The organism is Oceanobacillus damuensis, from assembly GCF_001618145.1.
Taxonomy (GTDB): domain Bacteria; phylum Bacillota; class Bacilli; order Bacillales; family Amphibacillaceae; genus Oceanobacillus; species Oceanobacillus damuensis.
On record NZ_LQNF01000029.1, the window covers coordinates 1 to 57671 of the forward strand.

62 protein-coding genes (1 of these 62 running past the window's edge) are annotated in these 57671 nt (G+C 40.5%); 59 read left to right on the plus strand and 3 right to left on the minus strand.

Features of this window, described 5'->3' with window-relative positions; genetic code table 11:
* Nucleotides 1-585 precede the first annotated feature (585 nt).
* Nucleotides 586-774 carry a 50S ribosomal protein L28 gene (gene rpmB, locus A4245_RS14875; RefSeq protein ID WP_010649390.1) on the minus strand — a complete coding sequence of 63 codons (189 nt, stop codon included), beginning with the start codon at nucleotides 772-774 and terminating at the stop codon, nucleotides 586-588.
* A gap of 407 nt (nucleotides 775-1181) precedes the next feature.
* On the opposite strand from rpmB, the gene A4245_RS14880 reads away from it, so the two are divergent.
* Nucleotides 1182-1544: an Asp23/Gls24 family envelope stress response protein gene (locus tag A4245_RS14880; RefSeq protein ID WP_067729300.1), complete on the plus strand. Its 363-nt coding sequence runs from the start codon at nucleotides 1182-1184 to the stop codon at nucleotides 1542-1544.
* A gap of 28 nt (nucleotides 1545-1572) precedes the next feature.
* Entirely contained in the window at nucleotides 1573-3234 is a 1662-nt protein-coding gene (locus A4245_RS14885) for a DAK2 domain-containing protein (RefSeq protein WP_067729302.1), read from the plus strand.
* Between the two features lie 248 nt (nucleotides 3235-3482).
* On the opposite strand, the gene A4245_RS14890 is transcribed toward A4245_RS14885, so the two are convergent.
* Nucleotides 3483-4754, minus strand: a complete 1272-nt coding sequence (locus A4245_RS14890) for an NCS2 family permease (protein ID WP_067729304.1) — start codon at nucleotides 4752-4754, stop codon at nucleotides 3483-3485.
* 211 nt (nucleotides 4755-4965) lie between these two features.
* Here A4245_RS14890 and sdaAB point away from each other — a divergent pair, with 211 nt between their 5' ends.
* From sdaAB to rnc, 9 genes are all read left to right on the plus strand, one after another.
* Entirely contained in the window at nucleotides 4966-5628 is a 663-nt protein-coding gene (gene sdaAB, locus A4245_RS14895; RefSeq protein WP_067729306.1) for an L-serine ammonia-lyase, iron-sulfur-dependent subunit beta, read from the plus strand.
* Between the two features lie 20 nt (nucleotides 5629-5648).
* The gene (gene sdaAA, locus A4245_RS14900; protein ID WP_067729308.1) at nucleotides 5649-6524 is read left to right on the plus strand and encodes an L-serine ammonia-lyase, iron-sulfur-dependent, subunit alpha; all 876 of its coding nucleotides are present in this window, start codon (nucleotides 5649-5651) and stop codon (nucleotides 6522-6524) included.
* Between the two features lie 15 nt (nucleotides 6525-6539).
* On the plus strand, nucleotides 6540-8573 hold the full coding sequence (gene recG / locus A4245_RS14905) for an ATP-dependent DNA helicase RecG (protein ID WP_067729310.1): 2034 nt from the start codon (nucleotides 6540-6542) through the stop codon (nucleotides 8571-8573).
* A gap of 83 nt (nucleotides 8574-8656) precedes the next feature.
* Complete coding sequence (gene fapR, locus A4245_RS14910) at nucleotides 8657-9250, plus strand: transcription factor FapR (RefSeq protein WP_067729312.1); 594 nt, start codon at nucleotides 8657-8659, stop codon at nucleotides 9248-9250.
* Entirely contained in the window at nucleotides 9234-10232 is a 999-nt protein-coding gene (gene plsX / locus A4245_RS14915) for a phosphate acyltransferase PlsX (protein ID WP_067729314.1), read from the plus strand. Before fapR ends, plsX begins: the two co-directional genes overlap by 17 nt.
* Before the next feature lie 4 nt (nucleotides 10233-10236).
* Nucleotides 10237-11175: an ACP S-malonyltransferase gene (fabD, locus tag A4245_RS14920; protein ID WP_067729315.1), complete on the plus strand. Its 939-nt coding sequence runs from the start codon at nucleotides 10237-10239 to the stop codon at nucleotides 11173-11175.
* Nucleotides 11175-11915, plus strand: a complete 741-nt coding sequence (fabG, locus tag A4245_RS14925) for a 3-oxoacyl-[acyl-carrier-protein] reductase (RefSeq protein WP_067729317.1) — start codon at nucleotides 11175-11177, stop codon at nucleotides 11913-11915. The genes fabD and fabG overlap by 1 nt, the downstream gene beginning before the upstream one ends.
* A 437-nt stretch (nucleotides 11916-12352) precedes the next feature.
* Nucleotides 12353-12586 carry an acyl carrier protein gene (gene acpP / locus A4245_RS14930; protein ID WP_067729431.1) on the plus strand — a complete coding sequence of 78 codons (234 nt, stop codon included), beginning with the start codon at nucleotides 12353-12355 and terminating at the stop codon, nucleotides 12584-12586.
* Between the two features lie 79 nt (nucleotides 12587-12665).
* Nucleotides 12666-13349 (plus strand): ribonuclease III, encoded by a 684-nt coding sequence (gene rnc / locus A4245_RS14935; protein WP_067729320.1) that lies wholly within the window; start codon nucleotides 12666-12668, stop codon nucleotides 13347-13349.
* A gap of 51 nt (nucleotides 13350-13400) precedes the next feature.
* Here rnc and A4245_RS14940 read toward each other — a convergent pair whose 3' ends face one another.
* Nucleotides 13401-13622: a DUF1128 domain-containing protein gene (locus tag A4245_RS14940; RefSeq protein WP_067729322.1), complete on the minus strand. Its 222-nt coding sequence runs from the start codon at nucleotides 13620-13622 to the stop codon at nucleotides 13401-13403.
* 186 nt (nucleotides 13623-13808) lie between these two features.
* Here A4245_RS14940 and smc point away from each other — a divergent pair, with 186 nt between their 5' ends.
* The 48 genes from smc to flhA all read left to right on the plus strand — a co-directional run.
* Nucleotides 13809-17375 carry a chromosome segregation protein SMC gene (smc, locus tag A4245_RS14945; protein WP_067729324.1) on the plus strand — a complete coding sequence of 1189 codons (3567 nt, stop codon included), beginning with the start codon at nucleotides 13809-13811 and terminating at the stop codon, nucleotides 17373-17375.
* A 14-nt stretch (nucleotides 17376-17389) separates the two neighbouring features.
* Nucleotides 17390-18382, plus strand: a complete 993-nt coding sequence (gene ftsY, locus A4245_RS14950; protein WP_067729326.1) for a signal recognition particle-docking protein FtsY — start codon at nucleotides 17390-17392, stop codon at nucleotides 18380-18382.
* A gap of 81 nt (nucleotides 18383-18463) precedes the next feature.
* Nucleotides 18464-18781, plus strand: a complete 318-nt coding sequence (locus A4245_RS14955; RefSeq protein ID WP_067729328.1) for a putative DNA-binding protein — start codon at nucleotides 18464-18466, stop codon at nucleotides 18779-18781.
* Nucleotides 18782-18794: 13 nt separating this feature from the next.
* Nucleotides 18795-20138: a signal recognition particle protein gene (gene ffh / locus A4245_RS14960; protein ID WP_067729330.1), complete on the plus strand. Its 1344-nt coding sequence runs from the start codon at nucleotides 18795-18797 to the stop codon at nucleotides 20136-20138.
* 143 nt (nucleotides 20139-20281) lie between these two features.
* A complete protein-coding gene (rpsP, locus tag A4245_RS14965; protein ID WP_067729332.1) occupies nucleotides 20282-20554 on the plus strand; it encodes a 30S ribosomal protein S16 in 273 nt (90 codons plus the stop codon).
* Between the two features lie 13 nt (nucleotides 20555-20567).
* A complete protein-coding gene (locus A4245_RS14970) occupies nucleotides 20568-20795 on the plus strand; it encodes a KH domain-containing protein (protein ID WP_067729334.1) in 228 nt (75 codons plus the stop codon).
* A gap of 208 nt (nucleotides 20796-21003) precedes the next feature.
* Nucleotides 21004-21393, plus strand: a complete 390-nt coding sequence (locus A4245_RS14975; protein ID WP_067729336.1) for a YlqD family protein — start codon at nucleotides 21004-21006, stop codon at nucleotides 21391-21393.
* A gap of 23 nt (nucleotides 21394-21416) precedes the next feature.
* Complete coding sequence (gene rimM, locus A4245_RS14980) at nucleotides 21417-21917, plus strand: ribosome maturation factor RimM (RefSeq protein ID WP_067729433.1); 501 nt, start codon at nucleotides 21417-21419, stop codon at nucleotides 21915-21917.
* On the plus strand, nucleotides 21917-22657 hold the full coding sequence (gene trmD / locus A4245_RS14985) for a tRNA (guanosine(37)-N1)-methyltransferase TrmD (RefSeq protein ID WP_067729338.1): 741 nt from the start codon (nucleotides 21917-21919) through the stop codon (nucleotides 22655-22657). Before rimM ends, trmD begins: the two co-directional genes overlap by 1 nt.
* A 154-nt stretch (nucleotides 22658-22811) precedes the next feature.
* Nucleotides 22812-23156, plus strand: a complete 345-nt coding sequence (gene rplS, locus A4245_RS14990; RefSeq protein WP_067729340.1) for a 50S ribosomal protein L19 — start codon at nucleotides 22812-22814, stop codon at nucleotides 23154-23156.
* Nucleotides 23157-23894: 738 nt separating this feature from the next.
* Nucleotides 23895-24464 carry a signal peptidase I gene (lepB, locus tag A4245_RS14995; RefSeq protein ID WP_067729343.1) on the plus strand — a complete coding sequence of 190 codons (570 nt, stop codon included), beginning with the start codon at nucleotides 23895-23897 and terminating at the stop codon, nucleotides 24462-24464.
* A gap of 6 nt (nucleotides 24465-24470) precedes the next feature.
* Entirely contained in the window at nucleotides 24471-25316 is an 846-nt protein-coding gene (gene ylqF / locus A4245_RS15000) for a ribosome biogenesis GTPase YlqF (RefSeq protein WP_067729345.1), read from the plus strand.
* 89 nt (nucleotides 25317-25405) lie between these two features.
* Nucleotides 25406-26182 carry a ribonuclease HII gene (locus tag A4245_RS15005; RefSeq protein WP_324609863.1) on the plus strand — a complete coding sequence of 259 codons (777 nt, stop codon included), beginning with the start codon at nucleotides 25406-25408 and terminating at the stop codon, nucleotides 26180-26182.
* 28 nt (nucleotides 26183-26210) lie between these two features.
* Complete coding sequence (locus A4245_RS15010) at nucleotides 26211-28001, plus strand: hypothetical protein (RefSeq protein ID WP_067729349.1); 1791 nt, start codon at nucleotides 26211-26213, stop codon at nucleotides 27999-28001.
* Complete coding sequence (locus A4245_RS15015) at nucleotides 27998-28267, plus strand: EscU/YscU/HrcU family type III secretion system export apparatus switch protein (RefSeq protein ID WP_067729351.1); 270 nt, start codon at nucleotides 27998-28000, stop codon at nucleotides 28265-28267. Before A4245_RS15010 ends, A4245_RS15015 begins: the two co-directional genes overlap by 4 nt.
* A gap of 103 nt (nucleotides 28268-28370) precedes the next feature.
* Entirely contained in the window at nucleotides 28371-29531 is a 1161-nt protein-coding gene (gene sucC, locus A4245_RS15020; protein ID WP_067729353.1) for an ADP-forming succinate--CoA ligase subunit beta, read from the plus strand.
* A 45-nt stretch (nucleotides 29532-29576) separates the two neighbouring features.
* Nucleotides 29577-30479, plus strand: coding sequence for a succinate--CoA ligase subunit alpha (gene sucD, locus A4245_RS15025; protein WP_067729355.1), 903 nt, complete (start codon nucleotides 29577-29579; stop codon nucleotides 30477-30479).
* Between the two features lie 327 nt (nucleotides 30480-30806).
* Nucleotides 30807-31487 carry a DNA-processing protein DprA gene (gene dprA / locus A4245_RS15030; RefSeq protein ID WP_234402426.1) on the plus strand — a complete coding sequence of 227 codons (681 nt, stop codon included), beginning with the start codon at nucleotides 30807-30809 and terminating at the stop codon, nucleotides 31485-31487.
* Nucleotides 31488-31598: 111 nt separating this feature from the next.
* Nucleotides 31599-33677, plus strand: coding sequence for a type I DNA topoisomerase (gene topA / locus A4245_RS15035; RefSeq protein ID WP_067729356.1), 2079 nt, complete (start codon nucleotides 31599-31601; stop codon nucleotides 33675-33677).
* Nucleotides 33678-33783: 106 nt separating this feature from the next.
* Nucleotides 33784-34104 (plus strand): hypothetical protein, encoded by a 321-nt coding sequence (locus tag A4245_RS15040; protein ID WP_067729358.1) that lies wholly within the window; start codon nucleotides 33784-33786, stop codon nucleotides 34102-34104.
* Nucleotides 34105-34405: 301 nt separating this feature from the next.
* Nucleotides 34406-35326: a tyrosine recombinase XerC gene (gene xerC / locus A4245_RS15045; protein ID WP_067729360.1), complete on the plus strand. Its 921-nt coding sequence runs from the start codon at nucleotides 34406-34408 to the stop codon at nucleotides 35324-35326.
* 13 nt (nucleotides 35327-35339) lie between these two features.
* Nucleotides 35340-35885: an ATP-dependent protease subunit HslV gene (gene hslV / locus A4245_RS15050; RefSeq protein WP_067729362.1), complete on the plus strand. Its 546-nt coding sequence runs from the start codon at nucleotides 35340-35342 to the stop codon at nucleotides 35883-35885.
* Nucleotides 35885-37303 (plus strand): HslU--HslV peptidase ATPase subunit, encoded by a 1419-nt coding sequence (gene hslU, locus A4245_RS15055; RefSeq protein WP_157087737.1) that lies wholly within the window; start codon nucleotides 35885-35887, stop codon nucleotides 37301-37303. The genes hslV and hslU overlap by 1 nt, the downstream gene beginning before the upstream one ends.
* Before the next feature lie 27 nt (nucleotides 37304-37330).
* Nucleotides 37331-38110, plus strand: coding sequence for a GTP-sensing pleiotropic transcriptional regulator CodY (codY, locus tag A4245_RS15060; protein ID WP_067729366.1), 780 nt, complete (start codon nucleotides 37331-37333; stop codon nucleotides 38108-38110).
* 984 nt (nucleotides 38111-39094) lie between these two features.
* Nucleotides 39095-39481, plus strand: a complete 387-nt coding sequence (flgB, locus tag A4245_RS15065) for a flagellar basal body rod protein FlgB (protein WP_067729369.1) — start codon at nucleotides 39095-39097, stop codon at nucleotides 39479-39481.
* A gap of 2 nt (nucleotides 39482-39483) precedes the next feature.
* Nucleotides 39484-39933 (plus strand): flagellar basal body rod protein FlgC, encoded by a 450-nt coding sequence (gene flgC / locus A4245_RS15070; protein WP_067729371.1) that lies wholly within the window; start codon nucleotides 39484-39486, stop codon nucleotides 39931-39933.
* 19 nt (nucleotides 39934-39952) lie between these two features.
* Nucleotides 39953-40258: a flagellar hook-basal body complex protein FliE gene (gene fliE / locus A4245_RS15075; protein ID WP_067729373.1), complete on the plus strand. Its 306-nt coding sequence runs from the start codon at nucleotides 39953-39955 to the stop codon at nucleotides 40256-40258.
* Between the two features lie 80 nt (nucleotides 40259-40338).
* The gene (gene fliF / locus A4245_RS15080; RefSeq protein ID WP_067729375.1) at nucleotides 40339-41928 is read left to right on the plus strand and encodes a flagellar basal-body MS-ring/collar protein FliF; all 1590 of its coding nucleotides are present in this window, start codon (nucleotides 40339-40341) and stop codon (nucleotides 41926-41928) included.
* Nucleotides 41929-41940: 12 nt separating this feature from the next.
* Nucleotides 41941-42954: a flagellar motor switch protein FliG gene (gene fliG, locus A4245_RS15085; protein WP_067729377.1), complete on the plus strand. Its 1014-nt coding sequence runs from the start codon at nucleotides 41941-41943 to the stop codon at nucleotides 42952-42954.
* Entirely contained in the window at nucleotides 42947-43705 is a 759-nt protein-coding gene (fliH, locus tag A4245_RS15090) for a flagellar assembly protein FliH (RefSeq protein WP_067729379.1), read from the plus strand. The genes fliG and fliH overlap by 8 nt, the downstream gene beginning before the upstream one ends.
* The gene (fliI, locus tag A4245_RS15095; RefSeq protein WP_067729381.1) at nucleotides 43702-45024 is read left to right on the plus strand and encodes a flagellar protein export ATPase FliI; all 1323 of its coding nucleotides are present in this window, start codon (nucleotides 43702-43704) and stop codon (nucleotides 45022-45024) included. Before fliH ends, fliI begins: the two co-directional genes overlap by 4 nt.
* Nucleotides 45024-45470 (plus strand): flagellar export protein FliJ, encoded by a 447-nt coding sequence (gene fliJ / locus A4245_RS15100; protein WP_067729383.1) that lies wholly within the window; start codon nucleotides 45024-45026, stop codon nucleotides 45468-45470. The genes fliI and fliJ overlap by 1 nt, the downstream gene beginning before the upstream one ends.
* A 5-nt stretch (nucleotides 45471-45475) precedes the next feature.
* The gene (locus A4245_RS15105; protein ID WP_067729385.1) at nucleotides 45476-46072 is read left to right on the plus strand and encodes a MotE family protein; all 597 of its coding nucleotides are present in this window, start codon (nucleotides 45476-45478) and stop codon (nucleotides 46070-46072) included.
* Between the two features lie 27 nt (nucleotides 46073-46099).
* Nucleotides 46100-47464: a flagellar hook-length control protein FliK gene (locus A4245_RS15110; protein ID WP_067729387.1), complete on the plus strand. Its 1365-nt coding sequence runs from the start codon at nucleotides 46100-46102 to the stop codon at nucleotides 47462-47464.
* Between the two features lie 9 nt (nucleotides 47465-47473).
* Nucleotides 47474-47911: a flagellar hook assembly protein FlgD gene (flgD, locus tag A4245_RS15115; protein ID WP_067729389.1), complete on the plus strand. Its 438-nt coding sequence runs from the start codon at nucleotides 47474-47476 to the stop codon at nucleotides 47909-47911.
* Between the two features lie 49 nt (nucleotides 47912-47960).
* Nucleotides 47961-48332: a TIGR02530 family flagellar biosynthesis protein gene (locus A4245_RS15120; RefSeq protein WP_067729391.1), complete on the plus strand. Its 372-nt coding sequence runs from the start codon at nucleotides 47961-47963 to the stop codon at nucleotides 48330-48332.
* An 85-nt stretch (nucleotides 48333-48417) separates the two neighbouring features.
* On the plus strand, nucleotides 48418-49212 hold the full coding sequence (gene flgG / locus A4245_RS15125; RefSeq protein WP_067729393.1) for a flagellar basal body rod protein FlgG: 795 nt from the start codon (nucleotides 48418-48420) through the stop codon (nucleotides 49210-49212).
* A gap of 56 nt (nucleotides 49213-49268) precedes the next feature.
* Nucleotides 49269-49487 carry a flagellar FlbD family protein gene (locus A4245_RS15130; protein ID WP_067729395.1) on the plus strand — a complete coding sequence of 73 codons (219 nt, stop codon included), beginning with the start codon at nucleotides 49269-49271 and terminating at the stop codon, nucleotides 49485-49487.
* Nucleotides 49480-49899: a flagellar basal body-associated protein FliL gene (gene fliL / locus A4245_RS15135; protein WP_067729397.1), complete on the plus strand. Its 420-nt coding sequence runs from the start codon at nucleotides 49480-49482 to the stop codon at nucleotides 49897-49899. Before A4245_RS15130 ends, fliL begins: the two co-directional genes overlap by 8 nt.
* 33 nt (nucleotides 49900-49932) lie before the next feature.
* Nucleotides 49933-50928, plus strand: coding sequence for a flagellar motor switch protein FliM (gene fliM, locus A4245_RS15140; protein ID WP_067729399.1), 996 nt, complete (start codon nucleotides 49933-49935; stop codon nucleotides 50926-50928).
* Nucleotides 50918-52078, plus strand: a complete 1161-nt coding sequence (fliY, locus tag A4245_RS15145; protein WP_067729401.1) for a flagellar motor switch phosphatase FliY — start codon at nucleotides 50918-50920, stop codon at nucleotides 52076-52078. The genes fliM and fliY overlap by 11 nt, the downstream gene beginning before the upstream one ends.
* 21 nt (nucleotides 52079-52099) lie before the next feature.
* Entirely contained in the window at nucleotides 52100-52462 is a 363-nt protein-coding gene (locus tag A4245_RS15150) for a response regulator (RefSeq protein WP_067729402.1), read from the plus strand.
* A 16-nt stretch (nucleotides 52463-52478) separates the two neighbouring features.
* Nucleotides 52479-53132 (plus strand): flagellar biosynthetic protein FliO, encoded by a 654-nt coding sequence (locus A4245_RS15155; protein ID WP_084268831.1) that lies wholly within the window; start codon nucleotides 52479-52481, stop codon nucleotides 53130-53132.
* Nucleotides 53125-53790 carry a flagellar type III secretion system pore protein FliP gene (gene fliP, locus A4245_RS15160; RefSeq protein WP_067729406.1) on the plus strand — a complete coding sequence of 222 codons (666 nt, stop codon included), beginning with the start codon at nucleotides 53125-53127 and terminating at the stop codon, nucleotides 53788-53790. The genes A4245_RS15155 and fliP overlap by 8 nt, the downstream gene beginning before the upstream one ends.
* 28 nt (nucleotides 53791-53818) lie before the next feature.
* A complete protein-coding gene (gene fliQ, locus A4245_RS15165) occupies nucleotides 53819-54088 on the plus strand; it encodes a flagellar biosynthesis protein FliQ (protein WP_067729408.1) in 270 nt (89 codons plus the stop codon).
* Nucleotides 54089-54091: 3 nt separating this feature from the next.
* Nucleotides 54092-54871 carry a flagellar biosynthetic protein FliR gene (gene fliR, locus A4245_RS15170; protein WP_067729410.1) on the plus strand — a complete coding sequence of 260 codons (780 nt, stop codon included), beginning with the start codon at nucleotides 54092-54094 and terminating at the stop codon, nucleotides 54869-54871.
* Between the two features lies 1 nt (nucleotide 54872).
* Nucleotides 54873-55952 carry a flagellar biosynthesis protein FlhB gene (gene flhB, locus A4245_RS15175; RefSeq protein WP_067729412.1) on the plus strand — a complete coding sequence of 360 codons (1080 nt, stop codon included), beginning with the start codon at nucleotides 54873-54875 and terminating at the stop codon, nucleotides 55950-55952.
* Between the two features lie 19 nt (nucleotides 55953-55971).
* Nucleotides 55972-57671: the 5' portion of a flagellar biosynthesis protein FlhA gene (flhA, locus tag A4245_RS15180; RefSeq protein WP_067729414.1), read on the plus strand. 334 nt of this gene lie beyond the right edge of the window; the window shows 1700 of its 2034 coding nt (coding positions 1-1700); its start codon is at nucleotides 55972-55974; its stop codon lies beyond the right edge, outside the window.

The following is a 57671-nucleotide window of genomic DNA, read 5'->3' on the forward strand; positions in this document are numbered from 1 at the left end:
TGGCTCACCAGCCGCCTTAGGATGCGCGCAGTGTATTTCCCCGAGCGGTCGCCGAAGTTACTTGCTTCCAGTATCAGCTATAAATTTATCGTAAATTAAATAGAAGTTACGTCGCATTTTACATAAACTGCGAATTAAAAGATGTAAAAACTAAAAGAACGTTGGGGGTCCAGGTGTAACTAGGCTGCTCAGTGCAACTCACGCTATCCTAATTCTGCCAAGGTTTATTTATCCATTTCCTTCTGCGAAAGTTGAGTTAAGAATAAGTTAACGGAAGAACAAAAGCGCAAGCGCCCGTTTAGGGACGTACGGACTGCGCCCCGCACTGTGGGGTGGTTCGACTTGTCGAACATTCCTACGTAGGAGATAAAGGAAACACGACGAACGGAGAGAGTCGATGTTGACTTATCGTACGGAGGCGAAGGAAGTCTCGGTAGTCCCTGGGCGCTAGAGCTGGACGTGGCCGTTTATGTGTAAGAATTAATTGCTGCCAAAATTTTATACTTTCCTATCCCCTATAAAAAAACACCTGATGCATGCATCGGGTGTTTTCCGGTTTTAACAACTAATGTTAATGACGTTATATTAAACGCGCTCCACTTTACCTGATTTAAGGGCACGAGCAGAGACATAGACTTTTTTAGGTTTGCCGTCTACCATAATACGTACTTTTTGCACATTAGCTTTCCAATTACGCTTGTTGGAATTCATAGCGTGAGAGCGTTGGTTTCCACTGCGAGTTTGACGTCCAGTTACAACACATTTTCTAGCCATGTTAATCCCTCCTTACTCTATCATGTGTCATTTATTACTTATACAATTTACCATAAGTAAGCTTAGAATGCAATTAATCTTTTTGTTTTCATCGTACGGTGACACCTTTCACGGGCCTTTTTTGACCTCCACTGACAGATGTCCTCCGTTAAAGAGGATTTGGTTAAAATATCCTTTCCTCCTGATTTATTCGCCAAAAGACAGGCGAATCCACATATAAGATAAAGAAAAAATACTTGACAGATTAATTTAAATCATACATTGTAATAAGGGAAATTTTTTACAAAAGTAATTTATCACGATATATTAGTAGTTGCTTTTAAATGTTATCAGGCTGTAGTATAATTTGCTGTATATTATGATTTATTTAAGAGGACTTTCTGACAGGTAATTTAAGGAGGATTATAATGTCCATTGAACTTAATACGAATGATGGTCAAGTAACCATTACAAATGAAGTTATAGCTACCATTGCAGGTGGTACAGCCGTAGAATGTTATGGTATTGTAGGGATGGCTTCCAAAAGCCAAATTAAAGACGGTATTGCCGAAATGCTGAGAAAAGAGAATTACTCCCGCGGGATTGTAGTGCGTCAGGAAGCTGATAAGCTGCACATTGATATGTATATAATTGTAAGCTATGGCACGAAGATATCCGAAGTGGCAAACAATGTACAATCTCAGGTGAAATATACGTTAAGCCAATCGTTAGGACTGGCAATTGACTCAGTAAATATATACATTCAAGGAGTGCGTGTAGCAAAAGATTGATTTGCTGCAGTTTGAAGGAGGAAACACAGTGACGGTAGAAAAGTTGGATGGCGTTACAATGACACAAATGATACTCTCCGGAGCACATCATCTATCAAACAATGCCAAAAAAATTGATGCATTAAATGTCTTTCCGGTACCCGATGGTGACACCGGTACCAATATGAACTTATCGATGACATCTGGAGCCAATGAAGTCAAAAAGCTTACGAGCAACAGTACTTCTGAAGTCGCAAATGCTTTTGCAAAGGGCTTATTGATGGGTGCCAGAGGAAACTCGGGTGTCATCTTGTCCCAAATATTCCGCGGATTTGCAAGAGGGATGGAAAAGAAAAGGCTGCTTACAGTACCTGATCTTGCCGAGGCCATTGATGCCGGTGTGGTTACTGCCTACAAAGCTGTCATGAAACCTGTGGAGGGTACTATTTTGACAGTGGCAAAAGATTCAGCGAAAATAGCAGTCAGTGAGTCTGAACATGAAAAAGATATTATTGTATTTATGGAAAAGGTGTTGGCTGAAGCAAAAGCTTCCCTTAAACGAACTCCCGATCTTCTACCTGTCCTGAAAGAAGTCGGTGTGGTCGATTCAGGCGGCCAGGGACTTGTGACCATTTACGAAGGGTTTTTGGCTGCACTTAAAGGGGAAGAACTTCCTGAAGATACTACGGATGTTAAGATGGAAGAGATGGTCAATGCAGAGCATCATAAGGTAACGCAGGATTTCATGGATACGTCTGAAATAGTTTATGGTTACTGTACAGAATTCATGGTAAAATTCGAGGAAGAAAAGCTTGCAGATAATCCATTCAGTGAAGAAAACTTCCGTGATGAGTTGAGTGAACTTGGAGATTCATTATTAGTTGTATCGGATGATGAGATTGTGAAAGTCCATATTCATTCAGAAACTCCTGGGAACTGTTTGACGCTTGGTCAGCGTTTCGGAAGTTTGGTTAACATGAAGATTGAAAATATGCGTGAACAACATACAGCACTTGTTGGGGAACAGGATAAAAAATCGACGCGTAAGGAAAAAGCTGCATATGCTATTGTAACTGTAGCAATGGGAAGCGGCCTTGTAACGCTATTTGAAAGCCTTGGAGCATCAGTGGTGATTGAAGGTGGACAAACCATGAATCCTAGTACACAGGATATAACGGATGCAATAAAGAAAGCTAATGCCAAAAATATTCTCATCCTACCAAACAATAAGAACATCCTTATGGCTGCCGATCAGGCTGCCGAGCTTGCTGAGGAGCATGTGGAGGTAGTCCCGACCAAAACCATTCCTCAGGGGATCAGTGCAATTCTGGCTTTCCATCCGGATTCGGATATTAATGAGAACAAAAAAGTGATGGACGAAGCCCGCAAGCAAGTGAAAACCGGCCAGATCACATATGCAGTCAGAGATACACAAATCGATGGCATCACGATTGAAAAAGGTAATTTCATGGGTATTGATGAAGGGAAAATCGTAGCGACACATACGGAAAAAGTTGAAGCAGCCAAATTATTGCTGAAGGAACTAATCACGGATGATGATGAAATCTTAACTGTTCTGTATGGTGAAGATGTGAAGGAATCCGAAGCTGAAGAACTCGTATCATACGTTGAAGAAACATATGGAGATGTGGAAATAGAAGTTCATAATGGAAATCAGCCCATATATTCGTATATATTCTCAGTCGAATAGAAAAGGTGCGGGGACATGATTAACAGTACCATCTCAAGATAAACAAGGGACGGAAAACGCATGGTTATTGCGCTTCCCGTCCCTTGTTTTTATTCACGCGATTCCAGTAACCGGCTGGTTGTGTGTAAGAATAGATTGCTGTGAAAATAAATACTTTCTTATTTTAAAAAAGAAAAAATCCGAACTTATTCGAATTCTGACTAAAGAATTCTGAATCATAGTTCGGATTTTTCTATGACTACACCACTTTATAAACCAACTATCTTTAAAATAAAGCTAAGCAAAAACAATAATGAGATTGCTATTAACGGTGTCGTCAGTTCTTTCTGTTTCCCTAAAGCAGCTTTGACAATTGGATAGGAGATGAAGCCGAATGCCATGCCATCACCAATACTGTAGGTGAATGGAATCATGACGACGATCAGCAATGCTGGAATGCTTTCCGGCAGATTTCTTAACGGCAGGTGCCGGATGTTTTGCGCCATCAAAAATCCAACTATAATCAATATAGGACTGATTGCCGAATTTGGTACGATCGAAATCCAAGGAATGATAACGATTGTTGCCAAAAACAATATACCTGCTGTTATTGCAGCTTTTCCAGTTTTCCCACCGGAAGCTATTACCGCAGCATTTTCGGCTCCTGATACAGTTGGTGAAGTGCCAAAGAAAGCAGAGGCAGTAGCAGAGAGCGCGGTAACCCGGTATGCTCTGTTATAGCTATTATCCCTATCCAGCATTTGCAGTTGCCCGCTTAGAATCCCCATATTTTCAAAGATGAGAATTAATGCCAATGGAAACACTGCCAGCCAGAAGGAAAATTCTCCTATAGCGGTAAACGATGGGAAAAACAGCAACTCATCCATATTCACACGGAAAGGGGCCATTTCTGCCTCTGGAATACCAAAAAGAGTTGCAAGTAAAGTTCCGACTACCATTGTGATTAAAAAATTGGCAGGGACATTTTTGACGAATAGAAAGATAGCAATAAATAAAGTGATAAGACTGACAATCACGGTGGTTGATGTGAAGTCGCCGATTTGTATTATTGTACTTTCGCCGCTTGTAATCAGACCGCTGCTTTCCAACCCGATCAAAATAAGGAAAAATCCGAGCCCAACGGTAATTCCATGCTTCAATGAATCAGGAATGGCATCTTTTAATATGACACCTAGTTTGCTGAATGCCGTTAACAGGAAAATAATGCCTGCCACCAATACGACGGCCAAGCCTTCCTGAAACGTGAATCCGTTGTTCCCTACAATCGAATAGGCAAAGAGAGCATTGATGCCCATTCCAGGAAACAATATTAAGGGCAGTTTCCCATAAAACCCCATAATCATGGTGCCTACGAAACTGGCCATGATTGTGGCCATCATTCCAGCCTCCAGGGAAATACCAGCCTCACTTAGTATTGAACCATTGACGACAACAATATAAACGGTCGTGAAGTAGCCGATTATTCCGGCAATTATATCATTCCCTAAAGGTGTGCGAAGTTTATCGCCGTTTTGTTTCATAAAAATTCCTCATCTGTCTTACATCCCTCTCCCACCCGAATATAGAAAAAGATTTTATCATTTTCCGGCAAATCATTTGAATAATAATTACCGGTCAGATTTTACAAATATATGCTAATTCTATAATCCACAAATGATTATTATAGTCTTTTTTGTTATACTTTACAATAGAACAATATCTATACGAACCAGAAATAGGAGGTGCATGCGTATGAAGTATAATTCTGTTTTTGATATTATCGGCCCGGTCATGGTAGGACCCTCAAGCTCTCATACGGCAGGTGCAGCAAGAATAGGAAAAGCGGCTCGTAATTTATTTGGAAAACAACCGAAATGGGCAAAAATTCATTTATATGAATCTTTTGCGAAAACCTACAAGGGACATGGAACGGATTTTGCTTTGGCAGCTGGTTTATTGGGTTTTGAAACAGATGATCCACAAATGAGCAAAGCCCTTGAAATCGCAAAGCAGAATGGTTTGGAAATCGAATTTATTGAGGATAGTGCTTCTGCAGTCAATCCTAATACAGCTCGTCTGATCATAGGTGATGACGCAGAGCAACTGGAACTCGTTGGTATTTCAATCGGTGGTGGAAAAGTTGAGATTACGGAGCTGAACGGATTTGAACTTCGGCTGTCAGGAAATCATCCGGCAATCCTGATCATGCATAATGATCGCTTTGGTGCAATTGCCTCCGTAACAAAAATTTTGGCAAAGTACGAGATTAATATTGGGCATATGGAAGTAAACAGGAAAGATGTCGGTAAGGAAGCATTGATGGTCATTGAGGTAGATCAGAATGTCGATGATGACATCTTGAAAGAGCTGGAAGAAGCTGACCACATTATTCAAATATCTAAAATTGTCAGCTGATCTGAGAGAGGAGTTTTATGATGTTTAGAACAGTCGCTGAATTGGTTGAAATAGCTGAAAAAGAAAATATTTTAATATCTGAAGTAATGATAAGGCAGGAAATGGATGTTAAAGAAAAAACACGGGATGAAGTTTTTGAAGAAATGGAAAAGAATCTTCAAGTGATGGAAAGAGCGATCGATGATGCAATGCAAGGTGTTCAGTCGGTAACAGGGCTTACAGGTGGAGATGCTGTACTCGTGCAGAAATATATGAAAGAAAAAACACCATTATCCGGTCACCTAATGATGGACGCTGTCAGCAAAGCAATGGGCACAAATGAAGTAAATGCTGCAATGGGCATTATTTGTGCAACCCCGACTGCGGGAAGCGCCGGCTGTGTGCCCGGTACACTATTTGCGGTGAAAGAACAACTAAACCCTACACGGGAGCAGATGATCCGCTACTTGTTCACTGCAGGGGCTTTTGGATTTGTAGTTGCAAATAATGCTTTTATATCAGGAGCTGCAGGAGGATGCCAGGCCGAGGTGGGTTCCGCTGGTGCAATGTCCGCCGCTGCAATAGTCGAAATGGCCGGCGGCACACCACAGCAATCATCAGAGGCGTTTGCAATCACGTTAAAGAATATGCTTGGATTAGTTTGCGATCCTGTTGCCGGCCTTGTTGAAGTGCCTTGTGTAAAAAGAAATGCTGCAGGGTCCTCCCTGGCAATTGTATCTGCAGATCTGGCTTTGGCAGGGGTCACAAGCAGAATCCCATGTGATGAAGTCATCGGTGCGATGTACCGGATTGGGCAACAGATGCCGACTAGTTTACGTGAAACTGGAGAAGGTGGATTGGCGGATACACCAACCGGCAGATTGCTAAAAGAAAAAATCTTCGGAATGACGATGTAGAAAGAGTGATTGGCTGTGCTTAGCGAGCTTGTAACAGAGGTAAAAGGTGTGGGGGATAAGGCTGCAGAAGATCTGGCATCCATGAATATACACACGGTTGCAGATCTTCTCTATTATTTCCCTTATCGTTATGATGTATATGAAATTAAACCGCTTAGCGAATTGATACATGATGATAAAGTAACCATAGAGGGAAGGGTTATCCACGAACCTTCCCTTACTTTTTATGGAAGAAAAAGATCAAGGCTGTCTTTTACGGTTGAAGTGGAAGGAATAGCCGTAAAAGCAGTCATGTTTAACAGAGCATTCGCAAAAAAACAACTCCATGCGGAGAGCATGGTTACGTTAACTGGTAAATGGGATGCCCATCGTCTGCAAATCACGGTTAGCAATTATAAGCTGGGGCCTGCAGAGGAACAGGCCAATATCAATCCAGTCTATTCCGTAAAAGGTGATTTTACGAATATCAAACTTAAAAAAATAATCAGGGCGGCATTAAGTCAATATGGCAAAGAAATTTCAGAAATTCTGCCCGATACATATATAAAGTCTTATAAAATTCCAGGACGTAAGGATGCGGTGTATGCCATGCACTTTCCAGCGGACAGAACTGCTTTGAAGCATGCACGCCGCCGGTTCACGTATGAGGAATTTTTGCTTTTTCAGCTGAAAATGCAGCTGTTGCGCAAATTGAAGCGCGAATCCACACAAGGTAATGCCCACGATTATGATCCGGGTAAAGTGCAGGATTTCATAAATGGGTTTCCTTTTTCACTGACAAATGCCCAAACCAAATCACTTAACCAGATCCTGGGCGATTTGAAATCACCGTTTCGTATGAATCGACTGCTCCAAGGAGATGTGGGATCAGGAAAAACAGCAGTAGCAGCAATCAGTCTTTATGCAGCAATTACGGCTGGAAAGCAGGGGGCATTGATGGTACCTACGGAAATTCTAGCTGAGCAGCATTTCCAGTCTTTAACAGAACTTTTTGGCGAGAAGGCGACAATTGTACTGCTCACTGGTTCTGTTAAAGGAAAAAAGAGAAAAGAAATATTGGCAGCTATCCAAAATAATGAAGCAGATATCATCGTCGGTACACACGCATTGATCCAGGATGAAGTCATCTTTAATGATTTGGGATTCGTGATTGTTGATGAGCAGCACCGATTTGGAGTGGAACAAAGGAGGACCCTGAAGGATAAAGGATTAAATCCGGATGTTTTATTTATGACGGCAACTCCGATACCGCGAACGCTTGCAATTACAGCTTTTGGAGACATGGATGTATCGATAATAGACGAAATGCCTGTGGGGAGAAAGGAAATTGAAACACTTTGGGCAAAAGAAAACACGTTTGAAAGAATCCTTGATTTTATAGAAAAACGAGTTGCAGAAGGGGAGCAGGCATACGTAATCAGTCCATTGATAGAGGAATCAGACAAATTGGACATTCAAAATGCAGTCGATCTTTTTCATCAGCTCCAGGAATATTTCCCCGAAAAAGTAAAAGTAGGCTTAATGCATGGGAGATTACCCTCTGCGGAGAAGGAGGGGGTAATGAAACAATTTGCTGCCAATGAAATTCACGTTCTTGTCTCAACTACTGTTGTGGAAGTTGGTGTGAATGTTCCAAACGCTACCATCATGGTTATTTATGATGCTGAAAGATTCGGATTGTCACAGCTTCATCAGTTAAGAGGAAGAGTAGGCAGGGGAGACAAGCAAAGCTATTGCATATTGATCGCAGAACCAAAAGGAGAAGTGGGTAAAGAGCGGATGCGGATCATGACTGAAACAGCCAACGGATTTGAATTGTCGGAGCAGGATTTAAGGTTGAGGGGACCAGGGGATTTCTTCGGAAAAAAACAGAGCGGGATGCCGGAATTTAAGGTGGCAGATATGATTCATGATTATCGAGCACTGGAAACCGCCAGAAATGATGCCCAGGAAATCATTGAAACAAACATATTGGAGAATGATAAGGAATTTTATTCATTAAGACAGTATCTGGAACAGGAACTTTCCTTTCTGGATAAGCTGGACTAGGGTTAATTTGCATAATTTCAAATGGTATTATATATTACTATTAGTACCAAGTCTTAAATTAAAAGATTGTGGATGGTGCCAATATGAGAAAATCAAAAACGGAACGCCAGCGACAGCTTAAAGAAAGAATTGAGCAAACCCCTTTCATTACGGATGAACAGCTTGCCAAAGAATTCAATGTGAGTATCCAGACGATACGTCTTGATCGAATGGAGCTGACCATTCCTGAATTAAGGGAGCGTATTAAATATGTTGCTACTAATCAATGGAACGAAACGGTAAGAGCATTACCGCTCGATGAAATAATCGGTGAAATCATAGATTTGGAATTGGATAAGCGTGCGATATCCTTATTGGAAATCACATCGGATCTCGTGTTTTCCAGAAATAAAATAGCAAGGGGCCACCATCTTTTTGCACAAGCCAATTCACTTGCAGTAGCAGTAATTAATGATGAACTGGCTTTAACAGCAAAATCAGAAGTAAAATTTACACGCCAGGTAATCGAGGGCGAGCGTGTAATAGCGAAGGCAATAGTAGAAGGTAAAGATGCCAAAGGACGCACGGTTGTGCATGTAAATAGTTTTGTAGATAATGAGAAGGTGTTTACAGGGAGATTTTATATGTATCAATCCAATGAGAATAGAGGGGAAAATGAAAATGAGATTAGCAATTGACGCTATGGGAGGCGACAATGCGCCAAAGGAAATCGTGCTTGGTGCAATGGATGCGATATCAGAGATAGATCATCTGACCATAACGCTATTTGGCGATGAAAACCAAATTAAACCGTTTCTGACAAATAATAAAAATATAGAAATTATTCATACAGATGAGGTTATTACGAGTGATGATGAACCTGTACGCGCGGTACGCAGGAAGAAAAACTCCTCGCTTGTATTAATGGCTAAAGCAGTAAAAGAAGGAAATGCCGACGCCTGTATCTCTGCAGGTAATACAGGAGCTTTAATGAGCGCTGGGCTGTTTGTGGTCGGCAGAGTCCCTGGGATTGACCGTCCTGCATTAAGTCCCACCCTTCCTACAGTTGACGGAAAAGGTTTCCTGATGCTTGATGTTGGTGCAAATGTAGATGCCAAACCGAGCCACCTTGTGCAATATGCAATTATGGGCTCCATCTATTCCGAGAAAGTGCGTGGTATTACCAGACCCGCTGTCGGTCTGCTGAATGTCGGGACAGAGGATGGAAAAGGGAACGAATTGACAAAGAAGGCTTTCGAACAATTAAAAAATGCACCGATTAACTTCATTGGAAATGTGGAAGCACGGGATATTCTAACTGGTGCTGCCGATGTAGTCGTGACCGATGGTTTTAGCGGGAATATCGCCTTAAAAACGATAGAAGGTACAGCACAGACTATTTTCACTTTATTGAAGAGTACTTTTATGTCATCCACTAAAACAAAGATTGCCGCCGGGCTTGTAAAAAAAGATCTTAGAGGTCTCAAAGATCAGCTGGATTACTCTGAATATGGTGGAGCAGGTCTTTTCGGACTTGCAGCTCCAGTGATAAAAGCACATGGATCGTCCAACAGCAGGGCTATATTAAGTGCGATTAAGCAGGCAAATCATATGGTTGAAAACGATGTAACCAATACGATTAAAACTACAATTGAGTCGATAGAATTGGAAGAGGAGTGATTTTATGAAACGTGTTGCGTGTATGTTCCCAGGGCAAGGCTCACAGGCTGTTGGCATGGGAAAGGAATTTTATGATGAATTTCCGTTCGTACAGGATCTTTTTCAAAAAGCAAATGATGTATTGGAGAAGGACATAAAGGGAATTATGTTTGATGGACCCGCAGAAGTTCTGACTGAGACAGAAAATGCTCAACCTGCACTTCTTTTAACAAGCATTGCAATACATAAATTATTACAGCAGGAAAAAGTTGAAGCAGTCATGACTGTCGGTCACAGCCTTGGTGAGTATAGTGCTCTTGTTGCTGCCGATGCCCTCACCTTGGAAGATGCCCTCCCACTTGTGGCTGCCCGCGGTAAACTGATGGAGGAAGCATTTCCGAAAGGTCAGGGTACAATGGCCGCTGTTCTTGGCCTAAGTGAGCAAGAGGTTTCAGATGCTTTAAACAATATTACGGATGAAGTGGTAGACCTTGCCAATTTAAACTGTCCCGGGCAGATAGTTATATCCGGTTCCAAGGAAGGAATTGATGCAGCTTCTGACTTGTTGAAGGAAAAAGGGGCAAAGCGCGTTCTCCCGTTGAATGTAAGCGGACCTTTTCATTCAAGATTGATGAAGCCTGCTAATGAGGAGTTTGCGCATTACTTGGATAAAACACCAATAAAAGATGCTTCCATTCCAGTATTTGCCAATGTATCAGCGGATGCTGTCACATCGAGTGAGGAAATACAGGAATTGCTTCTTAAACAGCTATACTCTCCTGTACGATTTGAAGCGTCGATCAACAATATGATTGAAGAGGGCGTTGACGCGTTTGTGGAAGTGGGGAATGGAAAAGTGCTTTCCGGATTGCTGCGAAAAATAAACAAAAAAGTCCCGACTTTTGCCGTACAGGATATTAAATCAATGAATGAATTTATTACATGGTACAGGGAGGATTCGTAATGCTGCAAGGTAAAAATGCACTTGTAACAGGTGCTTCACGCGGAATAGGCAGAGCAATCGCTTTGGAACTTGCGAAACAAGGGGCAAACGTGGCTGTTAACTATGCCGGAAGTGAAGCCAAAGCACAAGCTGTCGTTGAAGAAATTCAAGGCCTTGGTGTGAAGGCATTTAAGGTCCAGGCAGATGTCGCAAATGAAGCAAATGTAAAAGAGATGGTAAAACATGTGACAACTGAGTTTGGAAGTCTGGATATTTTAGTCAACAATGCTGGTGTGACAAGAGATAACCTGCTTATGCGTATGAAAGAAGAAGAATTTGATCAGGTTATTAATACGAACCTGAAAGGTGTCTTCATTTGTACAAAAGCAGTGACCAGACAAATGATGAAACAGAAGTCCGGAAGAATTATAAATGTTGCATCCATTGTGGGTGTCAGCGGCAACCCGGGACAGGCAAACTATGTTGCAGCCAAAGCCGGCGTTATTGGCCTGACAAAAACTACTGCCAAAGAACTCGCATCACGGAACATTCTGGTAAACGCAGTTGCTCCCGGTTTCATTTCAACTGATATGACCGATGAACTTACTGAAGAACAAAAAGAAGGGGTGTTAAGCCTGATCCCATTGGCAAAACTAGGGACACCAGAAAACGTAGCAAACGTAGTTCGCTTCCTGGCAACAGAAGACGCCAACTACATCACCGGCCAAACCATCCACATAGACGGCGGAATGGTTATGTAGTATCAAAAGCGAGAGGGGCCGTTCAGGAGCGTGAGTGCTGGAGGAAACCGCCGGAGATAAAGGAAACACGAGGAACGTAGTGAGTCGATGTTGACTTATCGGACAGAGGTTCTCCGAAGCACTGCAGCTCCTGGCCCCTTGAGCTGGCCGAATCAAAAGCGAGAGGGGCCGTTCAGGAGCGTGAGTGCTGGAGGAAACCGCCGGAGATAAAGGAAACACGCCCCTTTACTGTAGGGGTATGCCGACGTTGGCGTAAGCCGTTTTTAGTCGGCCCTCCTTAAGCACCTGAGTCGATGTTGACTTATCGGACAGAGGTTCTCCGAAGCACTGCAGCTCCTGGCCCCTAAACTTGCCCAAATCAAAAGCGACTGTAATAATGTTCCGGGTAGAAATGCAGATTGAAATCTCTTATACTACTTGAAGGGAGGTGAAGTATGATGGCAGACGTATTTGATCGTGTAAAAGCTATTATCGTAGATCGTCTTGATGTTGATGAGTCAAAAATTACCATGGAAGCCTCTTTTAAAGATGACCTGGAAGCAGATTCTTTAGACGTAGTGGAATTAGTAATGGAATTGGAAGATGAATTTGACATGGAAATCGCAGACGAAGATGCTGAAAAAATAAATACAGTAGGTGATGCTGTGAATTACATAAACAGCAAAGCTTAATACATTGCGGAAAAACCGCTGACAGAAAGTCTCGCATTCGCGGGGCTTTCGCTATATTTTGTAAGTGGAGGTGAAGGTTATGGATATAGATCAATTACAAGAGCAATTAAAGACTAACTTTAATAATCCAGAACTGATTAAGCAGGCATTTACACATTCATCGTATGTGAATGAGCATCGGAACACTGTGTTTTCGGATAATGAACGCCTTGAATTTCTTGGTGATGCGGTACTGGAATTAGGTGTATCCCAATACCTGTTTCTAAATAATAAAGAGATGCCTGAAGGTCAAATGACCAAATTGCGTGCTGCAATCGTATGTGAACCTTCTTTGATGCGTTTTGCCACAGAATTGAACTTTGGCGAATTTCTGCTTCTGGGTAAAGGAGAAGAACAAACCGGTGGAAGACAAAGGCCGGCAATTTTGGCGGATGTGTTTGAGGCTTTTCTGGGGGCACTTTATTTGGATCAGGGATTTGATGCAGCATTGAAATTTCTTGAGATGCATGTTTTTCCGAAAATCAATACGGGTGCTTTTTCTCATGCGATGGATTATAAAAGTCAGCTGCAGGAATTAGTTCAGCAAAACAAGAACCAGTCTATAGAATATAAGATAGTTAAAGAAAAAGGACCTTCTCATGACAGGGAATTTGTTGCCCAGGCAATCATAAAAGGCAACATTGCCGGTGAAGGTACCGGAAGGACCAAAAAAGAAGCAGAGCAGCGTGCAGCCAAATATGCACTGGACAGTATGAATGTATAAGCTAAAAGGCTGCACTCGGTATGGAGTGACAGCCTTTCTGCTGTCAGGAAACTATTTTCTGATCATTGAAAGTTCCTGAATAAAAGCCTGTGTTTCAGAAGCGCTTAATTGACCTTTTTTTATCACCATATCATACAAGAATTTTAAATCCTCATATTTACTTAAGTCATAGTCTTCTGGTTCCATGATGGAGCGATTGACAACATTTAGCCGTTCAGCTAATTCATCAAGTAAAATTTTCATGTTTTCTTCACTTGCCTTTTCCAAATTCATCTCATTTCCCCCTTTGACCTATAGAACATTACAATGCATTGTGTTTGAATAGGTTCTGCTCTTCTTTTGTGCCTCACTTTATGATAAAATAAATAAGTTAAAAAGCCAAATTATAATAGAATATTAATGATTAGGAACAAGGGATCGGGAAAGATATAAGGTCTCTCTCAAAATAGGAGAATGTATATGTATTTAAAACGATTGGAAAGCGTGGGCTTCAAATCATTTGCGGAGCGGATAAACGTAGATTTTGTACCTGGGGTGACAGCGGTTGTTGGACCAAACGGCAGTGGGAAAAGCAATATAACCGATGCAATACGATGGGTACTTGGTGAACAATCGGCCAAATCATTACGTGGCTCCAAAATGGAAGACATCATATTCCAAGGCAGTGACACGAGAAAAGCATTAAATGTCGCAGAAGTTACATTAGTATTGGACAACCAAGATAAAAGGGTGCCACTTGACTATGAAGAAGTCAGTGTTACGCGCCGTGTTTACCGGTCTGGTGACAGTGAATTCTATATCAATAAACAATCCTGTCGTTTAAAGGATATCATCGATCTTTTTATGGATTCCGGCCTTGGACGCGAGGCCTTTTCTATCATCAGTCAAGGTAAAGTGGAAGAAATCCTTAGTTCCAAAGCGGAAGAACGGAGAACAATCTTTGAAGAGGCTGCAGGTGTCTTGAAATACAAGCAAAGAAAAAAGAAATCTGAATATAAATTAGCGGAGACGCAGGAAAACCTGAACAGGGTGGAGGATATTGTTCACGAGATTGAACAGCAGATTAATCCACTAGAAGAGCAGGCGAAAAACGCCAAAAGGTTTATGGAGCTGAAAGAAAGATTAAAGAAAAAGGAAATTTCCTACCTGATTACGGAAATCGAACAGATTTATACGGAATGGCAAATGCTATTGCATGAGCTTGAAGATGATAAAACTGCTGAAGCGAATAAAAAAACTGCCATTCAAAAGAGAGAGGCTGAACTGGAAAAATACAAGCAGGGTACACTTAGGCTTGATAGTGAAATTGAAGTATTGCAGGAAAATCTTTTGAAAGCAACCGAACAACTAGAGAAGTACGAGGGAAAAAAACAATTGCTGGATGAACGGTCCAAGCATTTTGGCGAAAATAAGGAAAAACTTGAACAGCAACAGGAAGAGACAGTCTCCAAAATTGATGAAGCCAAAAAGATATTGGAATTTGAAAGAAAAAAGCTCGCAGATCTGCAGGATGAAAGAAAAAGAACAAATGAAAAAGCAACTCAACTTGAAGCACAGTTGACAATGAGTAAAGAGAGCATTTCCGACCAGATTGAGGAATTGAAGTCGGATTATATTGAATTCCTTAATAAGCAGGCAGCAAAGCGTAACGAAAAACAATCAATCGCCCAGCAGCTACAGCAAATTAACGGTAAGAAAGATAAGCAGTCGGAAAAATTCCAGGACTTGATAACATTAAGAGAGCAATTAACAGTAAAGCTGGATGAACTGCAATCTGCATTCAATGTAAAGGAAAATCAGTTTACGGATAAGGAAACCTTAATCAAGAAAACAAAAAAGGATTTACAGGCCGAACGTAATCATTTTCAGGATTCACAAGCCAAACTTTACAAAGGCTATCAATATATTGAGAATCTTAAATCCAAAAAGGAAATGCTGGAAGAAATGAAAGAGGATTTTCAAGGATTTTTCCACGGTGTAAAAGCAATCTTAAAAGCACGTGAAGAGAAAAGGCTTGAAAATATTGACGGTGCGGTCATTGAATTGATAGATGTATCAAAGGATTATATAACGGCAATCGAAACCGTTCTCGGCGGCCAGGCCCAGCATATAGTTGTGCAAGACGATCGAGCTGCAAGAAATGCAATCGCATGGCTTAAGAAAACAAATAATGGCCGGGCGACTTTTTTACCTCTTAGCTCCATCCAGGAACGATTTATATCAAAAGATATTCTGCATAAGATTGAAACCCGCCCCGGATACATTGGGATAGCCTCTGAACTAGTGAAAACGAGTAATGCTTATCAAAAAGCGGTCAATCACTTGATGGGTCACGTAATTATTGCAAGGACACTGAAGAATGCCAATGAAATCGCAGCAATCGTTAATCGGAGGTTCAGGGTTGTTACACTCGAAGGTGATGTTGTTAATCCAGGGGGATCCATGTCCGGTGGAGCCCAAAAGAAAACAAATCAGTCACTTTTTACAAGGGAAAAAGACCTTCAGGATATGACAGATCGGCTGAAAGAGTTCAACGAAAAGGCACTGCAATTTGAATCGATGGTAAAAAAACGCAAAAATAATGTTAAAGAGCTTGAAGATAGGCTGTCATCTGAAGAAATCAAGCTGTCAGCTCTTCAAAATGAGTTGCAGGAATTGCGTAGTGAATATAAGCAAGTGGAGATGAAGTTGTCTTCCATAAATGATAACTTGTCCATTTATGATTTGGATAAAAAGCAATTCGTTCAGGACAGTCAGGAGTTAATCGCTCGTGAAACGGCATTGACAGATGAATTGACAACCATAAAAAATCAGCTTGAGGCAATTCAGAAAGAGATTGATACGTTATCTAATCAAGATGAGAAGTATAAAGAAAACAAGGAAATAATGCAAAGTGACTTGCATAAGTTTCAGATTACACTCGCAGAGCAGGAGGAACGGGTCAAATATCAGCGTGAAAAAACGAATGTTGTCCAACAGCAATTAAACAGTCTGGAAGAGCAATATGAGAAAAACGATAACGAGTTAAGGAACATGCTGGAATTTGAGAACTCGGAAGAGACTGAAGCTGATATGGATCAAATGATTCTAACAGCCAAGACAGAGAAAGAATCTTCCACTGAGAAAATCCAGCAATTGCGTGAAGAAAGAGTAAAACAGACGCAGCATGTTCAGGAGATAGAAAAAGAGCTTAAGGAAGAAAATAGTACACATCAGAAATTTCTCCAAGCGATTCAGCAAAAAGAAGTAAAAGTGAACCGGCTTGATGTGGAGCTTGAAAATCGTCTGAATCACCTGCAGACAGAGTATACAATCACGTACGAGAAGGCGAAACAACACTATGACAAAGTTGAGGACATCGAGGAAGCAAAGTCAGCGGTAAAACAATTAAAGCTCAGTATTGAACGTTTAGGTACAGTCAATCTGGGAGCGATTGATGAATATGAGCGGGTTTCGGAACGCTATTCATTCCTGACAGAACAGAGGAATGATCTAGTGGAAGCCAAACAAGTGCTATATCAGGTTATTGCTGAAATGGATGAAGAGATGGAAAATCGTTTCGATGCTACATTTACTAAAATCAAAGATGAATTTGCTGTTGTATTTACACAGTTATTTGGTGGTGGTCATGCAGAATTGAAATTGACCGACCCTAAAAATCTTCTTGATACTGGTGTCGATATCATTGCCCAGCCACCTGGGAAGAAACTGCAGCATTTAGGCTTGCTTTCAGGGGGAGAACGCGCCTTAACGGCCATTGCATTATTGTTTGCCATTTTGAGGGTGCGTCCTGTGCCTTTCTGTATCCTGGATGAAGTGGAAGCTGCACTTGACGAAGCCAATGTTGCCAGGTTTGCAAAATACGTTAAGTTGTACAGTGACAGCACACAATTTATCGTGATTACACACAGAAAAGGAACGATGGAAGAGGCGGATGTGCTTTATGGCGTGACGATGCAGGAATCAGGGGTATCGAGGCTTGTGTCTGTACGGCTTGAAGAAACAAAAGAATTAATCAAATCTTAGGAGGTAGATAGTCAATGGGTTTCATGGATAAGTTGAAAAGTAAATTTAAACAAAATGAAGAAACAGAAGATGTTTCCCAGAAATATCAGGAAGGGATGAAAAAAACCCGTCATTCCTTTTCAGGCAAACTGAATGATCTGATTGCCAGATATCGTAAGGTCGATGAGGATTTTTTCGAGGAATTGGAAGAAGTTCTCATCACAGCTGATGTTGGTGTAACAACCGTAATGGATTTGGTGGAAGAACTGAGAATGGAGGTTAAGCGGCAGAACATTAAAGACACGAACGGCATAAAAGATGTCATCTCAGAAAAGCTAGTGGAAATCTATTATGGGAATGATAATGAGGAAATTGAAAAGCTAAATATACAGCAAGAGGGACTTTCGGTTATACTTGTTGTTGGGGTAAATGGTGTAGGGAAAACGACAAGCATCGGAAAACTTGCACATCAGCTAAAAAAACAAGGTAAAAACGTTGTATTGGCGGCTGGGGATACATTTCGTGCAGGTGCCATTGAGCAGCTTGAAATATGGGGAGAACGTGCGGATGTCCCAGTGATCAGGCAAAATGCCGGAAGTGACCCAGCTGCAGTAATTTTTGACGGTATTAAAGCAGCGAAATCCCGCCGTGCAGACGTTTTAATCTGTGATACTGCTGGCAGACTGCAGAATAAGGTAAACTTGATGAACGAACTTTCGAAAGTGAAACGTGTGATAGAGCGGGAAATTCCTGGAGCCCCTCAAGAAGTGTTGCTTGTCCTTGATGCAACTACCGGACAAAACGCACTAAGTCAGGCGAAAACTTTTTCGGAGGCAACGGACGTTTCCGGTATCGTCCTGACTAAACTTGACGGGACAGCAAAAGGTGGTATTGTACTTGCCATCCGAAATGAATTGAAAATCCCTGTTAAATATGTTGGTCTCGGAGAACAGGTTGATGATTTGCAGGTATTTGACGCAAATGCATTTGTTTATGGGCTTTTTGCAGATATAGCAACAGAAGATTAGAGCTTGAAATTCCTTGACATTATTTCCGTACTCTGGCTATGATGATTGTAAAGGATTTTCACTTAACAAGGGGTGTGGAACTTGCTGGAGAAAACAACGCGCATTAACTATTTATTCGACTTTTATCAAGCTTTACTTACACCCAAACAGCGGAACTATATGGAAATGTACTATTTGGAGGACTACTCGCTTGGCGAAATTTCCGAGTTGTTTCATGTGTCACGACAAGCTGTGTATGATAATATCAAACGTACCGAAGCAATGCTTGAAACGTATGAAGAGAAATTGCATTTATACAGTAAGTTTGAGCAGCGAGCAACTCTTCTTGAACAATTGGAGAATACAATTACCGATGAACTGGTATTGGAAGTAATTAATAAACTAAAAGAATTGGATTAGGGGGACACCTTCTATGGCATTTGAAGGATTGGCTGACCGCCTGCAAAGTACGATAAAGAAAATCACCGGTAAAGGGAAGGTTTCTGAACAAGACGTTAAAGAAATGACCCGTGAAGTGCGATTGGCTCTGTTGGAAGCAGATGTAAACTTTAAAGTGGTAAAGGACCTTATCGCACGCATAAAGGAGAGGGCCATAGGTCAGGAAGTAATGGAAAGTTTAACACCAGGACAGCAGGTTATTAAAGTCGTAAAAGAAGAACTGACAACTTTAATGGGTGGCGAACAAAGCAAGATTGCCGTTGCAGACCGTCCGCCAACTGTCATTATGATGGTAGGCCTGCAGGGTGCAGGTAAAACAACAACTACTGGAAAACTTGCAAACCTGCTTCGGAAGAAACATAATCGAAAACCATTACTTGCAGCCTGTGATATTTACCGGCCTGCAGCAATAAAACAATTGGAAACACTTGGCGAACAATTGGACATGCCTGTTTTTTCATTAGGTACGGAGGCAGAACCGGTTGACATTGCATCCAGAGCTATCGAAAAAGCGAAAGAGGAACATCATGATTATGTCATCATCGATACGGCGGGACGCTTGCATGTAGATACGGATTTAATGGAGGAATTGCAGCAAATCAAGGCCACTGTCAAACCGGACGAAATTTTCCTCGTTGTGGATGCTATGACCGGTCAGGATGCAGTCAATGTAGCTGAAAGTTTCAATGAGCAGCTTGACATTACTGGCGTTGTGCTTACTAAGCTCGATGGTGATACACGTGGTGGGGCAGCACTTTCCATCAAAGCAGTAACAGACAAGCCGATTAAATTTGCCGGTATGGGAGAGAAGCTGGATCAGCTGGAGGCTTTCCATCCTGAACGTATGGCATCAAGAATTCTCGGTATGGGCGATGTCCTGTCATTAATTGAAAAAGCGCAATCAAATGTGGATGAAAAACAGGTCAAGGAACTTGAAGAAAAAATGCGTACGATGTCCTTTACATTTGATGATTTTCTTGAGCAGATGGGTCAGGTTAAAAAGATGGGGCCTTTGGATGATCTGATGGCGATGATACCAGGCGCCAACAAGATGAAAGGTCTTAAAAACGCGCAATTGGATGATAAGCAGCTGTCCCAGGTGGAAGCGATCATTCAATCGATGACAAAGAAAGAAAGACAGGACCCAAGTATCATCAATGGCAGCCGCAGGAAACGAATTGCAAAAGGATCCGGTACATCCGTATCCCAGGTTAACCGACTCATCAAGCAATTCAGTGAAATGAAAAAAATGATGAAGCAAATGACAAATATGCAAAAAGGGAAAAAAGGCAAGGGCGGCTTCAACTTACCGTTCTAATCTCAGATTTTGCAGGTTCCTGAAATGAATCTGAGCAGCCTAAATAAACTATTTGAAGCTTGTAATGTAAAAAACCTTTACAGACCCATTTTTTTCTGGTAGAATCTAAACTTGTGAAAAACATTTTATTGGAGGTGCAAATAATGGCAGTTAAAATCCGTTTGAAACGTATGGGTTCTAAAAGAAATCCATTTTATCGTATCGTTGTAGCTGATTCACGTTTTCCTCGTGATGGACGTTCTATTGAACAAATTGGAACATACAACCCAGTAGTCAATCCAGTTGAAGTTAAAATAGATGAAGAAAAAGCACTTGATTGGATGGCAAAAGGCGCAAAGCCAAGTGATACTGTTCGTAATCTTTTCTCAAATGAAGGCATCATGAAAAAATTCCACGATAATAAAAATACTAAATAAGTAGTGTGATATCATGAAAGCCCTGATAGAATCGATTGTTGCCTCATTAGTTGATTACCCGGAAGACATCGTCGTAACGGAAACGGAAGAAGATGCTAAAATTGTTTACCATCTTACAGTCAATCCAGAGGATGTCGGAAAAGTAATAGGAAAAAATGGCCGTATTGCAAAAGCGATTCGTACAGTTGTTTATGCAGCTAAGACAGATGGTAATAAACGTATTTATTTGGATATAATGTAAAGGGAAAGCGAACCTGCTGCGTGGGTTCTACTTTCCCTTTTATACATTCCAAATGATTCTGTATAATGGGTAGTATGTGGAATGGGTATTGTTTAGATTTTTTGGGAAGTAAGAAAGTATACACTTTCATACTTGCATAAGTGCAACTAAGGCATTCGCCCAAAGGCTTGACGTATGCCAAGTTTTCTAACGGGAGCGAGGAGATCCAGTGAATATCATTAAAAAGGTTCTTATCAAGCAGATTGTTACCGAGAAAAGCAAAGAAAAAATATACAGCAATTTTCACGATCATAAATTGCGACTTGAACAAGAGTGTCAACAACTCCTATTTGAAAAACGGAAGCTGCAAAATAAGCAGGGGGTCTCAAAACAGGACATTGAACAGCGTTTTCAGCAGGAAATCAATAATCGTAAAGAGAAAATCAAGCTGGTCGACTTTAAAATTGATCAATTGGAAACACTTGAAATTGGAAGTGAAATTATTGAATCAGAAGTTGAGGCTCTTGTTGAAGTGGAAGTTGGTTCAAACTGGGACGATCTAATGGAAGGTCAGGCAATTGTCATTAAAGATGATATTATTATAAGAATTGAGAAATAGTGGGTGATATTTTGGAAGAGAAAATGTTTAATATAGGAAAGATAGTGAATACACATGGGATTAAAGGCGAAGTTAAAGTGATGCGCATCAGTGATTTCGAGGAGCGTTTTGAACCTGGAGAAACTGTTTATGTGATAAAGGATGAGCAGCCAATTGAACTGACTATTGCAACCCATCGCATGCATAAAGGCTTTGATCTCGTTCAATTCAAAGGTTATGACAATATTAACAAAGTGGAATCATTTAAAGGATGTAAATTGAAAATTTATGAAGGCCAGTTAACAGACCTTGCTGAGGATGAATATTATTATCACGAAATCATCGGCTGTGAAGTTTTTACAAATGATGATAGGAGCCTTGGGGAGATTAAAGAAATTTTATCGCCTGGAGCAAATGATGTGTGGGTTGTCAAGCAGGCAAAAGGGAAAGATCTTCTTATCCCTTACATTGATGATGTTGTTTTAGAGATTGATACTGCTGAAAAAAAAGTAGTCATAGAACCGATGGAAGGACTGCTGGACTAATGCATATTGATATCCTGACCCTTTTCCCGGAAATGTTTTCGGGAGTGTTTCAATCTTCGATATTAAAAAAAGCGAATGAAAGAGAAAAATTCAGCTACAATCTCGTAAATTTCCGTGACTACACAGAGAATAAGCATATGAAGGTGGACGACTATCCATATGGTGGCGGGGCGGGAATGGTACTCACTCCACAGCCTGTTTTTGATGCAGTCACAGCCGTGAAGAACAAAAAACAGACAAAACCACGTGTAATCCTGATGTGCCCTCAAGGAGAGACGTTTACCCAGAAAAAAGCGGAAGAGTTGGCAGAAGAGGAGCACCTGATTTTTATTTGCGGTCATTATGAAGGCTATGATGAGAGGATTAGGGAGCATTTGGTTACCGATGAGCTTTCAATTGGTGACTATGTGCTTACTGGCGGAGAACTTGGGGCAATGGTAGTTGTGGACAGTGTGGTGCGTTTGCTTCCTGAAGTGCTTGGCAACAAAGAATCTGCACCGGAGGATTCTTTTTCTACAGGTTTACTGGAGCACCCACACTATACGAGGCCTGCTGATTTTCGAGGCATGAAGGTACCTGATATCCTCCTGTCAGGTGACCATGCAAAAATCAGAGATTGGCGAAGAGAAGAATCATTAAAGCGAACATACAAACGGCGCGGTGATCTTTTGAATGATTATCCCCTGAGCAAAGCAGACCAGGAGATATTGGAGAAAATCAAAAAGAGTGAAAAAACTTGATGAAACTTTATTTATCTTAAAAAAATAGAGTTGAACTATTAATTCCAATATGGTATATTAGATATTGTGCTTAAGTTCGTTTAAGTACATATAAACGATGTTCCGCTGTTCCTTAAGAGAATAATGAGCATTGGTTTGGAAGGAGTGAAGTAGAATGCAACAACTTATTGCAGACATCACAAAAGATCAACTTCGCACAGATCATCCCGAATTTCGTTCCGGTGATACGCTAAAGGTTCACGTTAAAGTAGTAGAGGGAACCCGCGAACGTATCCAGGTATTCGAAGGTGTTGTCATCAAACGCCAAAACGGTGGAATCAGTGAAACATTTACAGTAAGAAAAATCTCTTACGGTGTAGGTGTTGAACGTACTTTCCCAGTACATTCACCAAGAATCGATAAAATCGAAGTTACTCGCCGTGGTATTGTACGTCGTGCGAAACTATACTATCTTCGTAATCTACGCGGAAAAGCGGCTCGTATTAAAGAACGCCGATAGTTCTTTGGAGCTGAATAAAAAACGCATTGGAAAGGAGCTTGGCAAAATTGCACAAGCTCCTTTTTATGTGGTTATTACTTGCCAGAATGGGACTGCCGTTACTCGTTCGACGAAAATTATTGCTATTTTCGCCGCAAAATCTGTAAACTACGAAGTAATTTAGATTTGTGTCCGGAGATATGTGCATATGCTGCTGTCCGAGATCGCTCTGGGCGGAGGCGCACCTTAGGCAGCCTCAAGCCACGTCCGAGAAAACCACTCTGCGGGTCATCGGACACGTGCTGTTCCCGATGGGCAAGGAAGGCTTCGTCGGCATTTGCATTTTTGCAAAAAAATTGGTTTATAATTTTCGAGGATCCACCGCCCGCCGCTCACTCTGACTGGTGAAGCTGTGTAATGGATTCTTATCGCTGTATGAATGCAGTTTGTCGCTGCAAGCTAAAACTAGCTCTGGGAAATACAAGGAGACTCCTACGGGAAGAGAGGCATAGGTGAGACACTGAAATGCGTCAGCATGAAGGGGCTCACCAGCCGCCTTAGGATGCGCGCAGTGTATTTCCCAGAGCGGTCGCCGAAGATGTTTATCTTACTTCGCATTTTATATCAATTACAAAGATAATAAAGCAACAGACGTCCCCAATTATCTATTTATTTTAACGTATGATTTTTAAAAGTTGTATGAATGCAGAATACTGGATTACAATAAACTTACACAGAGAATGGCTCGGAGGGGAATACATGGCGGAAAAGAAAAAAAATGAGTGGTTTGACTGGATAAAAGCTTTACTTCTTGCTTTTGGCTTGGCATTTATCGTGCGCATGTTCCTTTTTGCACCAATCGTGGTAGATGGACCATCCATGCTCCCTACACTTCATGACAGGGATCAAATGATCGTTAATAAATTCGCTTATCATATCGAGGATCCTGAAAGATTTGAAATCGTTGTTTTCCATGCTTCCGATCAAAAGGACTTCATTAAACGAATTATCGGACTCCCTGGAGAACACGTGGCAATGGAAGATAATGTGCTTTACATTGATGGGGTGGAAGTAGAAGAGCCATTTTTAAAAGAGCAAAAAGATCAAATAAAATCCTATCAGACACTGACAAATGACTTTACACTGGAAGAGCTTCCTGGTGGACATGAGGTGATTCCTGAGGGACACGTGTTTGTACTTGGTGATAATAGAGGCAATTCTACAGACAGCAGAATGCTTGGCGTTATCCCAATGGATCAAATTGTAGGGAAGACGAGTCTTATCTACTGGCCGTTTGATCGTATACAAATTGTAGGAAAGGATGGATAATGCATAATGCCAATACAATGGTTTCCCGGGCATATGGCGAAAGCCAGACGTCAAGTGGAGGAGAAATTAAAGCTTGTTGACTTCGTAATGGAATTAGTGGATGCAAGAGCACCATTATCTTCACAAAATCCCATGCTTCAGCAAGTATTGCAAAATAAGTCTAAAATGATTGTCCTTATGAAAAAAGATTTAGCAGACCATCAAGAAACAGATAAATGGATCAATCATTTCAAAGAGATGGATATACCTGCCATCGCTGTGGATGTAAATAATAAAACGGATATTCATCGAGTAATTCAATTAGCTAAAGAGCTTGGACAGGTAAAAATGGAAAAACTCCTGAAAAAGGGAATAAAGCCAAGACCTGCACGAGCCATGATTGTAGGTATCCCAAATGTCGGCAAGTCGACATTGATCAATCGGCTGGCAAATAAAAAGATAGCAAAAACCGGTGACCGTCCAGGGATTACAAAACAGCAGCTGTGGATTAAAGTGAAGAAGGATTTTGAATTGCTTGATACTCCTGGTATTTTATGGCCCAAATTTGAAGATCAAGCGGTAGGGTATCGCTTGGCAGCAATTGGGACAATTAAAGATCAGCTTCTTTCATTACAGGATATTACTGCGTTTGTCATCGACTATATGAGAGAACATTACCCAGAGCAATTGGAAGAGCGATATACGATTGATCGGACGATGGATGACATGGTGGAGATATTCAATGCCATTGGTAAGCAGCGAGGGGCACTGGAAAGCGGTGGACATGTCAATTTTGATAAGGTGTCCGATATCTTTATACGGGATCTCCGAACAGGAAGATTAGGAAATATAACCCTTGAAACACCGCAATAAAATAAAACATACATCTATGGGTGTATGTTTTATTTTTTCCCTACTATAATTGCACACAAAGACCGATATAAAAAGAGAGTATGGTGGTTATGATGGACAAGCAATCGATTGCAGTAATAAAGAAATTATTGAAAGACGGGGTTCTGGGCAAAGAAGAAATCTCCCGACTGAAAAAGGATGACCGAAAAGGTGTGCAGTCCTTAGTGAAGAGCTACGAAAAACAAATGATGAAAGAAAAACAGCTTGAAGAAAACTTTTATACGATGACAGAGTATGAGCGAGCGGCTTTTTCAAACAACTGCAGGCATGTAGCGGGTATAGATGAAGCTGGAAGAGGTCCTCTTGCCGGTCCTGTAGTCGCTGCAGCTGTCATTCTTCCAAGGGGTTTTAAATTACTAGGTTTAAATGATTCCAAACAATTAAATCAACAAACAAGGGAAAAGTTTTTTGCAATTATTAAGGAACAAGCTGTTAGCTACGGTATTTCAATCATCGATAACAATATGATAGATCAAATCAATATTTTTGAAGCGACCAAACGTGCAATGTCCGAAGCATTCGCCCAATTGACGCCGACTCCTGACCATTTGCTTGTTGATGCGGTCAGTCTGGATCAATTACCATGCACATCCGAATCTCTCATAAAAGGGGATGCGAAGAGCATTTCAATTGCTGCGGCCAGCATTCTTGCGAAAGTAACCCGGGATAATATAATGAAGGATATACATAAGGAATTTCCGCAATATGACTTTGCTTCAAATATGGGATATGGCACCAAACATCATATGGAGATGCTTGAGGAGACAGGAGCATCTCCATATCATAGAAAGACCTTCGCTCCAGTCAGGGATGTACTGGGTCAATAGCAATTAATGAGGAAAGAGGTGTGACACATTGCGGATACATAAATTGACCGGTGAAAACATGCTTAAGATTTCCCATGAGCAGGAGATCCTGAGACCGGGACAGATTATACAAGGTAAAATATTAAAGCTTTATCCAGATAACAAAGCACAAATTTTACTTGGCGGTCAAACGTTGATTGCTCAATTGGAAGCATCCCTTTCTATTGAAGGCAGGTATCATTTTCAGGTGCAATCTTCAGATGAAATGATTCATTTGAAAGTGCTTGGTGAGCAACTAAAATCACAAGCAGGATTAAGTGTCACAAACCTTATGATGCAGCTCGGGGTCAAAACTACGAAACATAATACTGCTTTCGTCCAAAATATAGTGAATGAGAATATTCCTTTCGATCGAACACAACTGAAAGATGCTTTACAAATCCTTGCTTCATCTGCAAATAAGGGGCAGGCAACACAAATCCTGACTGAAATGATAGCTCGTAAATTGCCAATTACAGAAAATGTATTTCAGGCAATCCAGGCAAAGAACTCAGGTAACATATCGCATCAAATGTCAGAGATGCTTCAACAGTTGAAATCTGCTTCAATAAACACAGAGCTAACAGTAAGACTGGAGCAGCTGGCAGGAGCACCGCTTAGTGAGAGGTCCGCATTTATCAGACAGAATGTTGCTGATAATCACGGCAACAAACAACAATTATTCCAGGTCTTAAAATCGATGGGTATGATAAGTCAAACGGTGGATTTTGCGACATGGAAATCAGAATGGAAGCAGATGGAATCTTATGTATCCCAGAATGCAGCACAGCCGGGTTCCAACGCTCAAATAAAAATGCCGTTTCAATTGGATTATTCTGCTGCCATCAAGCTTATGGAATCATTAAATGCCAATCGGCAATCTATCCTCTCACAGTCACAGGGTTTAATGGATTTTTGGGGAAATAAAGTTCGTCAGGAAATTTCCACTGGATCTGTATTAACACAGGAGGAATTTTCGGCATTTAAAGAGCAGCTGACACAAAGGATGGTCCCATTGCTGCCTCCGGAACAAGGACAATTCATAAAGTCACTTTCCAATCAACCTGTTCAACTGGAGAGGGTTCTGAATATGCTTGATACACTGAGTGCTCAGCAGACCTTTAAACAAATGAATGAAACAATTGCTTCTATTAAACTGGAAAAGTTATTTACTTCCGGTGGTGCACCAAAGGAGCAATTTTTACAACAACTGCATCATGTGCTGCAATATACCGGTTTATCCTATGAGAATCAAATAGCAACGAAAACATTGGAAGAGAATCAGAGTATAAAAGCGATGCTGCTGCAAATGCTGCAGCAAAGTGACGGACCATTAAGGGAAAGAGCAGGACAGCTACTGCATTTTATTAATGGCATGCAATTAAACGCTGTGAACGAATCTGTCAGTTTTATTCAAGCTTCCCTTCAAATCCCAGCTGAAAAATTAGGGCTCAATAACGATGCAGAGCTAGAATTGGAGAGCAGGAAAACAGCAGATGGAAAAATAGATCCAGATTATTGTCGGATAATTTTTTATTTAGACTTGAAAAATTTAAAAGAAACAATCATTGATATGAATATTCAAAAGCGATCTGTCTCTATTACGATTTTCAATGATTCTCCAGAATTGAAAGAAAAGACCCAGTCCATTCACCCTGTACTATTACAAGGACTTGAATCACTGAACTACCAGCTGTCGGCAGTCCATTTTAAACCGTTACTGGAACAGGCAAAGGCTAATAAAACTGCAACCTCAAAACCTTTCCAGCCTTCCTATCAAGGAGTTGACTATCGCATATGAGTGAAAAACGAAAAAAGGCAGCTGCGCTTCGCTACGACCAAAAAAAGGATTTTGCACCAAGAATCACAGCTACAGGTAAAGGGCTTGTAGCTGATGAGATACTTAAAACAGCCAAAGAAAACAACGTGCCAATCCTGGAAGACCCCTCACTTGTTGAACTGCTTGCGCAGCTGAACATAAACGAAACGATACCAGAAGAATTATATCAGGCTGTAGCAGAGGTGTTTTCATTTGTGTATCATGCAGACAAGCAAATGAAAGATTAAAAGTATTTTCTATACTTAAATGTAATAACTTACGCTAATTCTTGTTTATTTTAAATTTTTTTAATACAATAGAGTTGCATTGAAATTGATAGGAGGATGGAATATGAACATTCACGAGTATCAAGGGAAAGAAGTTTTGCGCGAGTTTGGTGTGAAGGTTCCCACTGGATATGTTGCTTATACAGTTGATGAAGCTGTAGAGGCTGCAGAGAAGCTTGGCACTTCTGTAACCGTTGTCAAGGCGCAGATTCATGCTGGTGGCCGTGGCAAAGCCGGTGGAGTAAAAGTTGCGAAAAGCTTGGAAGAAGTTCGTACATATGCGGATGAAATTCTTGGTAAGACATTGGTGACACATCAGACTGGACCTGAGGGTAAAGAAGTTAAACGTTTACTTATCGAGGAAGGTTGCGACATCCAGAAGGAATATTATGTAGGTGTTGTTCTTGATCGTGCTACGTCACGTGTAGTATTCATGGCCTCTGAAGAAGGCGGTACGGAGATAGAAGAAGTGGCAGAAGCTACCCCGGAAAAAATATTTAAAGAGGTCATTGATCCTGTAGTAGGCCTTACACCTTACCAAGCTAGAAGACTAGCATTCAATATCAATATTCCTGATGAATTAATCGGTAAAGCGGTTAAATTCATGTCAGGACTGTATAATGCATTTATTGAAAAGGATTGTTCAATCGCTGAAATCAACCCACTTGTAACAACAGGTGATGGTGAAGTACTTGCCCTGGATGCAAAACTGAATTTCGATGATAATGCTTTATATAGACAGAAGGACATTATGGAGCTTCGTGATTTGGCAGAGGAAGATGAGAAAGAAATTGAAGCGTCCAAATATGACCTAAGCTATGTTTCATTGTATGGAAATATTGGCTGTATGGTAAATGGAGCAGGACTTGCCATGTCCACAATGGATATTATCAAGCATTATGGCGGCGATCCCGCAAACTTCCTTGATGTTGGGGGCGGTGCGACTGCTGAGAAGGTAACTGAGGCGTTTAAAATTATCCTTTCTGATCCGAACGTAAAAGGTATTTTTGTCAACATTTTCGGTGGTATCATGAAGTGTGACGTCATTGCAGAAGGTGTTGTGGAAGCAACGAAGCAAATTGGACTGGAAATACCTCTTGTAGTGCGTTTGGAAGGTACAAACGTTGACAAGGGTAAACAGATTCTTGAAGAGTCCGGTTTAAATATCACTCCAGCAAGCTCAATGGCTGATGGCGCTGAGAAGATTGTTTCCGCGGTAAGCTGATCTTAAGGCAAAACTGTATTTTTACTATAGAAAGGACGGACGAAAATGGGTGTTTATATAAATAAAGATACAAAAGTAATTGTCCAGGGAATTACAGGTGGAACAGCAAGATTCCATACAAAGCAAATGCTTGAATATGGGACGAAAATCGTTGGCGGTGTGACACCAAAGAAAGCTGGGACAGAAGTAGAAGGGGTACCGGTTTACAACACAGTTAAAGATGCTGTGGATGCTTCTGGTGCAACCGCTTCTGTAATCTATGTGCCAGCTCCATTTGCTGCAGATGCTATTCTTGAAGCAACGGATGCAGAGCTTGATCTTGTTATCTGTATTACTGAACATATTCCTGTACTGGATATGGTAAAAGTTAAACGTTATATGGAAGGCAAGAAAACCAGACTGATTGGACCGAACTGTCCGGGTGTCATTGCAGCTGATGAAACCAAAATCGGTATCATGCCTGGATATATCCATAAAAAAGGACATATCGGAGTTGTTTCAAGATCAGGAACCCTGACTTATGAAGCCGTTCATCAGCTGACCGAAGCTGGTTATGGTCAAACATCTGCTGTCGGCATTGGCGGCGATCCCGTCAACGGCACCAACTTTATTGATGTGCTTGATGCATTCAATGAAGATCCAGAAACAGAGGCAGTCATTATGATCGGTGAAATTGGTGGTACGGCTGAAGAAGAAGCTGCTGAATGGGTAAAAGCAAATATGAAAAAACCTGTAGTTGGCTTTATTGGCGGCGCAACTGCACCACCAGGAAAACGTATGGGCCACGCAGGTGCAATCATTTCTGGCGGGAAAGGAACGGCTGACGAAAAAATCCGCGTCATGGAATCATGTGGAATTAAAGTAGCTGAAACCCCTTCCGTAATGGGAGAAACAATGATTGAAGTGCTAAAAGAAAATGGCTTGGATGAAAAGTGTAAAACGCATTAATATCGAATCCAGTAAAAACAGATGCAACAAAAAGAGTGATTTATGGAGCCTGGTGGATTTCATCTCCAGGTTCCAAATTTATTTCATGATGAAAGGATAGATGTTCGTTTGGAAACTGTGCGCCCAAAATTGATACATTTACATCGATGTCGGGGGATATCCCGAAAATTTATACAAACACTCCTTCACTATGACCCTTCTTTAAACGAAATCTACAGCCTTCCTCAAGCAGAAATTTCCAGAAAATATTCCCTGCCTGAAAAGAACACTGCATTTTTCTTTTCAGATCTTCATAATTTAGCTTTAAGACATAAGGTGCTGCGAGATATGGAAAGATTTAAAATCATTACAATAGTTGACGAAAGTTATCCACCTATGTTAAATACAATTAAAGATGCCCCACTGGTATTGTATGCGCTTGGGGACACTTCACTACTTTCATATTCTCCTTCCATAAGCGTTATTGGTACAAGAAATCCATCTCCGGATGCCTATAAAAAAACAGAACTTATTGTGAAACCGCTTATAAAGGAGAAATGGCTTATTGTAAGTGGGATGGCCAGGGGTATTGACAGTATTGCACATAAAATTGCCCTAGACTGCTCAGGCAAAACCATCGCCGTACTGGGTGGTGGTTTTAACCATATTTACCCGAAGCAGAATATGAATCTTTTTAAGCAAATCATTAATGATGGCTTGGTTTTAACAGAATACCCTCCCGACATTCGTCCTGCCCGCTATCATTTTCCGGAGAGAAATCGTATCATCAGCGGGCTGAGTTATGGAACACTCGTTATAGAGGCTATGGAACGGAGTGGAACATTGATTACAGTCGAACAGGCTCTGGATCAGGGAAGAGAAGTATTCGCTGTACCAGGGTCTCCACTTCAGCCGCAAACCAAAGGATGCCATCGGATGATCCAGGACGGTGCGAAGCTGGTACTGGAAGCAGAGGACATTTTTGAGGAATGGACAGAAATTCACAAGCCAATACCAAACCAAATGTGAATTTTATACAGAAGAAAAAATAAAGCATGTTTGACAAATTTAAATTATGTATTTAGTATTAGGAAAGATTTCCAATCGCAAATTGTCAACCTCATTCTAGGAGGAACTATCATGTCAGATTATCTGGTAATCGTTGAATCGCCTGCGAAAGCAAAAACGATTGAACGCTATTTAGGAAAAAAATATACAGTAAAAGCATCAATGGGCCATATCCGCGACTTGCCAAAAAGTCAAATGGGTGTGGACGTAGAAGATAACTATAGACCAAAGTACATTACGATCCGTGGTAAAGGGGATGTACTCAAAGAACTTCGAAAGTCAGCCAAAAAAGCGAAAAAGATTTATCTCGCAGCCGACCCCGATAGAGAAGGTGAAGCAATTGCCTGGCATCTAGCACATATACTTGATGTTGACGAAAATTCGGATTGCCGAGTTGTATTCAATGAAATAACGAAAGATGCAATAAAAGAGTCATTTAAAAATCCGCGGGCAATTGACCTGGATCTTGTTGATGCACAACAGGCGAGAAGAATACTGGATCGTCTTGTAGGTTATAATATCAGTCCATTGCTTTGGAAAAAAGTCAAAAAGGGACTAAGTGCAGGGCGGGTTCAGTCTGTAGCACTCAAAATGATTTTGGACCGGGAAAAGGAAATCGCAAACTTTGAACCGGAAGAGTACTGGTCAATCGATGCCCAATTTCAAAAGGATAAGGAAGTTTTTGACGGATCCTTTTACGGAATCGATGGTAAGAAAGCAGAATTGAAAACTGAAAATGATGTAAATGAGATTAAGTCAAGATTAGATGGAAACCAATTTAGAATAGATAAAGTAAATAAACGGGAAAGAAAAAGAAACCCAGCCCAGCCTTTTATTACATCTTCACTGCAGCAGGAAGCGGCCAGAAAATTAAACTTCCGTGCTAAGAAAACGATGATGATTGCTCAGCAGCTGTACGAGGGGATAGATTTAGGCAGAAAAGCTGGGGGGATTACAGGGCTGATTACGTACATGCGTACAGATTCCACACGTATTTCAGATACTGCCAAGCAAGAGGCAAAATCCTATATTGAAGAAAAATTCGGGAAAGAATTTCTCGGTGCTTCGAAAGCAACGAAAAATAAAGAGGGAGCTCAGGACGCTCACGAAGCAATACGTCCAACGTCTACGTTAAGAGATCCAAAAACGTTGAAAGACATACTTTCACGTGATCAGCTGCGACTTTATAAATTGATCTGGGAACGTTTTGTTGCCAGTCAAATGTCTCCAGCAGTAATGGATACAATGACGGTGCATCTTGTTAACAATGAGGTGGAATTTCGTGCCACCGGTTCAAAGATCAAATTTAAAGGTTTTATGCGGGTATATGTAGAAGGAACAGATGATAACAAAAAGATGGAAGACAAATTGCTTCCGGATTTGACTGAAGGCATGACTGTAGATTCCAAAGAAATAATACCTAATCAGCATTTTACACAGCCACCTCCACGCTATACGGATGCCAGATTGGTAAGAACGATGGAAGAACTCGGTATAGGCCGCCCTTCAACATATGCACCAACATTGGACACGATCCAGCGCAGAGGCTATGTGACAATGGATAATAAGCGGTTTGTCCCGACAGAGCTGGGAACAATTGTATGTGAATTAGTGGAAGAGTTTTTCCCTGAAATTATTGACGCTGACTTTACTGCCAAGATGGAGACCGATCTGGATTCCATTGAGGATGGCAAAATAGAATGGATGAAAATTATCGACGAATTCTATGGTGGCTTCAGCAAACGGTTGGATAGAGCGGAAAAGGAAATGGAAAAAATTGAAATAAAAGATGAACCAGCAGGAATCGATTGCGAAAACTGTGGTCATGAAATGGTATATAAAATGGGAAGGTATGGTAAATTTCTCGCCTGCTCGAATTTTCCGGAATGCAGAAATACAAAACCGATACTGAAAGAGATTGGTGTTAAATGTCCTAAGTGTAAAGAAGGAAATGTAGTGGAACGGAAATCCAAAAAGCGGAGAACTTTTTATGGATGCGATCGATTTCCGGAATGCGACTTTGTTTCATGGGATAAACCAATATCAAGACCTTGTCCGAAATGTGATTCTCTACTTGTCGAAAAGAAGGCAAAGAAAGAATCTCAAGTTCAGTGCACGAATTGTGAATACAAAGAAGTAGCGCAAAATTAGCTGTTCAATAGATGAACAGCTTTTGCTTTTCAGCTATCCCATTTCAATAAAGTTTTATTTGCCTGCCAGAAGGGAAAAGCCTATTAAAACAAAGGAGGCAATTCATATGGCAGGTAAAAAACATTATTTTGTGTCCGTGAATACGAAAGATATTAGAGAAATTTCGATACCCGATAATCAGGTGGAATATGAAATTATAGCTGACGAACATGACTTGCTTCATATTCAGCAAATGTTCAATACAATGGAAAAAGAGTCTAAAAACGCAATTGAAGATAGCCATTTCAGACCATTTGATGAAGAAAAGGTAGAAGATGAAAGAGATACGTATGAGGGTTCCCTAATGAATGTTTATAGAAAGTTATATGAACTTGGAACTGATCAGACGAAAGAAAAAATAGAAGAATTGGGAATAATTAAGCGTTAATTTGGTTATAAAGGTATTAAGGTGTTCACAAAAATTTCACTGTATTCCATTTTTACAAAAAATTTAATGTTAGTTTATTGACTAACCTAATTCAGATGGCTATAATTACGAATTGGTAAGTCAAATCCCTTTACAGGAGATCTGCTGCTATTTGCGATCTAATCATTTATCATGGCAAAATCATTTGTTATGAAGTTATGGGTTTGATTCTGATTCTGAATTTTGGTACAATTTAGTTAAATCCATTGCTTTATCTTACGGATTATGCTATGATTTATCCGCTGTTCGACGAGGTGAAGGATTGAATAATTTTGAGAAGTATAGTGAATCATTTGTAGAGTACTTACAGATTGAAAAAAATGCATCCCCTTATACCGTAAAGTATTATCGGAATGATCTGGAAATTTTCTTTAATTTCCTCAATCAGGAAGGAATACATGATTTGAATGAAATAAAGCAAAGAGATGTAAGATTATTTCTTACATCTTTGTATGATCAGCAGCTTGGCAGAAGATCGGTTTCAAGGAAAATTTCTTCTTTGAGGAGTTTTTACAAATTTCTGGAACGAGAAGAATTGGTCAAGGAGAGTCCGTTCGTTCACATATATTTACCTAGAACGAGCAAGTCAGTCCCTGGGTTTTTGTATATGGAAGAATTGGAAAAACTTTTTGATGTAAACGACATGACTAAGCCGGCAGGTCAGCGTGACCAGGCGATACTTGAAGTATTGTATGGTACGGGAATCAGGGTCAGTGAGTGTCAAGGTCTGACACTTAAGGATATTGATTTCTCGATAGGCACCATATTTGTTAAGGGCAAGGGTCGTAAAGAACGCTATGTCCCGTTTGGCCGCTTTGCGGAAATTGCTTTAGAGACATACATACAAGAAGGCAGAGTGAGGTTGCTGGAAAATTCCGGCACAACATCTGATTCTGTCTTTTTAAATGCTCGCGGCAGACCGCTTACAACAAGGGGGATACGGATGATTCTTAATAAAATAGTGGAAAGAGCTGCTTTAACCGTTCATGTTCATCCGCATAAACTTCGGCATACCTTTGCTACGCATATGCTGAATGAAGGTGCAGATCTTCGGACCGTGCAGGAATTGCTTGGTCATGAAAGTTTATCCTCTACACAGATATACACGCATGTAACAAAAGATCATCTGCGGGATGTATATATGAGCAGTCATCCACGGGCAAATGATCAAAACCTGGATTAGCGAGGTGAAACGAATGACTAATGAGATGCATGCAACTACTATTTTTGCAATTCAGCACAGGGGCCAATGTGCAATGTGTGGAGATGGCCAGGTAACATTGGGAAATGCCGTCGTTATGAAGCATAAAGCCAAGAAGGTCCGTACCCTGTATGACGGAAAAGTATTGGCAGGATTTGCTGGTTCTGTGGCAGATGCCTTTACGTTATTCGAAAAGTTTGAAGGTAAACTGCAGGCTTTTAATGGAAACATAACAAGAGCTTCTGTTGAGCTGGCCCAGGAGTGGCGTACAGATAAAGTACTTCGCAAGCTGGAAGCAATGCTTATCGTCATGAACAGGGAGAATATGTATTTGGTTTCTGGTACAGGGGAAGTAATTGAACCGGATGATGGAATACTTGCAATAGGTTCTGGCGGAAATTACGCACTCAGTGCTGGAAGAGCACTTGTAAAACATTCCGGGGAGTTGACTGCAAAGGAGATAGCTCAGACGGCTCTTGAAGTTGCTGGTGAAATTTGTGTTTACACAAATGATCATATTACATTAGAAGTACTTGATTAATGAGGGAGGTTTTTCCTAAGGTGGGAATAAATTACACTCCAAAACAAATTGTGGGTCAACTAGACAAATATATTATCGGACAGCAGCAGGCTAAAAAGTCAGTAGCGGTAGCATTAAGAAATCGTTATAGAAGAATGCAGCTGGATGAGACGTTAAAAGAGGAGATTGTTCCAAAAAACATCTTGATGATCGGTCCTACTGGTGTTGGGAAGACAGAAATTGCAAGGAGGCTTGCAAAACTCGTAGGAGCTCCTTTTGTTAAAGTGGAGGCAACAAAGTTTACTGAGGTTGGTTATGTTGGCCGGGATGTCGAGTCAATGGTCCGTGATCTTGTGGAAATGTCCGTAAGAATGGTAAAAGAAGAAAAGATGAAGGAAGTCATGGGAACGGCAGAGCAGGAGGCAAATAAAAAACTTGTGAAACTGCTTGTACCTGGGGCGAAAAAACAATCGAGTGTCAAAAATCCTTTTGAAATGCTTTTTCCAAACCAGTCTCCCACTGACGAAGCCTCTTCAGACGAACAGGAAAAAGATGAAGAAACCCGAAACAAGCGCCAAAGAATTGAACATCAATTAGCACTTGGGGAACTCGAAGATCATATTGTTTCCGTCGAGATCGAGGAAATACCCCCATCGATGTTTGACATGCTGCAAGGATCGGGGATGGAACATATGGGCATGAATATGCAAGATGCTCTTGGTCAGTTCATGCCATCAAAAAAGAAAAAACGAAAACTTCCTGTTTCAGAAGCAAGGAAGATTCTGATTCAGCAAGAAGCCGGGAAGCTTGTTGATATGGATGAAGTTGCCCAGGAAGCGGTTAGGCGGGCAGAGGAAACAGGTATATTGTTTATTGATGAAATCGATAAGGTGGCAGGGAAACAGGAGTCTTCCGCAAATGTGTCCAGGGAAGGCGTACAACGTGATGTCCTGCCTATTGTAGAGGGATCTACAGTAGTGACAAAACATGGACCGGTTAAAACAGATCATATGCTTTTCATTGCTGCCGGAGCATTTCATATGGCGAAACCATCTGACCTTATTCCTGAGCTTCAAGGAAGATTCCCGATTCGGGTTGAACTTGAGAAGCTGTCAGTGGATGATTTCAAACAAATACTGACAGAGCCATCCAATGCTTTAATCAAGCAATACCAAGCTTTATTGAAAACAGAAGGTATAAATATAGTTTTTACTGACGAAGCTATAGAAAGACTGGCAGAAATTGCCTATCAGGTGAATCAGGATACGGATAATATTGGTGCAAGAAGACTTCATACGATACTTGAAAAGCTTCTGGAAGATTTATCATACGAAGCAACGGATATTATGATGGATCAAATAGACATCACCAAAAATTATGTGGATCAGAAGCTGAACACTATCGTACAAAACAAAGATTTAAGTCAATTTATACTATAAGAATAATTTTTGAAATGGAGGATCATCATGGATCTATTAAATCGCGCAAGAAAAATCAATGCAATGTTACAAAAGGCAACAGGAAAGTCAGTTAACTTCAATGAAATGTCTGCATCATTAAGGGATGTAATCAAAGGAAATGTATACATTGTCAGCAGACGTGGAAAATTATTGGGTTTTGCTGTAAATCAGGAAATTGAAAATGAACGTATGAAATCGATGCTGGAAGAAAGACAATTCCCGGAGGAATATACACAAGGACTACATGATATTCGTGAAACTACATCTAACCTTGATATAAACAGCCCACATACTGTATTTCCTGTAGAAAACAAAGAATTGTTCAAAGATGGTCTGACTACAATCGTACCAATTATTGGTGGCGGAGAGCGTCTGGGCACTTTGATTCTGGGAAGAGTGAATGACAGTTTCAGTGATGACGATCTTCTTCTTGCAGAATATGGTGCAACTGTTGTCGGAATGGAGATTCTGCATGAAAAAACAGAAGAAATAGAAATGGAAGCTAGAAGTAAAGCTGTTGTGCAAATGGCTATCAGCTCACTTTCTTACAGTGAACTGGAAGCAATCGACCATATCTTTGAAGAATTAAACGGCAACGAAGGTTTATTAGTTGCAAGTAAAATTGCTGACAGGGTTGGCATTACCAGATCAGTAATTGTAAATGCTTTAAGAAAGCTTGAAAGTGCAGGGGTAATTGAATCACGTTCATTAGGAATGAAAGGTACTTACATCAAAGTATTAAATGACAAATTCCTGGTAGAACTTGAAAAACTTCGCTCAAGGTAATTTAAATTGCAGTTTAAAAAGCCAAAAAGCTGGCATATCACCAGCTTTTTGGCTTTTTTATTTGTGCAGTTCTCTTCATGAGACTGTGGTTACTCGTTCTATCGACAACTTGCTGTTATTGGCACGAAATGTGTAAAATGCGACGTAACTTAGGTTTTTTCAGGAGATATGTGCATCTGCTGCCGTCCGGGATCGCTCGGGGCGGATGCTTTCCGCGGGCACGGCCTCAGCCTCCTCGAGAAAACCACTCTGCGGGGTCTTCGGACACGTGCTATTCCCGCAGGACAAGGAACGCTTCGTCAGCATTCGCATCGCACGAAGCAAATTGGTTTGTATTTTCGAGGAGTCACCGCCCGCCGCTCACCCGGACTGGTGAACCTGTATAATTATATTTTTATTACGGATGCAGTTTATTAGCAGCAAACTTAAACAGCTCTGGGAAATACACGGAGACTCCAACGGGAGGAAAGGCATAGGTGAGACACTGAAATGCGTTAGCATGAAGGGGCTCACCAGCCGCCCGTGGAAAGCGCAGTGTATTTCCCAGAGCGGTCGCCGAAGTATCTCGCTTCCATTATTCGTGCCAAAGTTCTAACACAAATAGAAGTTACGTCGCATTTTATATCTAATGCGAAAATTATAAGAAACAAAACATACCGAAAAGGGTCTTTAATTACCGGGTAATTTTTCCTAGTAGATAAGGAGGTGAGAAATGTTTACTATATCAAAAATAAATTTCAAGAAAGATATTTATTATTAAAAATGGAACTTATTTAGTCAAAATATAATTTACATGTTCTATTTTACAAAAAAAGGGAAAATAACACTTAAAAAAGACTAGTTAAATTTAACTATTTTGTTTTTGTTTGGTAGAAAATGTCGAAAAGTAATAGACTTTGCCAAATATATAAATTACAATATTCGTAGAAGAAACGAATTTTATGGCCGTTAAAATAAAAATTGTTTTTAAGGAGTTATAAAAAAATGAATTTATTCGGAGGAACAATTAATAAGCTGGAACAATCACTTGATTATGCAGCAGCAAAAAATAATGCAATATCAAATAATATATCCAATGCCGACACACCAGGCTATAAGGCACAGGAAGTTGTTTTCAAGAATGCTCTCGATCATGCATTATCATCGCCACTTGAAGCTAAACGTACCAATGCTAAACATCTCCCCTTCAATTCCAATTTGAACACGTCGTACCGAAATTCCGCTACTTCATATAACCATAATGGAAATAATGTCGATATCGATAAAGAAATGACGGAATTGGCGAAAAATCAGATCTACTATAATGGTTTAGTCGATCGTATCAACGGTAAATTTGGAAGCTTGCAGACAGTAATACGAGGAGGTAACTGATAATGTCTATTTTTAACTCAATCAATACTAGCGGGAGTGCTTTAACCGCTCAAAGACTTCGGATGGATGTTGTATCTTCAAATATTGCAAACGCCCAATCGACAAGGGCTGTTCTAAATGAAAACGGAGAATATGAACCTTATCGCAGAAAAATGGTTGTCATGCAATCAGCGGACAATCGTTTTAAATCAATGTTGCAAAACGCATCGAACTCAAACACTGCACAGGGTGTAAAAGTTGCTTCGATTGTAGAAGACGAACAGCCATTTAAGCTGGAATATAATCCGGACCATCCGGACGCGAATGAAGCTGGATATGTTGAAATGCCTAATGTCGATCCATTACAGGAAATGGTTGATTTAATGAGTTCCACCAGATCATATGAAGCGAATATAACTTCCTTAAATGCAAGCAAAAGTATGCTCATGAAAGCATTGGAAATAGGAAAATAGAAAATAAGGGGTATTGATGATGACTTTTCCGATAAATGATGTATCACAAGTATTGAATACTGCACAGCTTACCAATAGACCAACTGTTACACCGGCTGAAGCCCAGTCTTCATTTGCAGACTCATTAAAAGGGGCAATTGAAAATCTTAATAACATTCAAATGGAATCAGATAGCAAAACCGAAGCTCTGGCTAATGGGCAAATCGACGATCTTCATGATGTGATGATTACTGCCCAAAAGGCAAGCATTACACTGGAGACTACAGTGCAAGTACAGAAAAAAGTTATCGATGCCTATAACGAAATTATGCGAATGCAAGTTTAAACGATAAACATACACATCCAGAAGATTTCAGGAAATATCTATGCTTATCGGTAACTTATTGCACTTTGGTGGGGGAAAATATGAAGGAAAATCTTTTGAAATGGAAAGAGACGGCAACAGCTTATTGGACAAGTCGTTCAAAAAGTCAAAAAGGAATCTTTCTAGGGACAATTATAATTGTAGTATTATTGATCGCAGTTTTGTCAGTAATCAATACAAATAAACAATATGTACCATTATATAATAATTTATCGCTGCAGGAAGTCGGGCAAATCAAAGGAGAGCTGGACGCAAGAGGGGTTCCCTACGAACTGAATGATGGCGGTACAACAATAACTGTTCCAGAAGAACAAGTCGAAACGTTGCTTGTCGATCTGGCAGGGATGGGCTTACCGAATAGCGGGAATATAGACTATTCTTTTTTTAGTGAAAATACATCCTGGGGCATAACAGACAATGAGTTCAACATTATGAAACTCGATGCGATGCAGACCGAACTTGCGAATCTCATTCAAAGCATAGACGGAATTGAAGATGCACAAGTCATGATCAATATGCCTGAGGATCCCGTTTTTGTAAGTGAAACAATTGGGGAGGCCAGTGCATCTATCGTATTGAACACCCAACCGGGTTATCAATTCCAAGGTAATCAAGTGGATACACTTTACCATTTGGTTTCAAAAGCGGTACCCAATTTGTCTCCGGACAATATTGTTATTATGAATCAGTACTTTGAATATTTTGATCGTAATAGTCAAACAGCTTCTGGGGCTCAGGATGCCTATACTTATCAGCAAACCGTTAAGAAAGATATTGAACGGGATATCCAAAGAAGATTACAGCAAATGCTTGGAACGATGGTCGGTGCTGATAATGTACTCGTTTCAGTGACTGCCGATATTGATTTTACACAGGAAAACCGAACAGAGGAATTAGTAGAACCTGTTGATATTGAAAATATGGAAGGTCTGCCAGTCAGTTTAGAGACGATTCAGGAATCATACAGTGGAGACGCTGGCGGCGGTTTAGTGGGAACGGGTGAAGAAGATGTGACCAATTATCCCGCAGGAGCAACAGGTGAAGGAGATTATGAACTTGATAAAGAGACCATTAACTACGAATTTAACCGTATCCGAAAAGAAATCGTAGAGAGTCCTTACAAGGTACGTGATCTTGGGATACAGGTTGCCGTGGATAATGTGACGAACAGTGACGGTAACAACGTAGAGTTTTTGACACAACAGGAGCAGATCGCTGTTGAAGACGGTTTTTACTCTATCCTTGATTCCATTGTAGGTACTACAATTGATGCAGGTTATGGGGAAATAGATCCTGAAGAGAAGATTTCAATCGTCTTCCAGGAATTTACTGAAAGCCCAGCTATGATGGAGGTATCACCAGTTATCCCAGCATGGATGTACATTGCCGGTGCAGTATTACTTATCATTATTATTGTTCTGATTATCTTGTTAGTCCGAAACAGAAGCACGGAAGAGGAAATGCTGGAAGAGATGGAAACAGTTGCTGGACCTGTGTTGACGGAAGTTCCTGAGATACCTGAGGAAGAAGAGTCCGAATCAGTTCTCAGAAGAAAACAATTGGAAAAAATTGCGAAAGACAAACCAGAAGATTTTGCGAAACTATTGAGAAGCTGGATCGGAGAAGATTAGGAGGAGTTAAACATGGTAAGACAAAAAGCTGCATTAACCGGAAAACAAAAGGCTGCAATTCTTTTAATCTCCTTAGGTCCAGATGTTTCTGCACAAGTCTATAAGTATTTGTCGGAAGAAGAAATTGAGAAGTTAAGTCTGGAAATCTCTTCCGTTAAAAAAGTAGATTCCAGTTTAAAAGAAGATGTAATTGAACAATTCCACCAGATTGCTGTCGCACAGGATTTTATTACACAGGGCGGAATCGGTTATGCCAAGACGGTACTGGAAAAAGCTTTCGGGAGACAGGAAGCATCCAATATCATTAATCGGCTGACTTCTTCGTTGCAGGTGAAACCTTTTGATTTCGCCAGAAAAGCAGATCCGCAGCAAGTACTTAACTTTATACAGGGCGAACACCCACAAACAATTGCTTTGGTATTATCATACTTGGACCCTGAACAGGGCGGACAAATATTGTCTTCTCTTCCACAGGAAATGCAGGCGGATGTTGCCCGGAGAATTGCCACGATGGATTCGACTTCTCCGGAAATCATCAGCCAGGTCGAACAGGTGCTGGAAAGAAACATCTCTGCTTCCGCAACGGAAGACTATACACAAACCGGCGGTATTCAGGCAGTGGTAGAAGTGTTGAATGGGGTTGATCGGAGTACAGAACGAACGATACTCGATGCCCTCGAAATTCAGGATCCGGAATTGGCGGATGAGATTAAGAAACGGATGTTTGTCTTCGAGGATATTGTTATTCTCGATAACCGTGCAATCCAACGTGTTATCCGGGAAGTGGAAAATGAAGATCTTCGATTGTCGCTTAAAGTCGCCAGTGATGAAGTTAAAGATGTTGTCTTCCAGAATATGTCCCAGCGTATGGCTGAAACATTCAGGGAAGAAATGGAATATATGGGACCTGTCAGATTAAGGGATGTAGAGGAAGCTCAGACAAGAATTGTAGCAGCTATCCGAAGACTCGAAGAAATTGGCGAGATAGTCATTGCAAGAGGCGGGGGAGACGATATTATTGTCTGATTCAGAAAATATGCAATCAAATCAGAAATTGATAAAAATCAAACCAGTCGAACTATTGCGGAGGGTCCCGCCCGAGGAAACTGCAGATATTATGGATAAAGATAGAGAAGACATTGAGCAAAAAATAAATGATTTACAGCAGGAAGTTAGGGATCTAATCCGAAAAAAGAAAATCCTGATTGAAGAAACGAATCAAAAAATTACTGAAGAAAAACAGAAATGGGACACGGAGAAGCAGGAGTGGATTGAAAAGGCTAAGCAGGAAGGTTATACAGCCGGATTTCAACAAGGGCAAAATGATGGGCGAGCTGAATATGATGAAAAATTGAAACAGGCCAATCTCATTATTGAGTCAACCACTGCCGATTATCACGCTACCATTGAAAAAAGCGATGAAGCCATCCTGCAATTAGCCGTTCAGGTGGCAGGGAAAATCCTGAATCAAGAGATTTCCGAAGTCCCTTCCACCTTTATGGGAGTTGTCCATGGCGCCGTGAATGAAATAAAAGATCAGTCTGTCGTAACAATTAATCTCCATCCAACAAATTATGATTTAGTCATGCAGCACAAAGAAGAGCTCCGACGAAGTTTGGGAAATGACACGAAGCTGACCATTTACATTGATGATAATCTTGCTGAAAATGCCTGTTTAATTGAGCATCCATTTGGACAAATAGATGCAAGTATCGATACACAATTAATAAAAATCAGAGAAGCACTAGAGGATTATCTAATGGAGAAGAGGCCATGAATATAGAAAATTATTTTTCTGTAATTGAAAAAGCCGATACACACAAACGTTACGGTAAAGTTCTCCGTGTGGTCGGTCTGATGATTGAATCGGAGGGTCCGGCAACAAATATTGGTGAAGTGTGTTATATTCACGCATCATCAAATGACCGACCTCCCATTATATCTGAAGTAGTTGGTTTCAATAACGAGAAAATAATCCTGATGCCTTATGGAGAGGTTACAGAGATTGGCCCAGGCTGCTTAGTTGAATCAACTGGCAAGCCACTAAGTGTAAAAGTTGGGCGTGCTCTGATTGGCAATGTCGTCAACTCCCTGGGCAGACCATTAAATGATGAAGCTATCCTGCCAAAGGGGCTGACAAGTTATTTGACAGATCAGTCACCACCAAATCCAATGACCCGACCACCAATCAGAAAGCCGATTCAAGTAGGAGTAAAAGCAATTGATTCTTTACTAACAATGGGTGAAGGGCAACGGATTGGTATATTTGCCGGAAGTGGTGTAGGAAAAAGTACATTGCTAGGAATGATTGCCCGAAACAGTAGTGCAGATATCAATGTGATTGCACTGATTGGCGAACGTGGCCGTGAAGTCCGCGAATTTATTGAACACGACCTAGGTGAAGAGGGACTGAAAAAATCGATTGTAGTTGCTGCTACATCAGACCAGCCTGCTTTGATGCGAATAAAAGGTGCTTATACGGCGACTGCGATAAGTGAGTACTTTCGTGACCTTGGCTATAAGGTTAATCTCATGATGGATTCCGTAACCCGTGTAGCAATGGCCCAAAGGGAAATTGGACTGGCGATTGGTGAACCGCCGACAACGAAAGGGTATACTCCATCGGTATTTTCCATTCTGCCGAAATTACTGGAAAGAACCGGTACAAACGCAAATGGAACAATTACTGCTTTTTATACAGTACTGGTTGATGGGGACGATATGAACGAACCAATCGCCGATGCAGTACGCGGTATTCTGGATGGTCATTTTATTATGGATAGGAAACTGGCAGAGAGAGGTCAGTTTCCGGCAATAAATGTACAGAAGTCGATCAGCCGGGTAATGAATATGGTTGCTGATGGGGAACACAAAGAAATAGCACAGCAGATTCGGAGACTGATAGCAATTTATGAAGAGAATAGTGAACTGATAAGTATAGGTGCATATAAACGGGGAACCAACCAGGACATAGACCGGGCAATTTCATTTTATCCGAAGATACAGGATTTTTTAAAGCAGGATGTCTATGACTATAAGTCTCTTGAGGAAACTGTCCAATTGATGAAAAGCCTACTTAACGGAGGGGTTAATTAATGACAGCAACATTAGCATTAACAAAGATAATGGATATTCGTGAAAATGAAAAGAAAGTAGCTCAAAAAGCATATCACCAATCGATGGATTCTTTTGAAAAAATTGCAACAGAGCTGTACAGCTTATTAAGAAAAAAAGAAAATGCTGAAGTTTCCTATGACCATTACATTCTTTCAACAACTCCAATCGAGAAGATAAAAGAGCAGGCAGCATATATCGAAAAGTTGAACAGGCAGATCAATGAATTGCAAAAGCTCGTGCAAAAAGCAAGAAACGATATGGAAGCGAAGCAAGTAAAACTAACAGACGCACACGTAGAAGTGAAGAAGTTTGAAAAAATTATAGAGATTCGCAAGAATACAGAAGAAAAACATCGAAAAAGAGTGGAAAATAATGTTATGGATGAAATATCCATCAACCAATATTTAAACCACAAAAACAGGTGAAGCAAATGGAAGAGAATATCAAAGTTCAAAAGAAAAAAAAGAATCCAGTACGGCTGTTTTTGTTTGCGATTGTCATTCCACTCGTCATCATTGCTGTACTTGCAGTTGTAGTCATGGGCGTCTTCGGCTTTGATGTCATTGATTGGGCTAAAGAGAAGGGTGATAATATCCCCGTCGTTTCAGAGCTGGTAACAACAGAAGAAGAAAAAGCTGAAGCAATGGATGAACAACAAGTTCAGGCAGCACTCGACAGCAAAGATAATGAAATAATCCAATTAAATCGGACAATCACCGATTTGGAAGCTACCATTAATTCGATGGAACAGGAGATCCTAAAACTTGAAAACAACCTGCAATCCGCTGAGGCTGAAGAAGAGCCGACAGAAGAAAATACAGAGAAACAGGGAGTTGGGATTGTTACAGATTCCTATGAAGAAATGAAAAGCAAACAGGCAGCTTTAATACTTCAGAATATGGAAATGGAAACAGCAGTATTAATTTTACAGGAAATTTCCTATGAAGCTCGTGGCGACATACTTGAAGCGATGGATCCTGAAAATGCAGCTACATTTACCCAGCTTCTTATAGCAGACGAAAATTGAGGATGAAAATTGAAAGGAGGTGAGAAAGTGAACAACGTAGGAATGCTTTTTCAACAAATACAGCCTGCCCAAATTGTAAAGGGTAATTTAAAAACGAATAACGGCACTGCAACAAACAAATTTCAGCAGCTACTGGACAAAACCGGGGAGGAAGCACTTCTTGCAGCTGGAGAAAATGACGAATTAACGAGCGCTAAAGAAATTGAATTACCGTTCTTAAACGGAGAGGAACTATCTGAAGATATCTATGCCCTGCTAATGAGTGATATTTCAGACGCTTCTGCTTTACTGGAGGATATTTTAGACAAGGAAGGACAATCAGCGATGAGTTCTTTCATCGAACTTGGTTCCTCCCCTGAAGAGCTTGCAGAGGCGCTTAATCAAATCCTTACTTCCGTTCAGAATACTAAAAATGGTGAAATTCATTCTGATACAGCTGCAACTGCTGAGGAAATTCATGTGTTGCATCGAGTATTAGAGCGAATCCCATTACAAACGATGGACAGCATCCATGCAAAGGAAGCAGGAAATCAGGAATTACTGCAAAAACAGTATGCATCATTAATCTCTCAATCTAATGAATTGCTCTCCAAAGTGAAGACACAGGAAGACGTTTTGAAAGCTTCCCCAAAAATTTTGGAATTATTGCAGCAATGGCAGGATTTGAACAAAGGCACAATTAATAAGAATGCAGCTGTACAAACACTTGATCAGGCACAAGGCAGCAGAGAGTCAGTTGCATGGAAAAGCATTTTGGAAACCTTCCAAAAAAGGGAGCATTTTTCAGGGAAACAGTTATATAATACGGATTCAAAAGTTACGGTCAACGATGTATCGAAATGGGTCGGAAAAGCCTTGGAAGCAGATAAAATCAATAACGTTCCAGTCAGTCTGAATACATCATTGCCGCTAGCGAAACTAGAACAGTATGCTATCTATATAAATCAGTCACAAAACAATCAATCACCGGACCAGCAACTGATGGAGCAATTCCAAAAAATCATGAATTCCAGCAGGTTATCTACTTTACCAAATGGAAATAATCAGTTATCGATTACATTGCGACCTGACAATCTGGGTGAAATGATGGTGCGTTTTACACAGGTTAATGGTGAAATGACGGTGAAAATTCTTGTTACATCAGCAGCAGCCAAGGAGATGCTGGAATCCAACATTCATCAATTAAGGAATATGTTCTCTCCGCATCAGGTAGTGATTGAGAAACAGGATTTAACTGTCCAGTCAACGAGTGTACAAAAGGAAGAGGAAAGCAATCCATTGAAAGATCAGGCAGAACAGCAATCTGATCAATCGGACCGAAACGGTGAGCAAAATGATGATAACAGCTTTGAACTTCAATTTGAAGAAGTGTTAATGAATGAGAAAGTGTAGGTGGAGAAAATGACGACAATTGATCCTTCGTTATATTTAAGTAACCAGCCAAAGACAAGAGCACCAAGTACAGATCTCGGCAAAGATGAATTCCTGCAAATATTGATGACACAGTTACAAAATCAGGACCCAACAAGTCCGATGGATGACCGCGAGTTTATTTCACAAATGGCTACATTTTCATCGCTCGAGCAAATGATGAATATGTCAAAATCCATTGACACGCTGGTGCAAAGCCAATTGATGTCCCCTGTTATCCAGTATAGTCATATGATTGGGAAAGAAGTATCCTATCCAGCTACAGATCCGGATACAGGAAGAGAAACAGGAAGTAAATCCAGCAAGGTAATAGCTGTCAGCCAAAATGAAGGATGGGCCATTCTGGAAATGGAAAATGGCGAGAAAATTCATGCGGATGCAGTCACCCAGGTCACCGGTGAGAAATAAAATGACGGGAATCAAAACAATGTAACTGAATAAAAGGGAGTGAATTGAAATGGACCATCGAATTCATCAAGTCCCACAGCATGCATTACAATACCAATCCGTCCCGAAGCCCAGACAGAATGTCACATCGACTAATTTCAAGGATCTATTAGCTGAACAGCAGCCGTTAAAAATAAGTAAGCATGCTACCCAGCGGTTAACCGAAAGAAAAATTCATATCGATGAGCAGCAATGGCGGAAAATCGGAGAACAAATGCAGCAGGCAAAGGAAAAGGGTATTACCGATTCACTCGTTGTAATGAACAATGCGGCATTGCTGGTTAATGCTGAAAACCATACAGTAGTAACTGCAATGGGCCGGGAAGAAGCGACAAACAGAATCTTTACGAATATCAATGGTACGATTTTGATCAACGATTAGGCTGGACCCATATGGGAGGCCGCTACAAGCTGTTGACTGACAGATACAGCTATAAAAATTCAAACAACTAAAGGGGATAATAATTATGTTACGTTCAATGTATGCAGGGATTTCAGGTATGAAGAACTTTCAAACAAAACTAGATGTCATCGGGAATAATATTGCCAATGTAAATACTTCAGGCTATAAGAAAGCAACCGTAGCATTTCAGGATCTAATGAGTCAAACAACATCGGGAGCACAAGGAGCAACAGATACACGTGGGGGGATCAATGCCACTCAAGTAGGGCTGGGTTCAAAGCTTGGGACCATCAGTAATATCCACACACAAGGATTTCAGCAAACGACGAATAACCCACTCGACATGGCTATAGAGGGAGACGGAATGTTCGTATTACAGGAAACAGATGGAGCCACATACTATACTAGATCAGGTAATTTCTATCTGGATGATAACGGTGATATTGTTAATTCAGATGGTCTGTATTTGCAAGGCCTTGATGGCAATATTAGAATTCCGGTAGCAGCTCAAAGTTTTAGCATTCAAACAAATGGAACAGTAAATTATATTAATGCAGCTGGTGAAACAGAAACTGCTGGTCAAATTGGTCTTGCAGCATTCTCAAATCCAACAGGGTTGCAGAAATCTGGAAGTAACCTATATTTAGATTCACCTAATGCTGGACTGATAGCAGGACTTGTAACACCCGAAACAGATGGCGCAGCGTCAATCGTCAGTGGCTCTTTGGAAATGTCCAATGTTGATCTTGCAGAGGAATTCACGGAGATGATTACTTCTCAGCGTGGATTTCAGGCAAATACAAGGATTATAACGACATCGGATGAAATTCTTCAGGAACTGGTTAACTTAAAACGATAATAGATAATAGGGAGGTAGGGAGTATCTTCTTTTAAGAGGTACTCCCGCCATATAAAATGATTAATTTAAATAGGCTGAATGGTGAACCGTTTACGCTTAATGCAGTTTTAATTGAACAGGTACAGTCATTGCCGGATACTACCATTTCGTTAATAAATGGGAAAAAGATCGTGGTAAAAAATGAGGCTTCCGATGTTACTGGAATGATAACAGCGTATTATCGGTTAATCGGATTGCAGCGTGTACATAAGGAGGCAGGTGAAGGGGATGAGTAAGTCAGTGAAAACAATGATTACATCTTTAGTAATATTGTTGATAGGTGCAATTGCAGCTTTAGTTGTTGTCCTTAATGTTGCCGGGCAAAATAACGAAGGTGAAGCACAGAATATCGATGACATTGTGGAATATTCCTATGAATCACCTGAAGTTACAACAGACTTAGAGGATGGAACTTTTGTCAGAATTCAGTTTCAAATCGTTACAGATGGGAAAAAGGCAAAAGAAGAAATCGGTAAGCGTGACTTTCAGCTGAAAAACATCTTGATCAAAGAGCTGGCTACCAAGTCGGAAGAGGATTTCAAATCCGGTCTGGGCGAATTGGAGCAAGTAGTCATGACAAAGCTGAACGAATTAATGACTGAAGGGCAAATCACAGAAGTATATACAATAAACAAAATACTTCAATAGAATTAGCTCCTACGGGGGAGGTGAGTATGGTTAATGGATGAAGTTCTATCACAAAATGAAATAGATGCCCTGTTATCAGCAATAACTTCAGGAGAGATGGATGCTGAAGATTTAAAGAAGGAAGAACAGGAAAAGAGAGTCCGCGTCTACGATTTTAAACGTGCGTTAAGATTCTCTAAAGATCAAATAAGAAGTATATCAAGAATTCATGAGAATTATGCCAGAATGCTGACGACATTCTTCTCATCCCAATTAAGAAGCTACGTAAATATTTCCGTAACATCTGTTGATCAGGTACCATATGAGGAATTTATCCGTTCCATACCAGAGATGACAGTTCTGAATCTGTACAGTGTCGAACCACTGGAAGGCAACTTGATTATGGAGGTTAACCCAAATGTTGCATATGCCTTGCTTGATCGAATTTTAGGTGGTAAAGGAAATACGATAGACAAGAATGACAGTTTGACAGAGATTGAACAATTGCTTTTAAGCCAAATATTTGAAAAAGCGGTCAGTACGATGAAGGAAGCTTGGAGTTCGGTTGCGGAAATTGACCCTGTCCTCGAGGAATTTGAGGAAAATCCTCAATTCTTACAGATGGTTGCACCTAATGAGACAGTTGTAGTCGTCTCATTAACAACAGCTATCGGCGAAACTACGGGGATGATCAATATTTGTATTCCGCATATTATTTTGGAACCAATTATACCGAAGCTCTCCGCACATTATTGGATGCAATCAACAAAGAAAAGCAGAGATAAAAATGCATTTACGAAAATGTCAAAAAATCTTAAACTGGCTGAAGTAGAACTGAAAACAATTCTTGGAGAAACAACAATCTCAATCAACGATTTCCTGAAATTCAATAAAGACGATGTGATAGCATTGGATCAGCAAATTGATATGCCGCTTAAACTGGAGGTAAACAATGAACCAAAATTTTATGTGCAGCCCGGTAAGTTCAAAAATAAGATGTCTGTGCAAATTTTAGAAGAAATAAATGGGGTGAATGAAGATGATGAATGATGGAATGCTTTCACAGGATGAAATAGATGCTCTATTGAATATATCCGATGATAAAGAAACAACAAATAAATCTGAGCAAAACTATCTTTCCGGTGTGGAAATTGATGCATTAGGAGAAATAGGGAACATTTCCTTTGGAAGTTCTGCAACTACTCTATCGACACTGCTAAACCAGAAGGTCGAAATTACCACTCCTACCGTTGATGTAATTGAAAAAGAGAAGCTTGGCGATGAGTTTACATTTGAACCGGTCAGTGTTCAAGTAAATTACATAGAAGGTTTCACTGGAAAAAATGTATTTGTAATTAAGGCAAGTGACGCAGCGATCATTGCCGATATTATGCTTGGAGGAGACGGAACCAACCCGGACATGGATCTAAAAGACATTCATGTCAGTGCTGTTCAGGAAACCATGAATCAAATGATGGGAGCTGCAGCCACGAGTATGTCAACTGTCTTTAATACACGTGTTGACATTTCACCACCTTCCATCATTGATGGAGAAGTGAGCGGCGGCAATGAAGCTATTTTCGACGAGGATATTTATGTAAAAGTATTCTTTAAGCTGACTGTAGGGGATTTGATAGATTCCAACATGATGCAGCTCATCCCGTTGCAATTTGCAAAGCAATTAGTGGACAGGCTCCTTAACCAATCTGATGGAGAAGAAGCTGCAGCGACTTTGGAGCTGGAGGAACCTGCAGCAAGTTCGGACCAGGAAGATATGATGCAGAAACCGAAATCCTATCAGAAAGAGACAAATGAATTTAATACGAAACAGGAATCTGCCCAGCCTCAATTTATAGGTAATGGAAATATTTCTAAGCAGGCACCGGTTCAACAAGCGACATTCTCTAATTTTGAAAAGGTTGATCTGAGTAATAATGAGCATAGAAACCTGGACATGCTGCTTGATATTCCCTTAAAAGTGACAGTTGAGCTCGGCCGTACGAAAAAGTCGATTAAAGACATATTGGATCTGGCACACGGATCGATAATTGAACTGGATAAGCTTGCAGGTGAGCCTGTCGATATATTGGTAAATGAAAAACTCGTTGCTGAAGGTGAAGTAGTTGTAATTGAAGAAAACTTTGGTGTACGAATCACAGATATTATAAGTCAATCCGACCGGATCATGAAACTAAAATAATAGATTATTGGGGGAAGAAGAATGGCACATCGAATTTTGATTGTAGATGACGCTGCATTTATGCGGATGATGATTAAGGATATTCTGACTAAAAATGGATTTGAAGTTGTTGGAGAAGCTCCCGATGGGGCACAGGCGATTGAAAAGTATAACGAACTGACGCCTGATTTGGTGACAATGGATATTACGATGCCGGAGATGGATGGCATTACAGCATTAAAAGAAATAAAAAAATCAAATCCGGATGCAAAAATTATTATGTGTTCTGCGATGGGCCAGCAGGCGATGGTTATCGATGCCATCCAGGCAGGTGCTAAAGACTTTATTGTAAAACCATTTCAGGGAGACAGAGTAATCGAGGCAATTCAGAAAGCTTTAAGTTAAGAAACGAGTGAGTATGTTGAAGAAGACATTCCTATGCATTTTATGTTTAAGCATCATTGCCTTCTCTGTGATTTTCTCCGGAGAAGCAATTGCAGCAACAACCCCAAATGTTACTGATTGCCTGGAAGGACAGGTAGACTGCAGTGAACCTGCTGACACCGTCAATCCAGAGGAAGAGAATGATAATGATTTACTGACAGAAACAGAAAGTACCGGTTCATTGGCATTTGAATTGGTAAAAGTGTTTTTTGCACTAGTTCTCATACTTGCCCTAATCTATATTCTGATCAAGTTTCTGAACAAACGAACGAAGCTTTCGAACCATGTCAAGGCTTTAGAGAATGTAGGAGGCATATCGGTAGGGCAAAATAAGTCCATCCAAATTGTGCGTATCGGTACACATCTTTATATAGTCGGTGTCGGCGAAAATGTGCAAATGCTTCAGGAGATTACGGATGAACAAGTAAAAGAAGATATTTTGCTGAGTAAAGAGGGAACATCCGATGATTTTCCGGGGGGGACTTTATTGTCGTCTCTCATCCAAAAAAAACAGGGAAATCAGGATTCATCGGACAGCAATTTTAAAGCAATGTTTTCGAAAGAGCTGGAAAACTTAAAGCAAAACAGAAACAAAATGATCAACAAAAACAAGGAAGATACCCATGAATGAATTTATAGATATGTTTTCCGGTACAGATCCGACCAATATATCAACGTCTGTCCAATTATTATTGTTGCTTACCATTTTTTCATTGGCTCCAGGAATTTTAATTCTAATGACGAGCTTCACCCGAATTATCATTGTGCTGTCTTTTGTCAGAACTTCACTGGCCACACAGCAAATGCCGCCAAACCAGGTATTAGTCGGGCTTGCAATGTTTTTGACGTTTTTCATTATGGCACCTACGTTCACCGAAGTATATGAACAGGGATTGCAGCCTCTTTTCGATGAAGAGATAACACTCGATGAGGCTTATGAAAATGCCAGTGCACCATTAAAGGATTTTATGGCGAGACATACGAGGCAAAAAGATCTGGCACTCTTCATGAATTACACACAGGCAGAAACACCGGAAACAGTCCAGGATATTCCGCTGACAACGCTCGTACCTGCATTTGCAATCAGCGAGCTGAAGACAGCATTTCAGATGGGTTTCATGATATTTATTCCGTTCTTAATTATCGATATGGCTGTTGCGAGTGTATTAATGTCGATGGGTATGATGATGTTGCCTCCTGTTATGATTTCCCTGCCATTCAAGATTCTGCTGTTTGTATTGGTGGATGGATGGTACTTGATTACACAATCATTACTCGGTGGTTTTTAGATGTTTTTAGTGAAAGGGGCTTGTTTAATTGAGCAATGAATTCGTATTAACATTAGCTGAACAAGGAATCTACACGATCTTGCTTGTTACAGGACCATTGCTTATATTGGCACTTGCCGTTGGTCTTTTGGTAAGTATTTTTCAGGCTACGACGCAAATTCAGGAACAAACGCTAGCTTTCGTTCCAAAAATAGTGGCTGTATTGGTAGGCCTCATTTTCTTCGGCCCTTGGATGCTGACGACAATGGTGGAATTTACAGCGAATATATTACAAAATATAAATCAGTTTGTAGGGTAAAACATGCTTGAATTAATTAATATTAATAGTCTTCCAGTTTTTTTGCTGATTCTGGTCCGTGTATTGGCGTTTTTTGTCACAATGCCACTATTTTCGTATAGGACTGTACCATTTCAGTTTAAAATCGGTTTTAGTTTCTTTTTGGCGATGATTATGTTTTATACAGTTGATACAAGCACCTTCGCTATAGATGAGATGTACATTTTCCTGCTAGTCAAGGAAGCTCTTGTGGGCCTGCTTATCGGTCTGATTGCATTTATAATTGTTTCAGGGCTTCAAATTGCTGGTGGATTTATAGATTTCCAGATGGGATTTGCAATTGCAAATGTGATGGATCCTCAAACTGGAGCGCAAAGTCCATTAACAGGCCAATATCTGTACATTATTGCCCTGTTATTTCTATTATCGGTTGATGGTCATCATTTGATAATAGATGGAATATTCAATAGTTATCATTTTATACCTCTTGATACGTTTATCCCTTTTGGAAATAGCTCTATTGCTGATTTTGTCATCACAACATTCAATATGATGTTTTTAATAGCATTTCAGATTGCCATCCCGATTGTAGGCTGTTTGTTTTTGGTGGATGTCGCTCTCGGAATTATCGCAAGGACTGTTCCGCAGATGAATGTATTTGTTGTAGGGTTACCGTTGAAGATATTTGTCAGTTTTGCTGCAATTCTCGTTTTTCTCCCTTTATATATTACACTTGTGAGAAGTCTGTTCCACTCAATGTTTGAAGCAATGCGAGTTCTCATGCAGCTTTTTGGGGGTGCTTAATTTGCGATTGAAACTGGATTTACAATTTTTTGCTGGTGAAAAAACTGAAAAAGCCACACCAAAGAAGCGTCAGGATGAACGAAAAAAAGGGAAAGTTGCTAAGAGTCAGGACATTAATACAGCGTTACTGCTATTATTTTGTTTTATTGCGTTATTTGTCTTTGGTGGATATATGCTGGGAAAAATGATTGGCGTTTATCAGCATTCCTTTACGGAACTGATTAATTGGGAATTGACAGAGATATCCGTGCATCGGATTTTTACAAGTATGACATTGGAAACTGCTATGATGCTTGCCCCGATTATGGCTATCGCAATGATTGGAGGAGTAACCTCCAATTTAATGCAAATAGGTTTTCTGTTTACGACAAAGCCATTGAAACTAGACTTAAAGAAGATTGACCCTATACAGGGGGCAAAAAGAATTTTTTCCATTCGTGCGCTTGTGGAACTTCTTAAATCATTATTTAAGATTGTCCTCATAGGTGCAATTACTTTTACGATCATCTGGTTATACAAAGATGACATGTTGATGATGTCCTTTACAAATGCGGAAAATGCACTTGCATTTTTTGGCAGGGTGACTTTTATTATGGGGATTTCATCCATCATCGCTTTATTGTTTCTTTCTGTTTTCGATTATACATATCAGCGCTATGACTTTGAAAAGAATATGCGCATGTCAAAGCAGGATATAAAGGATGAATACAAAAATGTTGAAGGTGACCCCCTCATTAAATCCAAAATCAAGGAAAAGCAAAGGCAGATGGCAACCAGAAGAATGATGAGTGAAGTACCGAATGCCGATGTCATTATCACGAATCCCACCCATTATGCTATTGCCATTAAATATGATGAAGAGAAAGCAAGTGCACCATATGTTCTAGCGAAAGGGACGGACAAAACAGCATTGAAAATTAAAGAGATTGCCAAGGCAAATAAGGTTGTAACCGTGGAGAACAAACCGCTTGCCAGAGGGCTTTACAGTGCAGCGGATATTGGCGATGTAATTCCGGAAGAATTTTTTAAGGCAGTCGCCGAAGTTTTGGCATATGTATATCGACTAGAGAAAAAAGTTTGAGCAATGAGGAGAGACATTAATGAAAGCGCGGGATTTATCAGTACTTTTAGCAGTAATTCTAGTAATCATCATGTTGGTTATCCCATTACCGGGATGGCTATTAAGTTTTTTCATTTTAATTAATATCCTATTAGCGCTGATTGCTATCTTGGTTTCCATGAATACAACTGAACCACTGCAGTTCTCGGTTTTTCCGACATTAATATTACTATTGACTTTATTTCGTCTCGCGCTGAATGTTTCAACTACAAGGTCAATATTGTCTGAAGCGGACGCAGGTGGGGTTGTTGATACATTTGGAACTTTTGTAATTGGTGGAAATCCGCTCGTAGGTTTCGTAGTTTTTATTATCCTCGTAATCATTAACTTCCTTGTTATCACAAAGGGTTCTGAACGGGTATCTGAAGTGGCTGCACGTTTCTCACTCGATGCAATGCCAGGGAAACAAATGAGTGTCGACGCAGATTTAAATGCAGGGTTAATTTCAGAAAAGCAGGCTAAAGAAAGAAGAGAGAAGATTGAAAGAGAAGCAGATTTCCATGGTTCTATGGATGGTGCGAGTAAATTTGTCAAAGGGGATGCAATTGCAGGAATCATAATCGTGCTAATCAACATCGTATTTGGCCTGATTATCGGTATGGTTCAGATGGGTCTGTCCTTTGAAGAGGCGATTAATACATTCATGAGACTTACTGTTGGTGATGGGCTAGTAAGTCAAATTCCAGCACTTCTCATATCTACTGCTACAGGGATTGTTGTAACTCGGTCTGCCGGGGCGGGGAATTTAAGCGCTGAGGTTACAGACCAGTTATTACAGTTTCCGAAAATGCTCTATATTGCAGCCGGTACCATCTTTCTTCTTGGTCTGACACCAATTAACTTTTTTCTGACAACACTACTCGCCGGGGTTTTGGGTGTAAGTGCATATTTTATGCAAAAGAAGTCGGAAGAACCCGACATACCGGATATTGAAGAAGAGGATCAGACAGAAAGCTCTGCCATGAAGTCTTCTGAGAATGTTGTCAGTCTGTTGAATATGGATCCTATTGAATTTGAGTTTGGCTATGCGCTTATACCACTTGCTGATACGAGCCAGGGTGGAGATCTATTGGATCGGATCATCATGATACGCAGACAATTGGCTATTGAGCTCGGTATTGTTATTCCTATCGTTCGAATACGGGATAATATCCAACTTAATCCAAATGAATATCGTTTAAAAATTAAAGGGAATGAAGTTGCAGCAGGTGAACTTATGCTCGATCATTATTTGGCAATGGCTCCGGATTTCAGTGATGACGAAATCGAAGGCATCGATACAAAGGAACCGGCCTTCGGGTTGCCTGCCAAATGGATTAGCGAAGAAATGAAGGATGAAGCAGAAATGTCCGGTTACACGGTAGTGGATCCTCCTTCTGTCGTTTCTACCCATATAACGGAAGTAATCAAGAAGAACGCCCATACATTGTTAGGCAGACAAGAGACAAAACAGTTGATCGATCATCTCAAAGAAAGCTATCCAATTTTGGTAGAAGAAGTAACACCGGAGCCTTTGGCAATTGGAGAAATACAAAAAGTACTTGCCAAGCTGCTTAGAGAGAATATTTCCATACGGAACCTGCCAGTTATTTTTGAAACATTAGCAGATTTTTCCAAAATGACGAATGATACAGAGCTTCTTGGGGAATATGTGAGACAAGCCCTCTCATCTCAAATAAC

Bases quoted from the DNA above. Each gene is read 5' to 3' on its own strand.
- rpmB (WP_010649390.1), bottom strand. From the start codon at position 774: ATGGCTAGAAAATGTGTTGTAACTGGACGTCAAACTCGCAGTGGAAAC.
- A4245_RS14880 (WP_067729300.1), top strand. From the start codon at position 1,182: ATGTCCATTGAACTTAATACGAATGATGGTCAAGTAACCATTACAAAT.
- A4245_RS14890 (WP_067729304.1), bottom strand. From the start codon at position 4,754: ATGAAACAAAACGGCGATAAACTTCGCACACCTTTAGGGAATGATATA.
- sdaAB (WP_067729306.1), top strand. From the start codon at position 4,966: ATGAAGTATAATTCTGTTTTTGATATTATCGGCCCGGTCATGGTAGGA.
- sdaAA (WP_067729308.1), top strand. From the start codon at position 5,649: ATGTTTAGAACAGTCGCTGAATTGGTTGAAATAGCTGAAAAAGAAAAT.
- fapR (WP_067729312.1), top strand. From the start codon at position 8,657: ATGAGAAAATCAAAAACGGAACGCCAGCGACAGCTTAAAGAAAGAATT.
- plsX (WP_067729314.1), top strand. From the start codon at position 9,234: ATGAGATTAGCAATTGACGCTATGGGAGGCGACAATGCGCCAAAGGAA.
- fabD (WP_067729315.1), top strand. From the start codon at position 10,237: ATGAAACGTGTTGCGTGTATGTTCCCAGGGCAAGGCTCACAGGCTGTT.
- fabG (WP_067729317.1), top strand. From the start codon at position 11,175: ATGCTGCAAGGTAAAAATGCACTTGTAACAGGTGCTTCACGCGGAATA.
- acpP (WP_067729431.1), top strand. From the start codon at position 12,353: ATGGCAGACGTATTTGATCGTGTAAAAGCTATTATCGTAGATCGTCTT.
- rnc (WP_067729320.1), top strand. From the start codon at position 12,666: ATGGATATAGATCAATTACAAGAGCAATTAAAGACTAACTTTAATAAT.
- A4245_RS14940 (WP_067729322.1), bottom strand. From the start codon at position 13,622: ATGAATTTGGAAAAGGCAAGTGAAGAAAACATGAAAATTTTACTTGAT.
- smc (WP_067729324.1), top strand. From the start codon at position 13,809: ATGTATTTAAAACGATTGGAAAGCGTGGGCTTCAAATCATTTGCGGAG.
- ftsY (WP_067729326.1), top strand. From the start codon at position 17,390: ATGGGTTTCATGGATAAGTTGAAAAGTAAATTTAAACAAAATGAAGAA.
- ffh (WP_067729330.1), top strand. From the start codon at position 18,795: ATGGCATTTGAAGGATTGGCTGACCGCCTGCAAAGTACGATAAAGAAA.
- rpsP (WP_067729332.1), top strand. From the start codon at position 20,282: ATGGCAGTTAAAATCCGTTTGAAACGTATGGGTTCTAAAAGAAATCCA.
- A4245_RS14970 (WP_067729334.1), top strand. From the start codon at position 20,568: ATGAAAGCCCTGATAGAATCGATTGTTGCCTCATTAGTTGATTACCCG.
- rimM (WP_067729433.1), top strand. From the start codon at position 21,417: ATGTTTAATATAGGAAAGATAGTGAATACACATGGGATTAAAGGCGAA.
- trmD (WP_067729338.1), top strand. From the start codon at position 21,917: ATGCATATTGATATCCTGACCCTTTTCCCGGAAATGTTTTCGGGAGTG.
- rplS (WP_067729340.1), top strand. From the start codon at position 22,812: ATGCAACAACTTATTGCAGACATCACAAAAGATCAACTTCGCACAGAT.
- lepB (WP_067729343.1), top strand. From the start codon at position 23,895: ATGGCGGAAAAGAAAAAAAATGAGTGGTTTGACTGGATAAAAGCTTTA.
- ylqF (WP_067729345.1), top strand. From the start codon at position 24,471: ATGCCAATACAATGGTTTCCCGGGCATATGGCGAAAGCCAGACGTCAA.
- A4245_RS15005 (WP_324609863.1), top strand. From the start codon at position 25,406: ATGATGGACAAGCAATCGATTGCAGTAATAAAGAAATTATTGAAAGAC.
- A4245_RS15015 (WP_067729351.1), top strand. From the start codon at position 27,998: ATGAGTGAAAAACGAAAAAAGGCAGCTGCGCTTCGCTACGACCAAAAA.
- sucC (WP_067729353.1), top strand. From the start codon at position 28,371: ATGAACATTCACGAGTATCAAGGGAAAGAAGTTTTGCGCGAGTTTGGT.
- sucD (WP_067729355.1), top strand. From the start codon at position 29,577: ATGGGTGTTTATATAAATAAAGATACAAAAGTAATTGTCCAGGGAATT.
- dprA (WP_234402426.1), top strand. From the start codon at position 30,807: ATGGAAAGATTTAAAATCATTACAATAGTTGACGAAAGTTATCCACCT.
- topA (WP_067729356.1), top strand. From the start codon at position 31,599: ATGTCAGATTATCTGGTAATCGTTGAATCGCCTGCGAAAGCAAAAACG.
- A4245_RS15040 (WP_067729358.1), top strand. From the start codon at position 33,784: ATGGCAGGTAAAAAACATTATTTTGTGTCCGTGAATACGAAAGATATT.
- hslV (WP_067729362.1), top strand. From the start codon at position 35,340: ATGACTAATGAGATGCATGCAACTACTATTTTTGCAATTCAGCACAGG.
- hslU (WP_157087737.1), top strand. From the start codon at position 35,885: ATGAGGGAGGTTTTTCCTAAGGTGGGAATAAATTACACTCCAAAACAA.
- codY (WP_067729366.1), top strand. From the start codon at position 37,331: ATGGATCTATTAAATCGCGCAAGAAAAATCAATGCAATGTTACAAAAG.
- flgB (WP_067729369.1), top strand. From the start codon at position 39,095: ATGAATTTATTCGGAGGAACAATTAATAAGCTGGAACAATCACTTGAT.
- flgC (WP_067729371.1), top strand. From the start codon at position 39,484: ATGTCTATTTTTAACTCAATCAATACTAGCGGGAGTGCTTTAACCGCT.
- fliE (WP_067729373.1), top strand. From the start codon at position 39,953: ATGACTTTTCCGATAAATGATGTATCACAAGTATTGAATACTGCACAG.
- fliF (WP_067729375.1), top strand. From the start codon at position 40,339: ATGAAGGAAAATCTTTTGAAATGGAAAGAGACGGCAACAGCTTATTGG.
- fliG (WP_067729377.1), top strand. From the start codon at position 41,941: ATGGTAAGACAAAAAGCTGCATTAACCGGAAAACAAAAGGCTGCAATT.
- fliI (WP_067729381.1), top strand. From the start codon at position 43,702: ATGAATATAGAAAATTATTTTTCTGTAATTGAAAAAGCCGATACACAC.
- fliJ (WP_067729383.1), top strand. From the start codon at position 45,024: ATGACAGCAACATTAGCATTAACAAAGATAATGGATATTCGTGAAAAT.
- A4245_RS15105 (WP_067729385.1), top strand. From the start codon at position 45,476: ATGGAAGAGAATATCAAAGTTCAAAAGAAAAAAAAGAATCCAGTACGG.
- flgD (WP_067729389.1), top strand. From the start codon at position 47,474: ATGACGACAATTGATCCTTCGTTATATTTAAGTAACCAGCCAAAGACA.
- A4245_RS15120 (WP_067729391.1), top strand. From the start codon at position 47,961: ATGGACCATCGAATTCATCAAGTCCCACAGCATGCATTACAATACCAA.
- flgG (WP_067729393.1), top strand. From the start codon at position 48,418: ATGTTACGTTCAATGTATGCAGGGATTTCAGGTATGAAGAACTTTCAA.
- A4245_RS15130 (WP_067729395.1), top strand. From the start codon at position 49,269: ATGATTAATTTAAATAGGCTGAATGGTGAACCGTTTACGCTTAATGCA.
- fliL (WP_067729397.1), top strand. From the start codon at position 49,480: ATGAGTAAGTCAGTGAAAACAATGATTACATCTTTAGTAATATTGTTG.
- fliM (WP_067729399.1), top strand. From the start codon at position 49,933: ATGGATGAAGTTCTATCACAAAATGAAATAGATGCCCTGTTATCAGCA.
- fliY (WP_067729401.1), top strand. From the start codon at position 50,918: ATGATGAATGATGGAATGCTTTCACAGGATGAAATAGATGCTCTATTG.
- A4245_RS15150 (WP_067729402.1), top strand. From the start codon at position 52,100: ATGGCACATCGAATTTTGATTGTAGATGACGCTGCATTTATGCGGATG.
- fliP (WP_067729406.1), top strand. From the start codon at position 53,125: ATGAATGAATTTATAGATATGTTTTCCGGTACAGATCCGACCAATATA.
- fliR (WP_067729410.1), top strand. From the start codon at position 54,092: ATGCTTGAATTAATTAATATTAATAGTCTTCCAGTTTTTTTGCTGATT.